Annotated in this window: 54 protein-coding genes and 1 pseudogene (2 of these 55 cut by a window edge); 33 read left to right on the top strand and 22 right to left on the bottom strand. The window is 64.6% G+C overall.

The window, feature by feature from the left end:
- Positions 1–347, top strand: partial view of a LolA family protein gene (locus AKL02_RS18905; protein WP_078542610.1) — the 3' portion only. 250 nt of this gene lie to the left of the window's left edge; 347 of the gene's 597 nt are visible here — the last part of the coding sequence; the start codon falls outside the window, past its left edge; its stop codon occupies positions 345–347.
- A gap of 4 nt (positions 348–351) precedes the next feature.
- Here the strand turns inward: AKL02_RS18905 and AKL02_RS18900 are convergent, their stop codons facing one another.
- On the bottom strand, positions 352–930 hold the full coding sequence (locus tag AKL02_RS18900; RefSeq protein WP_083078005.1) for a transglycosylase SLT domain-containing protein: 579 nt from the start codon (positions 928–930) through the stop codon (positions 352–354).
- A 190-nt stretch (positions 931–1,120) separates the two neighbouring features.
- Here AKL02_RS18900 and hspQ point away from each other — a divergent pair, with 190 nt between their 5' ends.
- Complete coding sequence (hspQ, locus tag AKL02_RS18895) at positions 1,121–1,447, top strand: heat shock protein HspQ (protein ID WP_078521487.1); 327 nt, start codon at positions 1,121–1,123, stop codon at positions 1,445–1,447.
- A gap of 43 nt (positions 1,448–1,490) precedes the next feature.
- On the opposite strand, the gene AKL02_RS18890 is transcribed toward hspQ, so the two are convergent.
- Together AKL02_RS18890 and AKL02_RS18885 are read right to left on the bottom strand one after the other, a co-directional pair.
- The gene (locus tag AKL02_RS18890; RefSeq protein ID WP_083078004.1) at positions 1,491–2,006 is read right to left on the bottom strand and encodes an ATP-binding protein; all 516 of its coding nucleotides are present in this window, start codon (positions 2,004–2,006) and stop codon (positions 1,491–1,493) included.
- Positions 1,999–2,343 carry an STAS domain-containing protein gene (locus tag AKL02_RS18885; protein ID WP_083078003.1) on the bottom strand — a complete coding sequence of 115 codons (345 nt, stop codon included), beginning with the start codon at positions 2,341–2,343 and terminating at the stop codon, positions 1,999–2,001. The genes AKL02_RS18890 and AKL02_RS18885 overlap by 8 nt, the downstream gene beginning before the upstream one ends.
- Positions 2,344–2,430: 87 nt before the next feature.
- Between AKL02_RS18885 and AKL02_RS18880 the strand changes: the two genes are divergently transcribed.
- From AKL02_RS18880 to AKL02_RS18835, 10 genes are all read left to right on the top strand, one after another.
- Entirely contained in the window at positions 2,431–3,609 is a 1,179-nt protein-coding gene (locus AKL02_RS18880) for a thiolase family protein (protein WP_083078002.1), read from the top strand.
- Positions 3,606–4,058 (top strand): free L-methionine (R)-S-oxide reductase MsrC, encoded by a 453-nt coding sequence (locus AKL02_RS18875; protein ID WP_083078001.1) that lies wholly within the window; start codon positions 3,606–3,608, stop codon positions 4,056–4,058. The genes AKL02_RS18880 and AKL02_RS18875 overlap by 4 nt, the downstream gene beginning before the upstream one ends.
- 7 nt (positions 4,059–4,065) lie before the next feature.
- Positions 4,066–4,446 (top strand): GFA family protein, encoded by a 381-nt coding sequence (locus AKL02_RS18870; protein WP_083078000.1) that lies wholly within the window; start codon positions 4,066–4,068, stop codon positions 4,444–4,446.
- Positions 4,447–4,485: 39 nt separating this feature from the next.
- Complete coding sequence (locus AKL02_RS18865; RefSeq protein WP_078542542.1) at positions 4,486–5,133, top strand: RluA family pseudouridine synthase; 648 nt, start codon at positions 4,486–4,488, stop codon at positions 5,131–5,133.
- Between the two features lie 76 nt (positions 5,134–5,209).
- Complete coding sequence (locus AKL02_RS18860; protein WP_083077999.1) at positions 5,210–5,953, top strand: pyridoxine 5'-phosphate synthase; 744 nt, start codon at positions 5,210–5,212, stop codon at positions 5,951–5,953.
- Positions 5,954–5,959: 6 nt separating this feature from the next.
- Positions 5,960–6,361 carry a holo-ACP synthase gene (gene acpS, locus AKL02_RS18855; protein ID WP_083077998.1) on the top strand — a complete coding sequence of 134 codons (402 nt, stop codon included), beginning with the start codon at positions 5,960–5,962 and terminating at the stop codon, positions 6,359–6,361.
- Positions 6,362–6,417: 56 nt separating this feature from the next.
- On the top strand, positions 6,418–7,203 hold the full coding sequence (gene lepB, locus AKL02_RS18850) for a signal peptidase I (protein WP_093477024.1): 786 nt from the start codon (positions 6,418–6,420) through the stop codon (positions 7,201–7,203).
- Complete coding sequence (rnc, locus tag AKL02_RS18845; protein ID WP_083077997.1) at positions 7,200–7,892, top strand: ribonuclease III; 693 nt, start codon at positions 7,200–7,202, stop codon at positions 7,890–7,892. Before lepB ends, rnc begins: the two co-directional genes overlap by 4 nt.
- Before the next feature lie 253 nt (positions 7,893–8,145).
- Positions 8,146–9,051, top strand: a complete 906-nt coding sequence (gene era / locus AKL02_RS18840; protein WP_078600868.1) for a GTPase Era — start codon at positions 8,146–8,148, stop codon at positions 9,049–9,051.
- Positions 9,051–9,389 carry a DUF1491 family protein gene (locus AKL02_RS18835; protein WP_083077996.1) on the top strand — a complete coding sequence of 113 codons (339 nt, stop codon included), beginning with the start codon at positions 9,051–9,053 and terminating at the stop codon, positions 9,387–9,389. Before era ends, AKL02_RS18835 begins: the two co-directional genes overlap by 1 nt.
- On the opposite strand, the gene AKL02_RS18830 is transcribed toward AKL02_RS18835, so the two are convergent.
- Positions 9,379–10,002: a Pr6Pr family membrane protein gene (locus AKL02_RS18830; protein WP_083077995.1), complete on the bottom strand. Its 624-nt coding sequence runs from the start codon at positions 10,000–10,002 to the stop codon at positions 9,379–9,381. The genes AKL02_RS18835 and AKL02_RS18830 overlap by 11 nt on opposite strands.
- Before the next feature lie 86 nt (positions 10,003–10,088).
- On the opposite strand from AKL02_RS18830, the gene recO reads away from it, so the two are divergent.
- Positions 10,089–10,814 carry a DNA repair protein RecO gene (gene recO / locus AKL02_RS18825; RefSeq protein WP_083077994.1) on the top strand — a complete coding sequence of 242 codons (726 nt, stop codon included), beginning with the start codon at positions 10,089–10,091 and terminating at the stop codon, positions 10,812–10,814.
- 178 nt (positions 10,815–10,992) lie between these two features.
- Here the strand turns inward: recO and AKL02_RS18820 are convergent, their stop codons facing one another.
- The 3 genes from AKL02_RS18820 to AKL02_RS18810 form a co-directional block, all read right to left on the bottom strand.
- Positions 10,993–11,496 (bottom strand): GNAT family N-acetyltransferase, encoded by a 504-nt coding sequence (locus AKL02_RS18820; RefSeq protein ID WP_083077993.1) that lies wholly within the window; start codon positions 11,494–11,496, stop codon positions 10,993–10,995.
- A gap of 57 nt (positions 11,497–11,553) precedes the next feature.
- Positions 11,554–12,552 carry an NAD-dependent epimerase/dehydratase family protein gene (locus AKL02_RS18815; RefSeq protein WP_165756983.1) on the bottom strand — a complete coding sequence of 333 codons (999 nt, stop codon included), beginning with the start codon at positions 12,550–12,552 and terminating at the stop codon, positions 11,554–11,556.
- A gap of 120 nt (positions 12,553–12,672) precedes the next feature.
- A complete protein-coding gene (locus AKL02_RS18810) occupies positions 12,673–14,337 on the bottom strand; it encodes an acyl-CoA dehydrogenase family protein (protein WP_083077991.1) in 1,665 nt (554 codons plus the stop codon).
- Between the two features lie 209 nt (positions 14,338–14,546).
- On the opposite strand from AKL02_RS18810, the gene AKL02_RS18805 reads away from it, so the two are divergent.
- Positions 14,547–15,305, top strand: a complete 759-nt coding sequence (locus AKL02_RS18805) for a sulfite exporter TauE/SafE family protein (protein WP_083077990.1) — start codon at positions 14,547–14,549, stop codon at positions 15,303–15,305.
- Here AKL02_RS18805 and AKL02_RS18800 read toward each other — a convergent pair.
- Positions 15,302–16,402, bottom strand: coding sequence for a Hint domain-containing protein (locus AKL02_RS18800; protein WP_133051961.1), 1,101 nt, complete (start codon positions 16,400–16,402; stop codon positions 15,302–15,304). The genes AKL02_RS18805 and AKL02_RS18800 overlap by 4 nt on opposite strands.
- A gap of 296 nt (positions 16,403–16,698) precedes the next feature.
- Between AKL02_RS18800 and dapE the strand changes: the two genes are divergently transcribed.
- The 3 genes and pseudogenes from dapE to rnr all read left to right on the top strand — a co-directional run bounded on the left by dapE (position 16,699) and on the right by rnr (position 20,725).
- Positions 16,699–17,841, top strand: a complete 1,143-nt coding sequence (gene dapE, locus AKL02_RS18795; RefSeq protein ID WP_083077988.1) for a succinyl-diaminopimelate desuccinylase — start codon at positions 16,699–16,701, stop codon at positions 17,839–17,841.
- Positions 17,841–18,254, top strand: a complete 414-nt coding sequence (locus AKL02_RS18790; protein ID WP_408648144.1) for a GNAT family N-acetyltransferase — start codon at positions 17,841–17,843, stop codon at positions 18,252–18,254. Before dapE ends, AKL02_RS18790 begins: the two co-directional genes overlap by 1 nt.
- 165 nt (positions 18,255–18,419) lie before the next feature.
- Positions 18,420–20,725 (top strand): annotated as a pseudogene (rnr, locus tag AKL02_RS18785) (ribonuclease R).
- Between the two features lie 3 nt (positions 20,726–20,728).
- On the opposite strand, the gene AKL02_RS18780 reads toward rnr, so the two are convergent.
- Both AKL02_RS18780 and AKL02_RS18775 read right to left on the bottom strand, forming a co-directional pair.
- Positions 20,729–22,327 (bottom strand): phospholipase D-like domain-containing protein, encoded by a 1,599-nt coding sequence (locus tag AKL02_RS18780; RefSeq protein WP_165756982.1) that lies wholly within the window; start codon positions 22,325–22,327, stop codon positions 20,729–20,731.
- Positions 22,328–22,438: 111 nt separating this feature from the next.
- Positions 22,439–24,037, bottom strand: coding sequence for a phosphoenolpyruvate carboxykinase (locus AKL02_RS18775; RefSeq protein WP_078549404.1), 1,599 nt, complete (start codon positions 24,035–24,037; stop codon positions 22,439–22,441).
- A gap of 347 nt (positions 24,038–24,384) precedes the next feature.
- Here AKL02_RS18775 and AKL02_RS18770 point away from each other — a divergent pair, with 347 nt between their 5' ends.
- Genes AKL02_RS18770 through AKL02_RS18740 form a run of 7 tightly spaced genes read left to right on the top strand, consistent with a single transcriptional unit; the run spans position 24,385 to position 29,763 of the window.
- Entirely contained in the window at positions 24,385–25,086 is a 702-nt protein-coding gene (locus AKL02_RS18770) for a response regulator transcription factor (protein WP_078521444.1), read from the top strand.
- Between the two features lie 10 nt (positions 25,087–25,096).
- Positions 25,097–26,845: a sensor histidine kinase gene (locus tag AKL02_RS18765; RefSeq protein WP_078604987.1), complete on the top strand. Its 1,749-nt coding sequence runs from the start codon at positions 25,097–25,099 to the stop codon at positions 26,843–26,845.
- Positions 26,846–27,283 (top strand): HPr kinase/phosphorylase, encoded by a 438-nt coding sequence (locus AKL02_RS18760; RefSeq protein WP_083077985.1) that lies wholly within the window; start codon positions 26,846–26,848, stop codon positions 27,281–27,283. It abuts the gene before it with no gap.
- Positions 27,274–28,203 carry an RNase adapter RapZ gene (gene rapZ / locus AKL02_RS18755; protein WP_083077984.1) on the top strand — a complete coding sequence of 310 codons (930 nt, stop codon included), beginning with the start codon at positions 27,274–27,276 and terminating at the stop codon, positions 28,201–28,203. The genes AKL02_RS18760 and rapZ overlap by 10 nt, the downstream gene beginning before the upstream one ends.
- Positions 28,200–28,607: a PTS sugar transporter subunit IIA gene (locus AKL02_RS18750; protein ID WP_075776867.1), complete on the top strand. Its 408-nt coding sequence runs from the start codon at positions 28,200–28,202 to the stop codon at positions 28,605–28,607. The genes rapZ and AKL02_RS18750 overlap by 4 nt, the downstream gene beginning before the upstream one ends.
- Positions 28,598–28,870, top strand: coding sequence for an HPr family phosphocarrier protein (locus AKL02_RS18745; RefSeq protein WP_075776868.1), 273 nt, complete (start codon positions 28,598–28,600; stop codon positions 28,868–28,870). Before AKL02_RS18750 ends, AKL02_RS18745 begins: the two co-directional genes overlap by 10 nt.
- Positions 28,871–28,902: 32 nt before the next feature.
- Complete coding sequence (locus AKL02_RS18740; RefSeq protein ID WP_083077983.1) at positions 28,903–29,763, top strand: lysophospholipid acyltransferase family protein; 861 nt, start codon at positions 28,903–28,905, stop codon at positions 29,761–29,763.
- Positions 29,764–30,030: 267 nt separating this feature from the next.
- On the opposite strand, the gene AKL02_RS18735 is transcribed toward AKL02_RS18740, so the two are convergent.
- Positions 30,031–30,906, bottom strand: coding sequence for a 3-hydroxybutyryl-CoA dehydrogenase (locus AKL02_RS18735; RefSeq protein ID WP_078521434.1), 876 nt, complete (start codon positions 30,904–30,906; stop codon positions 30,031–30,033).
- Between the two features lie 155 nt (positions 30,907–31,061).
- Between AKL02_RS18735 and AKL02_RS18730 the strand changes: the two genes are divergently transcribed.
- On the top strand, positions 31,062–31,883 hold the full coding sequence (locus tag AKL02_RS18730) for a DUF6473 family protein (protein WP_083077982.1): 822 nt from the start codon (positions 31,062–31,064) through the stop codon (positions 31,881–31,883).
- A 74-nt stretch (positions 31,884–31,957) separates the two neighbouring features.
- Here AKL02_RS18730 and AKL02_RS18725 read toward each other — a convergent pair whose 3' ends face one another.
- The 8 genes from AKL02_RS18725 to AKL02_RS18690 form a co-directional block, all read right to left on the bottom strand.
- Positions 31,958–32,884, bottom strand: coding sequence for an electron transfer flavoprotein subunit alpha/FixB family protein (locus AKL02_RS18725; protein ID WP_078542565.1), 927 nt, complete (start codon positions 32,882–32,884; stop codon positions 31,958–31,960).
- The gene (locus AKL02_RS18720; RefSeq protein ID WP_078521428.1) at positions 32,884–33,642 is read right to left on the bottom strand and encodes an electron transfer flavoprotein subunit beta/FixA family protein; all 759 of its coding nucleotides are present in this window, start codon (positions 33,640–33,642) and stop codon (positions 32,884–32,886) included. The genes AKL02_RS18725 and AKL02_RS18720 overlap by 1 nt, the downstream gene beginning before the upstream one ends.
- 244 nt (positions 33,643–33,886) lie before the next feature.
- Complete coding sequence (cydX, locus tag AKL02_RS18715) at positions 33,887–34,006, bottom strand: cytochrome bd-I oxidase subunit CydX (protein WP_078521427.1); 120 nt, start codon at positions 34,004–34,006, stop codon at positions 33,887–33,889.
- A 12-nt stretch (positions 34,007–34,018) separates the two neighbouring features.
- Entirely contained in the window at positions 34,019–35,182 is a 1,164-nt protein-coding gene (gene cydB, locus AKL02_RS18710) for a cytochrome d ubiquinol oxidase subunit II (RefSeq protein WP_083077981.1), read from the bottom strand.
- Positions 35,183–35,188: 6 nt separating this feature from the next.
- Entirely contained in the window at positions 35,189–36,799 is a 1,611-nt protein-coding gene (locus tag AKL02_RS18705) for a cytochrome ubiquinol oxidase subunit I (protein ID WP_198453217.1), read from the bottom strand.
- A 206-nt stretch (positions 36,800–37,005) separates the two neighbouring features.
- Complete coding sequence (locus AKL02_RS18700) at positions 37,006–38,667, bottom strand: amino acid ABC transporter ATP-binding/permease protein (RefSeq protein ID WP_083077980.1); 1,662 nt, start codon at positions 38,665–38,667, stop codon at positions 37,006–37,008.
- On the bottom strand, positions 38,664–40,352 hold the full coding sequence (gene cydD / locus AKL02_RS18695) for a thiol reductant ABC exporter subunit CydD (RefSeq protein ID WP_083077979.1): 1,689 nt from the start codon (positions 40,350–40,352) through the stop codon (positions 38,664–38,666). The genes AKL02_RS18700 and cydD overlap by 4 nt, the downstream gene beginning before the upstream one ends.
- Positions 40,353–40,534: 182 nt before the next feature.
- Complete coding sequence (locus AKL02_RS18690; protein ID WP_075776878.1) at positions 40,535–40,804, bottom strand: YMGG-like glycine zipper-containing protein; 270 nt, start codon at positions 40,802–40,804, stop codon at positions 40,535–40,537.
- 187 nt (positions 40,805–40,991) lie between these two features.
- Between AKL02_RS18690 and AKL02_RS18685 the strand changes: the two genes are divergently transcribed.
- Entirely contained in the window at positions 40,992–42,647 is a 1,656-nt protein-coding gene (locus tag AKL02_RS18685) for an ArnT family glycosyltransferase (RefSeq protein ID WP_165756981.1), read from the top strand.
- A gap of 70 nt (positions 42,648–42,717) precedes the next feature.
- Here the strand turns inward: AKL02_RS18685 and AKL02_RS18680 are convergent, their stop codons facing one another.
- A complete protein-coding gene (locus tag AKL02_RS18680) occupies positions 42,718–43,872 on the bottom strand; it encodes a S1C family serine protease (protein WP_083077977.1) in 1,155 nt (384 codons plus the stop codon).
- A gap of 165 nt (positions 43,873–44,037) precedes the next feature.
- Between AKL02_RS18680 and AKL02_RS18675 the strand changes: the two genes are divergently transcribed.
- Together AKL02_RS18675 and AKL02_RS18670 are read left to right on the top strand one after the other, a co-directional pair.
- Positions 44,038–44,709, top strand: coding sequence for a winged helix-turn-helix domain-containing protein (locus AKL02_RS18675; RefSeq protein ID WP_083078094.1), 672 nt, complete (start codon positions 44,038–44,040; stop codon positions 44,707–44,709).
- On the top strand, positions 44,709–46,088 hold the full coding sequence (locus AKL02_RS18670) for a sensor histidine kinase (RefSeq protein WP_083077976.1): 1,380 nt from the start codon (positions 44,709–44,711) through the stop codon (positions 46,086–46,088). The genes AKL02_RS18675 and AKL02_RS18670 overlap by 1 nt, the downstream gene beginning before the upstream one ends.
- On the opposite strand, the gene AKL02_RS18665 is transcribed toward AKL02_RS18670, so the two are convergent.
- Positions 46,076–47,290, bottom strand: a complete 1,215-nt coding sequence (locus AKL02_RS18665) for an ROK family transcriptional regulator (protein ID WP_332836454.1) — start codon at positions 47,288–47,290, stop codon at positions 46,076–46,078. The two genes, AKL02_RS18670 and AKL02_RS18665, sit on opposite strands and share 13 nt — an antisense overlap.
- Before the next feature lie 186 nt (positions 47,291–47,476).
- On the opposite strand from AKL02_RS18665, the gene AKL02_RS18660 reads away from it, so the two are divergent.
- From AKL02_RS18660 to AKL02_RS18650, 3 genes are all read left to right on the top strand, one after another.
- On the top strand, positions 47,477–48,487 hold the full coding sequence (locus AKL02_RS18660) for a sugar ABC transporter substrate-binding protein (protein WP_078521667.1): 1,011 nt from the start codon (positions 47,477–47,479) through the stop codon (positions 48,485–48,487).
- 101 nt (positions 48,488–48,588) lie between these two features.
- The gene (locus AKL02_RS18655) at positions 48,589–49,665 is read left to right on the top strand and encodes an ABC transporter permease (protein WP_078521410.1); all 1,077 of its coding nucleotides are present in this window, start codon (positions 48,589–48,591) and stop codon (positions 49,663–49,665) included.
- On the top strand, positions 49,662–50,444 hold the full coding sequence (locus AKL02_RS18650; RefSeq protein WP_083077974.1) for an ATP-binding cassette domain-containing protein: 783 nt from the start codon (positions 49,662–49,664) through the stop codon (positions 50,442–50,444). The genes AKL02_RS18655 and AKL02_RS18650 overlap by 4 nt, the downstream gene beginning before the upstream one ends.
- 289 nt (positions 50,445–50,733) lie before the next feature.
- On the opposite strand, the gene ccrA is transcribed toward AKL02_RS18650, so the two are convergent.
- Positions 50,734–52,026 (bottom strand): crotonyl-CoA carboxylase/reductase, encoded by a 1,293-nt coding sequence (ccrA, locus tag AKL02_RS18645; protein ID WP_083077973.1) that lies wholly within the window; start codon positions 52,024–52,026, stop codon positions 50,734–50,736.
- A 306-nt stretch (positions 52,027–52,332) separates the two neighbouring features.
- Between ccrA and AKL02_RS18640 the strand changes: the two genes are divergently transcribed.
- Together AKL02_RS18640 and AKL02_RS18635 are read left to right on the top strand one after the other, a co-directional pair.
- Positions 52,333–54,291: an ethylmalonyl-CoA mutase gene (locus AKL02_RS18640; RefSeq protein WP_232621800.1), complete on the top strand. Its 1,959-nt coding sequence runs from the start codon at positions 52,333–52,335 to the stop codon at positions 54,289–54,291.
- A 144-nt stretch (positions 54,292–54,435) separates the two neighbouring features.
- Positions 54,436–55,848: the 5' portion of an ATP-dependent DNA helicase gene (locus tag AKL02_RS18635; protein WP_083077971.1), read on the top strand. The gene runs 132 nt beyond the window's last position; 1,413 of the gene's 1,545 nt are visible here — the first part of the coding sequence; its start codon is at positions 54,436–54,438; its stop codon lies off the right edge, out of view.

Here is a 55,848-nt window from a genome sequence, read left to right as displayed (position 1 = left end):
TCGCGGTGTTCGATCCGAAATCGAACCAGCCGCCGGAGCAATATCCGCTGGTGAAGACGCCGCTGAACCTGATCCTCGGGCGCAATATCGACCTGAATCGCAACGGCATGGTCGTCGGCTACACGACGGACGGGCCGAAGACGATCGTGACCGCACAGGATCCGCAGCATCCTGAATACGGGAATATTCAGCTGGTCTTCACCGACGGGCCGGTCGAGCTGCGCCAATGGGTGATCACCAACCAGTCGGGCGAGAAGACCACGACGATCCTGAACAACCTGCAAAAGGGCGGCAACTTCGCCACGTCGATGTTCTCCATCGATCAGGCATTGGCCCAGCGGCGCTGATTGCTCAGCGCCGGCAGGATTGCAGTTGAATCTGATACATCTGCGCGCGGGATGCGACACGGTTGGCGACGGCAAGAAGCCAGGATTTCGACCGGTGTGACCCGCGCGAGTAGCCGCCGCGCCCTTCGTGATAGGCCAGATACTGGTTGCGCGCGTCGGCCTTGGAGATGCCGAGCTTCTTCTGCGTGCCGTCCATGTACCAACCCATGAAATCGGTGGCGTCGGCGATGCGATTGCGCCTTGCACCGAAGCGATGGGTGTCTTCGCGATACTCATCCCAGGTGCCGTCTAGGGCTTGGCTGTAGCCATAGGCGGAGCTTTGACGGCCCAGTGGGATGATCCCGAGCGCGAAGCGCTGCGGCGTCTTCGCATTGCCGTCGAACTTGCTTTCCTGGTGGATCGTGGCCATCTGCACGGCGACCGGAACGCCCCAGCGGGCCTCCGTCCGGCGCATGGCGTTGAAGTATTGCGGGCGTTCTTTGATGATCGCGCAGGCGTCATCAAGATTACGCGGGGGCTTGGACGGTCCGCCTCCGCAGGCGGCCACCGCAAGCACTACGCCGAGGGCGAGGTATTTCTTCATAGCTGCTCTTCTTTGCTCTGACGGCCTTGTTTTTTGTCAGTCTATGCGTAATTGGCCCGTTCGAAAACCGGGAAACGCACAGGATCAGCGGACTGTCGCGACGAATCGGACAATCTGTTTCCGGCGGAAATGAGGCGAAAACGTGGACCTGAGCGGTTTCACGAATTAGAATTGAGGTATGAGGATAGATATGCATACCACGCACGCGAAATATCACATCGGCCAAGTGGTGCGGCATCGCAACCACCCGTTCCGCGGGGTGGTGTTCGATGTCGATGCGATCTTCTCCAACTCGCAGGAGTGGTATGACGCGATTCCCGAGGAGTCGCGCCCGTCCAAGGATCAGCCCTATTACCACCTGCTCGCCGAGAACGACGAAAGCTATTACGTGGCCTATGTGTCCGAGCAGAACCTCGTCGCGGATTTCTCCGGCGAGCCGGTAAGCCATCCCGATCTCGAGGACCTCTTCGGCGAATTCGGCAATGGCTCCTACCGGCTGCAATTCCAACTGAACTGAACCGCGCCTCCCATGGTGCAAGGCCGCGGGTCGGGCAGGGGGCCTATCCCGCCTGTCGCATCTCGATCGGGTCTAGCGGCATGCGGAAGGCGAGCAGATTGCGCCCCTCCTCGCGGTGATAGCCCAGATCGGTCGCCAGATCGCGGATCAGGAACCAGCCGAAACCACCTTCGGGCAGGCTGCTTGGGTCGGGCCGCTCCGGGTCGCGGTCTTCCAGATCGAGGCAGGCCGGAGGCAGTGCGACCCCGTCGTCGCTGACCGAGCAGGTGAGCCCCTTACCGTCGCGCGCGATGGAGAGCGAGATCGTCCCTTTGCCGCTATCGCCGTAGCCATGCTCGACGATGTTGTTGAGGATCTCCGCGAGAATCAATTCGAGCGTCCCGGCCTCTTCCTCGGTCATCAGACGGATGAAACGCGCCACGGCTGCCCGCAGCGCGTCGCGCACCGCGATCGGCGTCGCCGCGAAGCTGAGGTTGAAGACCCGCACTTCCGCCTGCTGCGGGTGCGGGCTTGGGCGCGCGGTGCTGGGCGGCGATTTCGGTCTGACACGCTTACGCATATTTCCGCCCCTCCCCCAGCGCGGCTTCGATGTCGGCGTGGATCGGCAGCACCGAATCCATCCGGGTCAGGCGAAAAACCTTCGCGACATTCGGCGTCAGCCCGCAAAGCTCCAGCTGTCGGGTTGGCGCGAGCGATTTCATCACCGCCACCACCGCGCCGAGGCCCGAACTGTCGAGAAACTCCACCTTCGAGAGGTCCAGCAGCACCCGCGCCGCCGGTTGCACGGTCACATCGCGCATTCTTTCCTTGAACCGGATCGCGATGGCAGCATCCAGCCGCGCCTCGGCCAGATGGACGACAAGCGCGCCTTCCAGCGCTTCGGCAGTGAGGTTCATGTCCGACTCCCACGGTTGATCTGACGGGAAGGCTAGACGGCAATGCTTACCATTCGGTATCCGTGGGACAGAATTTTGGAGGGTATCATGGAAAACGTGGTGATCGTCGGAGCCTCGCGCACGCCGATGGGCGGAATGCAGGGCGTGTTTGCAGGTGTGCCTGCGTCGGAACTGGGCGGGACCGCCATCAAGGCGGCTATGGAAGGTGCGGGCGTCGCGCCTGCGCGGATCGAGGAAGTTCTGATGGGCTGCGTGCTGCCCGCAGGTCAGGGGCAGGCGCCCGCGCGGCAGGCAGGCTTCGCGGCGGGCCTTGGCGAGGAGGTGCCCGCGACGACGCTGAACAAGATGTGCGGCTCGGGCATGAAAGCGGCGATGGTGGCCTATGACCAGATCGCGCTCGGCCAGACCGGGGTGATGGTCGCGGGCGGCATGGAGAGCATGACCAACGCGCCCTACATGCTGCCGAAGATGCGCGCAGGGGCGCGGCTCGGGCATGCTCAGGCGCTCGATCACATGTTCCTCGACGGGCTGGAGGATGCCTATGACAAGGGGCGGCTGATGGGCACCTTTGCCGAGGATTGTGCGCAGGCGTTCCAGTTCACGCGTGAGGCGCAGGACGATTACGCGATGGCGTCGCTGAACCGGGCCGTTGCAGCGGAGAAATCCGGGGCCTTCGCCGACGAGATCGCGCCGGTGACCGTGAAAACCCGCAAGGGCGAGACCGTGGTCGCGATCGACGAGCAGCCGGGCAATGCGCGCCCCGACAAGATCCCGCATCTCAAGCCCGCCTTCCGCAAGGACGGCACGGTGACGGCGGCGAATTCGTCCTCGATCTCGGACGGGGCGGCGGCGCTGGTGCTGGCGTCAGAAGCTGCGGCGAAGGCCGAGGGCCTGCCGATCCGCGCCCGCATTCTGGGTCATGCGAGCCATGCGCAGGCGCCCGCCGATTTCCCGACGGCGCCGGTCCCGGCGGCGGAGAAGCTCCTGAAAAAGCTTGGCTGGACGGTCGATGACGTCGATCTGTGGGAGGTCAACGAGGCCTTCGCGGTCGTGCCGATGGCCTTCATGCACAAGCTGGGCATCTCGCATCACAAGGTGAATGTGAATGGCGGCGCCTGTGCGCTTGGCCATCCGATCGGCGCGTCGGGTGCGCGGATCATCGTGACTCTGCTCAATGCGCTGGAAAAGGCTGATCTCAAGCGCGGCGTGGCCGCGATCTGCATCGGTGGGGGCGAGGGCACGGCCATCGCGATCGAACGGGTATGAGCGTGGATTACGACGATCTGGCGAAACGCATCGCCGCGCTGACCGAGGGCGAAACCGACGAGGTCGCGCTGATGGCGACGCTGGCCTGCGAAATCCATCATGCGGATGACCGCTTCGACTGGACCGGGTTCTACCGGGTCACCGAACCGGAACTGATGAAGATCGGCCCCTATCAGGGTGGGCATGGCTGCCTCGTGATCCCGTTTTCGCGCGGGGTCTGCGGGGCGGCGGCGCGCGAAGGCGCGACGCAGCTCGTGCCCGATGTCGAGGCCTTCCCGGGCCATATCGCCTGCGCCAGCTCCACCCGCTCGGAACTGGTGATCCCGGTCCATGCGCAGCGTGGTATCATCGCGGTGCTCGATATCGACAGCGACCAGCCCGATGCGTTTACTGAGGCCGACGCAAAGGCGCTGGAAGCGATCCTGAAAGATGTGTTCGGCCATTTGTGAGGAAGCGATGAAACATACCGGCGCGTGCCTGTGCGGGGCGGTCAGCTACGAGATCGAGGGCGACATGCGGCCCGTGCTGGCGTGCCATTGCAGCCAATGCCGCAAGACGTCCGGCCATATCTGGGCCTCGTCGCAGATCGATGACCATCAGCTTGTGCTGATCAACCGCGACGGGCTGCGCTGGTATCGTTCGTCAGAGACGGCGGAGCGGGGCTTTTGCGCGGTCTGCGGCAGCTCTGTGTTCTGGCGGCTGGACGGTGAGGGGCGGATCTCGATCGCGGCGGGTACGCTCGATCTGCCGACGGGGCTTTCGATGGCGGAGCATATCTTCGTGGCCGATAAGGGCGATTACTACGAGATCGAGCCGGGGCCGCCGCAATCGCCCTGAGGCTTGACCCGACAGGCGGCGCAGTGCATCTCGCAGCGCATGAGTTACGTCTATGACCCTCCGCAGGAGGCCCCGCGCATCCTTCATGCCGATCACGAAATCCTCGTGGTCGACAAGCAGGCGGGGCTGCTGTCCGTGCCCGGCAAGGGGCCGGACAAGGCCGATTGCCTGATTGCGCGGCTGCGGGGGATTTACCCCGAGGTGTTGCTGGTCCACCGGCTCGATACCGATACCTCGGGCGTTATGGTCTTCGCGCTGACGCCCCATGCGCAGCGCCATCTCGGTCTGCAATTCGAGAAGCGCCAGACCAAGAAAGCCTATCAGGCGCGGCTCTGGGGGGAACTGGCCGAGAAGGAAGGCCGGGTCGATCTGCCGCTGTGTGTCGACTGGCCGAACCGTCCGCGCCAGCATGTCGATCACGAGAACGGCCGCCCCGCTCAGACCGACTGGCGGGTGATGCGCCATGAGGACGGCACGACGCGGGTGCGGCTGATGCCGATCACCGGGCGAAGCCACCAGCTGCGGGTGCATATGGCCGAACTTGGCCACCCGATCCTCGGCGATCCGCTGTATGCCGAAGGCCCGGCGCAGGCGTTCGAGCGCCTGATGCTCCATGCCGAAACCCTGCGCTTTCGGCATCCAGATGGCGGCATGCATATGACCTTCACCGCGCCGGTCCCGTTCTGAAACCGATACAATCGCAGGTCTTTTCCCCGCCTGCGCGCGCAGGCATACTCCTGCGAGACTTATTGCGGAGAGCCCGATGCCCAAACCTTTGCGCCTTGGTGTGAATATCGATCACGTGGCCACCGTGCGGAATGCCCGCGGCTCGGCCTATCCCGACCCGCTGCGCGCCGCGCGTCTGGCCGAACAGGCCGGGGCCGACGGAATCACCGCGCATCTGCGCGAAGACCGTCGTCATATCCGTGACGCCGATATCGATGCGCTGCGCAGCGGCATCGACATCCCGCTGAATTTCGAGATGGCCGCGACGCCGGAGATGCAGGAGATCGCGCTGCGTCATCTGCCCCATGCCTGCTGCATCGTGCCGGAAAAGCGCGAAGAGGTGACGACCGAAGGCGGTCTCGACGTCGCGGGCGATCTGTCGCGGCTGACCGATTACGTGGGGCCGCTCGTCGAGGCGGGCATCCGCGTGTCGATGTTCATCGGCCACGACCCGGCGCAGATCGAAGCCTCCGCCAAGATCGGCGCGCAGGTGATCGAGCTGCATACGGGCCATTTCTGCGACATGCATTACGCGGGCGATTTCGCCGCCCGCGATGCCGAGCTGGAGGCGCTGAAAGCAGGGGCGGCCTATGCCGACAGCCTCGGGCTGGAGGTGCATGCGGGCCACGGTCTTACCTATGAGACGGTCGAGCCGATCGCCGAGATGAAGCAGATCCGCGAGTTGAACATCGGCCATTTCCTGATCTCAGAGGCGATCTTCGTGGGGCTCGGTCCCGCGATCGTGCATATGCGCAAGCTGATGGATGCGGCGCGGGGCTGAGGCGGCATGATCCTCGGCATCGGCACCGATCTCGCGAATATCGAGCGGATCGAGCGCACGCTCGACCGCTTCGGCGACCGCTTCCGCAATCGCGTCTTCACCGAGACCGAGCAGCGCAAGGCCGAGCGACGCAAGGATGTGGCGGGCACCTATGCCAAGCGCTGGGCGGCGAAGGAGGCCTGTTCCAAAGCGCTTGGAACCGGGTTGCGCATGGGCATCGCATGGAAGGATATGGCGGTCACGAATCTGCCAACGGGACAGCCGGTGATGCAGGTCACGGGCTGGGCGGCGGACCGGCTTAAGGAAATGACACCAGAGGGTTACGAGTCCGTCATCCATGTGACGCTGACCGATGACCACCCCTGGGCGCAGGCCTTCGTCGTGATCGAGGCCCGCAAGCTTTCTTGACTCGGGCGCGAGGCCGCGTATTGAGGCCAAGGAATTTTGAGGCAGGGTAAGAGATAATGGCGAAGAACAAGGCCGAGGGCGGTATCCTCGACACGATCAAGACGATTGTCTGGGCACTGGTGATCGCGGGGGTGTTCCGCACGCTGTTCTTCCAGCCCTTCTGGATTCCCTCCGGCTCGATGAAGGACACGCTGCTGATCGGCGACTTCCTCTTCGTGAACAAGATGGCCTATGGCTATTCGCGTTACTCCTGCCCGTTCTCGGCCTGCCCCTTCGACGGGCGCCTGCTGGCCAGCGACCCCGAACGCGGCGACGTCGTGGTGTTCCGTCACCCGACCAAGAACGTCGATTTCATCAAGCGTCTGATCGGCCTGCCGGGCGACAAGATCCAGATGATCAACGGCGTGCTGCAGATCAACGGCAAGGCGGTCGAGATGAAGCCCGAGCCCGATTTCGAGGAAGTCATGCAGCCGCAGGGTCCGCAGGGGCTGCTGCCGCGCTGCTCGAACTCGCCGGTCGGCATGGGCGATACCTGCATCAAGAAACGCTATGCCGAGACGCTGCCCAATGGCGTCACGCATGACATTCTGCAGATCAACAATGACGGCCCCGTGGACAACACGCCCGTCTACACCGTGCCCGAGGGCATGTATTTCTTCATGGGCGACAACCGCGACAACTCCGAAGACAGCCGCTTCCCGCAATCGGTGGGCGGTCTCGGCTTCGTCCCGAAAGAGAACCTGATCGGCCGGGCCGACCGGGTGATGTTCTCCTCGGCGGGTCGTTCGCTGTTCTACTTCTGGACCTGGCGTCCGGATCGGTTCTTCAAGGCGATCAATTGAAGCTAAGCGCGGAGATCAAGGCATTCGAGCAGCGCCTCGGGCACAAGTTCAAACGGCCCGAGCTGCTCGCGCGCGCGCTGACACATAGTTCGATCTCCACGCCGACCCGGCCCGACAACCAGCGGCTGGAATTTCTGGGAGACCGCGTTCTGGGCCTCGTGATGGCCGAGGCTTTGTTCCTGGGCGACCGTGCGGCTTCCGAGGGCCAGATGGCGCCGCGCTTCAACGCGCTCGTGCGCAAGGAAGCCTGCGCCGATATCGCCCGCAAGATCGACCTTGGCGCTGTGCTCAAACTCGGCCGGTCCGAAATGATGACCGGCGGGCGGCGCAAGCTGGCGTTGCTGGGCGACGCGATGGAGGCGGTGATCGCCGCGGTCTATCTCGATGGCGGGTTCGACGCGGCGAAGGTGCTGATCCTGCGGCTTTGGGAAGACCGGCTCGACAGCGTCGAGGAAGACGCGCGCGACCCGAAAACCGCGCTGCAGGAATGGGCGCAGGCCCGCGGCCTGCCGCCGCCGCGCTACGAGATCATCCATCGCGAAGGTCCCGACCACGCCCCCAATTTTACCGTGCAGGTGACGTTGGAGAACGGTGCGCGCGAAACGGCGAAGGCCGGCTCGAAACGTCAGGGCGAGATGACGGCGGCGAAGACGCTGCTGAAACGTCTGGAAGACGGCGCCGAGGGCTAAGCCACGGCCCGGATCAGCCGCGAAGCGGCCCGGGCAGCGCCCGACCGCCCCCTCGGGCGGGCGCTTTCGACACTATCGCGCGCGGACAGCTCTTGCGGATTTTGCCCGATTAAGCGCAGACCACACAGGTATCCCGCCCACCCGGCGGTCAGCCGCTACTCTCCGCCACATGACAAGATGACTGGCAACGCGCGCCGTTATAAGCTACCCCGCGCCCCGTATCGCTTTCGCGTATCGCCAAAAAGGAACACCCATGACCACACGCGCCGGTTTCGTCGCCCTGATCGGAGAGCCCAATGCGGGCAAATCCACGCTGCTCAACGCGATGGTTGGCGCGAAGGTCTCGATCGTCACCCATAAGGTGCAGACCACCCGCGCCCGTATTCGCGGCGTCGCAATGGAAGGCCAGAGCCAGATCGTCTTCGTCGACACGCCCGGCATCTTCCGCCCGCGCCGTCGTCTGGACCGCGCGATGGTCAACGCGGCTTGGGGCGGGGCGGCCGATGCCGACATGATCGTTCTGCTGGTCGAGGCGCATCGCGGACTGACGCCGGGTGTCGAGAGCATCCTTGAAGCCCTGCGCGGTCGCGAAGGCACGCAGCCGGTGGCGCTTGCGATCAACAAGATCGACAAGGTGAAATCCGAGGAGCTTCTGGGCCTGACTGCGAAGCTCAACGAGGCGTACCAGTTCACCAAGACCTTCATGATCTCGGCCGAGCGTGGCTACGGCGTGCAGGATCTCAAGGAATGGCTTGCGGGCGAGATGCCCGAGGGGCCGTGGCTTTATCCCGAAGATCAGATTGCCGATCTGCCGATGCGCATGATCGCCGCCGAGATCACCCGCGAGAAGCTGACGCTGCGCCTGCATGAAGAACTGCCCTATCAGCTCACCGTCGAGACCGAGAGCTGGGAAGAGCGCAAGGACGGCTCCGCGCGGATCGATCAGGTGATCTATGTCGCCCGCGACGGCCATAAGGGGATCATCCTCGGCAAGGGCGGCGAGACGATCAAGGCGATCTCGAAAGCCGCGCGCGAAGAGCTGATCGAGTTTCTCGACCGGCCCGTGCATCTGTTCCTGCAGGTGAAGGTGCGCCCGAACTGGCTGGAAGAGGCCGAGCGCTATTCCGAGATGGGTCTCGATTTCAAGGACTCGAAGTGATGAGCGAGGGGCGTCTGACCACGGATTTCTGGGTCCGCGCCTATCTCAAGCGGCTGGAGCTGGCGAACATCCCGGCCTATGTCACCGCGCATGGGCAGGCGTCTTCGGGGGCCGTGCTGGTGAAATGCGCGCGGCTCGACGGGACCGCGCAAAGCTACGAGCGGCGCGCCGACCTGATGACCGGAGAGAGCGCGTGGATGCTGTTGCATGACGGTCCCGAGGCCGAGGTCGATGCCAGCATCCGCAAGCAACGCAGTTTCGACCCGGACCTCTGGGTGATCGAAATCGAGAGCCGCGAAGGGCGCACGATGCTGGACGAGGACGGCCTCAGCGGCTGATCCCGAGCCGGTTGAGCCCGCGACCCAAGGTCACGATCACCAGCCCGCCGATCCAGAAGGCCACGAGGAACTTCACGCACCACAGGCCCAGCCCGCCCCATCCGAGCCTGTCTAGGTTGAGGAAGAAATACGGGTAGAACCCGGTCTCCAGCCCGCGGATCACCGCATAGACCAGATAGACGAGCGGCCAGGTCAGCCAGATCACGGCGTGATGGCTCGTCAGCCCGCCTTTCGGCGCGAAGGCCAGCCACCAGACCGGCACAAGGATCGGCGCTGCGGTGTGGTAGAGCAGGTTCGAGACGTAATCGAGCCCGTGCAGCGGCGCGTCGCCCGCCAGCAGCAGGTGGTAGACCACGCCGACGATCAGGATCCACAGCACCAGCGCCGCGAGGAACGGCTTGGCCAGTGCCCGCTTGCGCCACGCCATCCAGCCGAAGGCGAGGCCCACGAGCGTATTCGTCCAGATCGTGAAATAGCGAAACATCAGCCACAGGATGCCCAGCGGCACGGCGGCGTGGGGGTGTTCGGCCATGTTGTTGAGGAAGCTCGCGCCAAACGCCGCCAACTCGACGAGGGCGATCAGGGCGGCAAAAAGGATCGAGGCGCGTTTCATGGGTGTGAAGCTAGTGCGGCGCGCGACGTCTGCGCAATTCACGAAGCCGCTTGCGCCGCAACGTCACGGAAAGGATAGTCCCTCGCATGGACTGGCAAGACCTCGGCACGATCCTCTCGGCACGACCGCATGGCGAAAGCTCGATGATCGTCGAGCTGTTCACCTCGGCGCATGGGCGACATGCGGGCGTCGTGCGCGGTGGGGCGTCGCGCAAGATGACGGGGATCTTGCAGCCGGGAAACCGGGTCACGGCGACGTGGCGCGCGCGGCTGGAAGATCACCTCGGCAGCTTCACGATCGAGCCGCTGCAAAGCCGCGCGGTGATCCTGTCGGACCGGCAGGCGCTGGCCGGGCTGAACGCGGCGACGGCGCTTCTGCGGTTCACCTTGCCCGAACGTGAGGCGCATGACGCGTTGTTCATGGCCTCCGAGGCGCTGTTCGATGCGATGGCCGAGGGCGGCGACTGGGTGCCGACCTATCTGCGCTGGGAGTTGGGGCTGCTGGAGGAGATGGGCTACGGGCTCGACCTGTCGCGCTGCGCGGTGACCGGGTCGCGCGACGATCTGGCCTATGTCAGCCCGCGCTCGGGCCGTGCGGTGAGCCGGCAAGGGGCCGGGGAATGGGCGCCGAGACTGTTGCCGCTGCCGCTCTGCCTGCTGGGGCAGGGGCCTGCGAGCCTTGGCGAGATCGTGCAGGGGCTGCGGCTGACCGGGTTCTTCCTTGGCGAGCGGATGGCGCCGGATCTGGGCGATCGGCCCTTGCCCGAGGCGCGGCAGCGTTTCGTGGATTTGCTGCGGCGCAGTGCGCGGTAGCTCATAAAGCCTGGCGCGGGGCGACCAGCCCCGGGCCGCGCCCGACCCTCCCCCCGGGAGGGCGCATTGGCGATGCCATCGCGGGCACGTGAGGCATGCGGGCTTGCAAGATAAAGCGCCAAGCCACGGGCGGAGTACAGCGCCCACCCAAGGGTCGGGCGCAGCCCTCACCTCAAGCTCAAGGCCGCTCGCGATCGTCCAGCAACAGCGTCAGCAGAGCGAGATCCAGCCAGCGCCCGAACTTCTTGCCCACCTGCGGCATCAAGCCCACCTGCGTGAAGCCAAGCCGCTCATGCAGCCGGATCGAGCCCTCATTCGCGGCGTCGATCGCGCCGACCATGACGTGGAAACCGCCTTCCTTGGCGCGCGCGATCAGCGCTTCCATCAGCTTCGCGCCCTTGCCGCCCGCGCGGTGGTCGCGGTGGACATAGACGGAATGCTCGACGCTCAGGTGATAGCCGTCATGGGGGCGGAACGGGCCGAAGCTCGCATAGCCCACGGCGCGCCCGTCTTCCTCCCAGACCAGCACCGGATAGCCCGCCGCCTGCCGATCCGTGATATAGGCGCGGCGGTTCTCGGGGCCGACCTCGATCTCGTTCCAGATCGCGGTCGTGTTGCGCACCGCGTCATTGTAAATCTCGGTGATCGCCTCTGCGTCTTGCGGTCTTGCGTCGCGGATCATCTGCGCCCCTCCAGTTCCTCGCGCCAGATTTGGCCGCGAAACCGGGCGAGCGCAACGCTATTTCTGCACGATGAAATGTCCGGTGCGGCGCACGGCCTCGGCGGCGGACACGAACTCTACCCCAAGATCGCGGGTCGCGGCCTCGTGGCTGAGGTGCATCTTCATCCCCAGCATCGGCTTGATCAGCGCGATCTGCTCGTCGAACAGCGCGAGGATCGAGACGATCCAGTTCGGCGCCTTCCGCGTCGGGATCTTGCGCTCGGGGAACTCGGCCTTCAGCACGCGCGCCATCTCGAGGAAGGACATGAAGCTTTCCGCACAGATGTAGCGGCGACCGATGCTCTCGGTCCGGTCGAGCGCCGCGACATGGCAGGCGGAGACATCGGCCACATCGACCACCGGAATATCGAACTCCGGCGCCATCGGGTCCTTGCCCGCCATCAGCCGCTCGATCACCGCGACGGACGAGCCGGTATGGCGATCCATCGGCGTGCCGCAGACGAGGCCGGGATTGATCACGGTCAGACGCATCTCGTGATGATCCTCGATGAATTCCCACGCCGCTTCCTCGGCGAAAATCTTCGAGCGCGTATAGGGGCTACAGGTCGGCGCGCGCGGGTTCGACCAGTCGCGCTCGGTCATTGGGTCAGAGGTCACGCCATGCATCACCGCCTCCATCGACGACGTCTGGATCACGCGGGTCACGCCCGCCGCTTGTGCCGCTGTCAGGACCCGCTTGGTGCCCTCGACCGCAGGCTGGATCACCTCGGCCTCGTTCTTGGGCTTGCTGAGCGGGAAGGGGGAGGCGGTGTGGATCACGGCATCGACCCCCACCATTGCCGCGTCCCAGCCCTTATCCGCCATCAGATCGGCCTCGACGAAGCTCAGCCGTTCCAGCGCTTCGGGGCCGAGGTCGCTCAAGGCGGCTTTCACCTCCTCGCCGCGGCTGGCCTTGCGCAGCGTGCCGCGCACGATCTCGCCCTGCGCCAGAAGGTCATAGGCAATGCGTTTGGCGATGAAGCCGGTGATGCCTGTGACCAGAATTGTGCGAGCCATGCGCCCTCCATTGTGCTGAACCTCGTCGTTCAGCTTGCGGGGGCGTTGCACGGGTGTCAAATCAGAACGGGGCGATGCGAGGTTCGCCCGCATCGCCCCGTTGAATAGAGTTTCGCTGGCTCAGCCGAGGAGACGCCGCGCGATAACCTGCGCCTGAATCTCGGCGGCACCCTCGAAGATGTTCAGGATACGCGCGTCGCAGAGGATGCGGCTGATCTGGTATTCCAGCGCGAAGCCGTTGCCGCCATGGATCTGCAGCGCGTTATCCGCTGCGGCCCAAGCCACCCGCGCGCCCAGCAGTTTCGCCATACCGGCTTCCAGATCGCAGCGGTGGCCGTGATCCTTTTCCCAGGCCGAGAAATAGGTCAGCTGGCGGGCGATCATCGTCTCCACCGCCATCATCGCGAGCTTCGACGACACGCGCGGGAATTCGATCAGCGACTTGCCGAATTGCTTGCGGTCGATCGCGTATTGCATCCCGATCTCCAGCGCCGATTGCGCCACGCCCACGGCGCGGGCGGCGGTCTGGATGCGGGCGGATTCGAACGTCTCCATGAGTTGCTTGAAGCCCTTGCCCTCTTCGCCGCCCAGAAGGTTCTCGCCCTTCACGCGGAAATTGTCGAAGCCGAGCTCGTATTCCTTCATGCCGCGATAGCCGAGCACTTCGATCTCGCCGCCGGTCATGCCCTCGGTGGGGAAGGGGTTGTCATCGGTGCCCGGCGTCTTCTCGGCCAGGAACATCGACAGCCCCTTGTAGTTGTCGGTCGCGGGATCGGTGCGTGCGAGCAGCGTCATTACATGGGTGCGCTGCGCATGGGTGATCCAGGTCTTGTTGCCGGTGATCAGCCAGTCGTCGCCATCCTTGACCGCGCGGGTGCGCAAGGAGCCCAGATCCGAGCCGGTATTCGGTTCGGTGAACACGGCGGTCGACAGGATTTCGCCCGACGACAGGCCCGGAAGCCATTTCTGCTTCTGCTCCTCTGTGCCGCCGCAGATGATCAGCTCGGCGGCGATCTCGGACCGGGTGCCGAGCGAGCCCACGCCGATGTAGCCGCGCGAAAGCTCCTCGGTCACGACGACCATCGAGGCTTTCGACAGGCCCAGCCCGCCATATTCTTCCGGAATGGTCAGGCCGAAGACGCCCAGTTCGGCGAGCTCCTCGATGATCTCCATCGGGATCAGCTCGTCCTTGAGGTGCCATTCATGCGCGTTCGGCTTCACGCGGTCTTCGGCATAGCGGTAGAACTGCTCGCGGATCATCTCGAGGTCTTCGTCGAGACCCGACTGCCCGAAGATCGAGCGGCCCTGCACGTCGCGCATCAGCTCGACCAGACGCATCCGGGCGGCGTTGGAATTGCCCTCGGCGATCAGTTTTGCGGCGGCCTCGGACGGGGTCCAGCTGACGTCCATATCGGCCAGGCGCACCATCTCGCCCTGGTTCATCTGGATGCCGCCCGCGATCTGCGCGAGATATTCGCCGAAGCCGATCTGCACGATCAGCTTCTCCATCTCGCCCAGTTTTCCTTCCTCGGCCAGACGTGCGGCCCAGCCGTGCAGTTGCTTGAGCGACTGCTGATAGGTGGTCAGCCAGGCAAGACCGTGGGCGCGATATTGGTTCGCCTCGAGAGCGGCACCGGAAATGCGGCCGTCTTTCTCGGTCGCGGCGCGCAGGCTCGAGGTCGCATCGGAGACCAGCGTCTCCAGTTCGGGCAGGCTCGCCTCCGCAAGGCCCATCAGGTCGTCCAGAATGATCGTCGTCGGCATATCGGCCCCGTCATGTGCCATGAGTCGGCTCCTTATTCTGCAGTTGCAGCCTGTCTAGTTACTTCGCAACCGCAGCGCAATAAAAATTCGCCAGTGGCGACAATTGCGACGGATAATGTCGCGGAGGTTGTCGGCGTGGTCGGGTATCCGCCTGATTTCACGTCGCTTCACGGCTGCATCCCGCTGCGTAACCCGGTAGAAGCGACGCGGGACAGGAGAAGGGAACGCGCATGTTCGGAATGGAAGTTTGGCAAATATTCGCGGCGCTTGGAGTCACGCTTTTCGCAGGTTTCGTGAAAGGCGCGGTCGGTTTCGCGATGCCGATGATCATGCTGTCGAGCTTCGCATCCTTCCTGCCGCCGCATCAGGCGCTGGCGCTTCTGATCCTGCCGACGCTGGTGACCAACGTGATGCAGGCCTTCCGTCAAGGGGTCGGCGCGGCGGTGGGGTCGATCAAGAATTACCGGCTGTTCATCGCGATGATCATCGTCTTCATCCCGATCAGCGCGACCCTCGTCGATGTGATCCCGCAGCCGGTGATGTACGCGCTCTTGGGCGGGCCGATCGTCGCCTTCTCGATCTGGCAGATCTCGGGACGTCAGATCCCGATGCCCACGCGCCACCGGGCGCTGACCGAGACGGGGCTGGGCATCGTCGCGGGGCTCTATGGCGGGATTTCGGGGATCTGGGGGCCGCCGCTGATCATCTACCTGATCTCGATCGACGCACCGAAACAGGAGGCCGTGCGCATCCTTGGCGTCGTCTTCCTGACCGGCGCGATCATCCTGACCGGCTCGCATCTGGTCTCGGGCGTGCTGAACGCGCAGACGATCCCGCTGTCGCTTTTGATGATCCTGCCCGCGCTGGCAGGGATGAGGCTGGGCTTCAAGGCGCAGGACCGGCTCGACCCGGTGCGATTCCGGTGGTGGACACTGATCCTGCTGGGCGTGGCCGGGCTGAACCTGCTGCGCCGTGCGCTGATGGGTTAAGCCACGAAGGGGCGCAGCCCCTGACGGCGGGCGGAGGCTAGCGTCTTCGCCTCATAGCCCGAGACGATCTTGCGCACCGGCTTGCGATGGAGCGGCACCCCGCCCTCGCGCACAAGCCCCGCAAAGGCCGTGGTCGCCGCCAGAAGCGGTTGCCGGGCGAGCCGCCCGATATGCAGGCTCTCCAGCTTGCAGCCATCCGCGATCAGCAGGTGATGGCCGCCCAGCAACAGCCCGTGCCATTCGAGCACGCCGGGGCAATCGGGTTGCAGCGCGGCGCAGCCATCGGCCAGCGAGCGCGCCTCGATGAGCACCTCGTCCTCGCCGAAGATGAAATCCACCGACGGCCCGCTCAGCGCCACACGGTGCTGCGGCATGACCCACAGATCCTGTCGTGCGGAGAAGACCGGCGCACAGAGCTTCACCGGACGCAGATGACCCAGCGAAGGCAGGCTGACCCGGCCAGACCACAGCACCGGCTGCGGTCCGGCGTCGACGGTCTCGACCAGATCGCCCGCGCGAAGCCGCGCCGCTGGCACCACGCCCTCCGGCGTCTGGATCGGGGTCGCGGGGGCGAAGCAGCCCGCCGGTCCCATCGGTTGCAGATGATCGCCAAGCGCCAGCCAATCGACGCGCGGCCCGATCCGCGCGGGCCCCGCCGGATCGAGCAGGGCCGCGGCCTCGTCACGGGTCAGCGGCAGCGGCGCCACGCCCGCCTGCTGCCGGATCGTGCGCTGATCGAGCGCCTCCAGCGTCAGCAGGCTCTCGCGTCCCGGTCCGTCCCAGCGCCAGCTCAGCCGCATCCGCCCGCCGGTCAGCCGCTCCTGCGTGGCGTCGATCGAGATCGCATGAACCGCCGCGCCGCGCCGCTGCGCCAGCACGATCCGTCCGTCGACATCGAGATTGAGCGAGAGGAAATTCCGCCAGCCTTCGCGCTGATGCAGATGGATCAGCGGCAGGGGCGATTGCTCGCCGCGCATCAGGGTGAACTCTAGCATCAGGCTGCCGCGTGCGAGCAGCTCCGGCAACCTGCGCTCGTCGAACCTCACCGCGCCGCGATGTGCGATCTGCGCACCGATCCAGCCCTGTTGCGCCCTCATCCGCGACGCTCCGAATGCTGCTTTGATCCCATGCCTGTCTCCGCGCCCGGGGAAACCGACACGGAAAACGCACGCCGCCTGAATGGGCCGCGCGTGGGTCTGTTGCGTCTGACTCCGGGCTTTGCCCTGCTCGATATGCCCGATTTCGGGCTTTTGCTTTTGACATATCATGACACCGCGACCTGCCTTTGGGTAGCCCCTGTCTTTGCGTCACTTGCGCCCGGTGTCGAGCCTGCAACAGCCATTGCCCCGAGGGCCTCGGCGCTCTAAGCCTGTAGCGCTGAAAAGGAGTGCCCATGACGACCGATCCCATCCGCCTGAGCGCCGATCTGATCCGCTGCCCCTCGGTGACCCCGGAGGAGGGCGGCGCGCTGGTCTTGCTGGAAGGCCTGCTGACGGAAGCAGGCTTCACCTGCACGCGCGTCGATCGCAATGGCACGCCGAACCTTTATGCGCGCTGGGGCGCGAAGGGGGCGGCGAAAAGCTTCGGCTTCAACGGGCACACGGATGTCGTGCCGGTGGGCGATGCCGCCGCCTGGACCCATGATCCCTTCGGCGCCGAGGTCGTCGACGGCGTGATGTGGGGGCGCGGGGCGACTGATATGAAGACCGCCGTGGCGGCCTTTGCCGCGGCAGCGGTGGATTTCGTGACCGAGACGCCGCCCGACGGTGCGGTGATCCTCGCCATCACCGGCGACGAGGAAGGGCCGGGCCGCGACGGCACGCGGGCGCTTCTGGATTGGATGAAGGCCGAGGGCGAGGCGATGTCAGTCTGCCTCGTGGGTGAGCCGACCTGCCCCAATGAGATGGGCGAGATGATGAAGATCGGGCGGCGTGGCTCGCTCAGCTTCTATATCGAGGCCGAGGGCGTGCAGGGCCATGCCGCCTATCCGCATCGCGCGAAGAACCCGCTGCATGCGCTGGTCGATCTGCTGGGCCGGATGACCGCAGAGCCGCTCGACCACGGCACCGATCATTTCCAGCCGTCGAGCCTGCAGATCACCACCATCGATTGCGGCAACCCGGCCAATAACGTGATCCCGGCCAAGGCACGCGCGACCGTGAATATTCGCTTCAACGATGCGCATACGGGCGAGGGGCTGATCGCCTGGGCCGAGGCGATGGCCTCCGAGATCGCCGCCGAGACCGGCATCCGTATCGCGCTCAACCCCGATATCTCGGGCGAAAGCTTCGTCACCCCGCCCGGTCCCTTCGTCGATCTCGTCGCGAAATCGGTCGAGGCGGAAACGGGCCGCGCGCCGGAGCTGTCCACCTCGGGCGGCACCTCGGATGCGCGCTTCGTAAAGGATCACTGCCCGGTCGTGGAATTCGGCCTTGTCGGCGCGACGATGCATCAGGTGGACGAACGTGTGCCCCTCGACCAGATCGAAGCGCTCACACGCGTCTATGCCCGCATCCTGAAAGACTACTTCGCATGATCAAGATCGAGCCGGTCACCGATTACACGCCCTGCCACGCGCTGCGCCGGGCCGTGTTCATCGAAGAACAGGGCATTCCCGAGCCCGAGGAATGGGACGATCTCGACGATCAGGCGGTCCATTTGCTGGCCAGCGAGGAGGGCACGCCGCTCGGGACCGCAAGGCTGATCCGCAAGGAGGAGACCGGCAAGATCGGTCGCATCTGCGTGGCGAAATCCGCGCGTGGCACCGGGCTTGGCGCGGCGCTGGTGCGCGACGCCTGCGAGCGGTTCGCTGAGATGGGCTGTACCCGCGCCTATCTCTCGGCCCAGAGCTACGCGATCCCGTTCTACGAGAAGCTCGGCTTCGTGCCCTACGGCGAAGATTACGACGACGCGGGCATCCCGCATCGCGATATGGAAAAACCGCTCTGAGCTTCCTCTTGATCCAAGTATCCCGGGGGGCGCGTCAGCGCGGGGGCAGAGCCCCCTCCGCCCAAGCCATGCGCGCCTACGCGCGGGGGCAGCGCCCCCTCGACACCCACGAATAGCGCAACACTCTTTGAGTGACGCCCCTCACGCCCCATGTTAGGCAAACCCATGAGCAAACCCGCCCCCATCCCCTCGCGCCAGCAAATCCTCGACTGGCTGAACGACAACCCCGACCAAGGGGCCAAGCGCGATATCGCGCGGGCCTTCGGTGTGAAGGGGCAGGCGAAGATCGAGCTGAAGCGCATTCTCAGGACATGGCCGATGAAGGCCTGATCGAGAAGCGCCGCCGCAACTTCCGCGATCCCAATGTGCTGCCGCCGGTTTCCGTGCTGCGCGTGATGCGCGAGGACAGCCAAGGCGACCAATGGGCCGAGCCTGCCGAATGGAATGGCGAGGGGCCTGCGCCTTTGGTGCTCTTCGTTCCGAAGGACGGCGATCCCACGCTGGCCGAGGGCGACCGTATCCTCGGCCGCCTGACCCCGGTCGAGGATGAGGATTACGGCTACGAGGCGCGGCTGATCCGCAAGATCGGGCAGGCGTCGCATCGCATCGTCGGCATTTTCCGCAAGAACGCCGAGGGCGGGCGGATCATGCCGATCGACAAGGGTGTCGGCAACGAATGGCAAGTGCCGGCGGCGGTCACGCTGGGCGCCAAGGATGGCGAGCTGGTCGAGGCCGAACAGACCGGGCCGCGCGGGCGCATGGGCCTGCCCAAGGCGCGCGTGATCGAGGTGCTGGGCGATCCGTCCGCACCGAAAGCCGTGTCGCTGATCGCGATCCATCAGCATGGCATCCCCGACGATTTCCCCGATGCGGTCGTGGCCGAAGCCGATGCGGCCAAGCCCGCGCCCTTGGAGGATCGCGAAGACCTGCGCAAGCTGTCTTTCGTCACCATCGACCCGGCGGATGCGCGCGACCGCGACGATGCCGTTCTGGTGATCCGCGACGACGATCCGAAGAACGACGGCGGCTTCCTGATCTGGGTCGCGATTGCCGACGTGGCGCATTACGTCACGCCGGGGTCCGAGCTGGACCGCGAGGCCCGCAAGCGCGGCAACTCCACCTATTTCCCCGACCGCGTCGTGCCGATGCTGCCCGATAGCCTCTCGGGCGATCTGTGCTCGCTCCACGAGAATGTGGACCGTGCGGTATTGGCGGTGCGGATGAAGATCGACGCGCAGGGGCGCAAGGTCTCGCATCGCTTCACGCGCGGGATGATCCGTTCGGTCGGCTCGCTCGAATACGGGCAGGTGCAGTCGGCGCGCGATGGCAACCCGGACGAGAAGACCGAGGAGATGGTCGAGGAGATCATCGATCCGATCTACGAGGCTTACGAGGCGCTCAAGCATGCCCGCGCGATCCGTCAGCCGCTGGAGCTGGACCTGCCCGAACGGCAGATCGTGATCGGCGACGACGGGCATGTCGCCTCGATCCGGTTCAAGGAGCGGCTCGATGCCCATAAGCTGATCGAGGAGTTCATGGTGCTGGCCAATGTGGCGGCCGCCGAGGAACTGGAGAAGCTGCGTCGCCCGCTGCTCTATCGTGTTCACGAAGAACCCAGCCTCGAGAAGATCGAGAGTTTGCGCGAAGTGGCGCAGGCGTCGGGTTTCACCCTGGCGAAGGGGCAGGTGCTGCAGACCGCGCATCTGAACAATCTGCTCAGCCAGTCCGAGGGCTCCGAGTTCGACGAGCTGATCAACATCTCGACGTTGCGCTCGATGACGCAGGCCTATTACGCGCCGACGAATTACGGCCATTTCGGTCTCGCGCTGCGCTCCTACGCGCATTTCACCTCGCCGATCCGGCGCTATTCCGACCTGATCGTGCACCGCGCGCTGATCCTCGGCCATGGCTGGGGCAAGGACGGGTTGAGCGCGTGGGATATCGAGAACCTCGAAGATACCGCGAAGCAGATTTCCGATACCGAGCGCCGCTCGATGGTAGCCGAACGCGACACGACCGACCGCTATCTGGCGGCCTATCTGTCGGACCGGGTGGGCAGCGAATTCACGGGCCGCATCTCGGGCGTGCAGAAATTCGGCGCCTTCGTGAAGCTCGACGAGACCGGCGCGGACGGGCTGATCCCGATCCGCGAGATCGGGCGCGAGTTCTTCCATTTCGACCGCGAGGCGCAGGAGCTGGTGGGCTCCGATACCGGCATGGTCATCACCATCGGGCAGCGCGTCCGGGTGCGGCTGTCCGAGGCCGTGCCGATCACCGGCGGGCTGATGCTGGAACTGCTGGAAGTCGAAGGGCAGGGGATGCCCTCGGGCGACGGCAAGCGCCGTAAGGGCCGACGGCCCGGTACGCGCCCGCCGCGCAAAGGCCCGGGTAAGGGGCCGCGCAAACCGGCCCGCGATGCCGCCAAGAAGAAGGCGGTCGCGCGCAAGGTGAAACGCACGCGCAAGAGCTGAGGCTTAGAGCATCCACTCGATCGGCAGGCGCTGCGCGATCCACAGGAAGATCCGGTGCGAGAAGGGCACGCCCGGCTCGCGCTTGCGCACACCATGACCGGGCCGCGACCAGCGTAATTGCTGCGCACGGGTGAGGCGCAGCCGCCACGCGCGGGCGGGGATAAACTCCTTGAAGGTCTCGGAGATTTCCGTCGCGATCTCGGGCGCGTCGATCACGATGCCCAGCTCTGTATTGAGCCGCATCGAGCGTGGATCGAAGTTGAACGAGCCGATGAATACGCGCGCGCGATCCACCGCGAAGACCTTGGCGTGCAGCTTGTTGCGCGAAAACGGCGAGGTGCCGCGAATGTCGGAGCCCAGCAGCCGCTCGCGCCGGTTGCGCTCACTCGGGCGGCGGTCTTCGGCGTCGGCGGCGTATTCGTAAAGCTCGATGCCTGCGCGCAACAGCCCCTTGCGGCGGTGCGCGTAGCCGGAATGGACCAGCGCCACATCGGTCGCGGCATAGGAATTCGTCAGCACCTTGATGGTCGCCCCCGATTGCGCAATCCGCTTGAGATAACGCACCCCCGTCCGCGTCGGGACGAGGTAGGGCGTCACCAGCACCAGTTCTTCCAGCGGTTGCCCCAAGGCGCGCACCAGATATTGCCAGAGCAGTTTGCGCCCTTGCAAAAGCCCGTGGATTTTCGACGGGTGGTCGTAGATCAACTGCGCCTCGGCGAAGATCACCCGCGCCTTGCCTGACAGCAGCCGCGACGTCCGGTCGGGATGCTGCAGGTCGTCCGCATAACGCTTCGCCTCGGGTTCCGAGAGGCGGAGCTCTTCGGTCTTGATGATGGTCTCGGCCTCTTTCGCCTCGCAGCCACCCAACATCTTTTCCGCCGGGATCGCAGGGGGCGCGTTCCAGTAGAGGTCGAACTGCTTGCCGATCTGCGCCAGAACCGGCCCCGCGACGGCGACGTCGAGATCCATGTAGAGCCCGCTCTCGGAGAGGCTGTTAAAGTAGTCGTCGCCGATATTGCGCCCGCCGAGGATCGCCATCCGTCCATCTGCGATCATCGCCTTGTTGTGCATCCGGCGGTTAAGGCGGCGGAAATCGGACAGGTAGCCGAGGAAGCGTGCGGTCCGGATCGGGAAGGGGTTGAAGAGGCGCACGTCGACATTGGGTAACTGGTCGAGCGCGGCCAGCGTGCGGTCCATCCCCGCCGTGCCGTTATCGTCGATCAGCAGCCGGATATGGACCCCGCGTTTGGCGGCCTTGCGCAGCGCGCCGAGCATGATCGCGCCCGCGGTGTCGTTCTGCCAGATGTAGTATTGCAGATCGAGCGAGACCTCCGCCGCGTCGATCAGTTCCAGCCGCGCCGCCAGCGCGTCGAGCGGATCTGCGAGCAGCTGGACCGCGCTCTTTGTCTCAATTCCAGCGAGCCGGTTCTGCAACGCCATCGCGAAGCGCCCGGTTTCGGGGGCGAGTTGCATATGGGACTTGGGGAACGGGCCTTTCGGACGCCGATGCGACAGCCGTGCGACGATCAGCGTCAGACCGGCCAGCGCGATGAGGCCGGCGATCAGGGCGAAGCCCAGAATATGAAGCAGTTCCAGTTTCATGGCTGGCATCATGTAGGCGGTTCAAGGGTTTAGGAAAGTGGGCGTCGCACATGAAAAAGGCCGACGTGATCGCCGGCCTTCTTAAAAATCTCGTGTTCCGGGTTCAGCGGATCAGCCGATTGCCGCGGCTTTCACGTCGTCGTCGATATAGGGCACGTATTGCGCGAAGTTGTCCGAGAACATCTCCACCAGCTTCTGCGCCTGCGCATCATAGGCCGCCGCGTCGTCCCAGGTGCGGCGCGGGTCCAGAAGCACGTCCGAGACGTTCGGGACCGAGACCGGAACCTCGAAGCCGAAGTTGGGATCCTTGCGGAACTGCACGTCATGCAGCGAGCCGTCGAGCGCGGCTTTCAGCAGCGCACGGGTCGCCCGGATCGGCATCCGCGAGCCGGTGCCGAAAGCGCCGCCGGTCCAGCCGGTGTTCACCAGCCAGCACGACGCGCCGGTGTTGCGGATCTTCTCTTGAAGCAGCTTGCCATAGACCTCGGGGCGACGCGGCATGAAGGGCGCGCCGAAGCAGGTCGAGAAGGTCGGGAGCGGCTCGACCACGCCGACCTCGGTGCCCGGGGTCTTCGAGGTGAAGCCCGACAGGAAGTGATACATCGCCTGCGCCGGGGTCAGCCGCGCGATGGGCGGCAGGACACCGAAGGCATCGCAGGTCAGCATGATCACGTTCTTGGGCTGGCCCGCCATCGCGGTATCCGAGGCGTTCGGGATGTAATGCAGCGGATAGGCGCAGCGCATGTTGTCGGTGATCGAGTTGTCGTTGAAGTCCAGCTCCAGCGTCTCCTCGTCGAACACCATGTTCTCTACCACGGTGCCGAACATCGAGCAGGTGTTGTAAATCTCCGGCTCGGCTTCTTTCGACAGGTTGATCGTCTTGGCGTAGCAGCCGCCTTCGAAGTTGAAGATGCCGTTATGCGACCAGCCATGCTCGTCATCGCCCACGAGGATGCGCGAGGGATCGGCCGAGAGCGTCGTCTTGCCGGTGCCAGAGAGGCCGAAGAAGACCGCCGCGTCGTCGGGATCGTCGATCGCGTGGTTGGCCGAGCAGTGCATCGCCATGATGCCTTCGCCGGGCAGGATGTAGTTGAGAAGGGTGAAGACGCCCTTCTTGTTCTCACCCGCATAGGCGGTGTTGCCGATCAGGATCGTCTTCTTCTCGAAGTTCAGCGCGATCACGGTTTCCGAGCGGCAGCCGTGCTTCTCGGGATCGGCCTTGAAGCTCGGGCAGTTGATGATCGTCCATTCCGGATTGAACGCGTCGAGTTCCTCGCGCTCGGGGCGGCGCAGCATGGTGCGCAGGAACAGCCCGTGCCAGGCCATTTCCGCCACGAGGCGCACGTCGAGCCGATGCTCGGGGTCGGCACCGCCGAAGAGGTCCTCGACGAAGTAATCCTTGCCCTTCATATGCTCGAGCATGTCGGCATAGAGGCGGTCGAAGGCTTCGGGCTCCATCGGGGAGTTGTTCTCCCACCAGATGCTGTCTTCGACCGAGGCGGTGCGCACGACGAACTTGTCTTTGGGCGACCGGCCCGTGTGTTTCCCGGTGGTGCAGTAGAAGGCGCCACCCTTGCCGAGCGTACCTTCGTCGCGCTTGATCGCTTCTTGGATCAGCGCCGGTTCCAGCAGGTTATAATAGACATTCCCGAGACCTTCGATGCCTTGATCTTCCAGCCGTTTCGCGGGGTTAACGCGTCCAATGTCCATCTGATGCTCCCGATGCCGTCGCGCGGCGTTCACAGGGTTATTCCCGGCGCCTCGGGGCCTCGAAGCGCCGATCCGAGCAACAATGTTACCCGGATGGATCGCCTATAGCATGACAATTTTGCGAAGGAACAGAATGGATAGGGGGAGTTAGCGCAACCATTTCTAGGTTTAGCGCAATCACGGCGAAATGTCGCGGAAAGGTGAGGCAAATTAGTCAAAGGTTCGGAAATTCTGGCTCTGATGATTCGCGAAACCTTGGTGATTCGCAGCTTTTTGTTGATTTGAAGGCAACGAACGCGGAATATGCGTGTAATAACTATAAAGTAGCAGTGAAGGGATATTCCGACATGTCGAGAATCGCGCTGGTCGACGACGACCGCAATATTCTGACCTCTGTCTCGATGACGCTCGAGGCCGAAGGTTACGATGTCGAAACGTATAACGATGGACAGGCTGCATTCGACGCGTTCACCAAGCGTCTCCCGGACATGGCGGTTCTGGATATAAAGATGCCGCGAATGGACGGCATGGAGCTGCTGCAGCGGCTTCGCCAGAAGACGGCGATGCCGGTGATCTTCCTGACCTCCAAAGACGACGAAATCGACGAGGTTCTGGGTCTGCGCATGGGCGCGGACGACTACGTCAAGAAGCCGTTCTCGCAGCGTCTTCTGGTCGAACGCATCCGCGCGCTGCTGCGCCGGCAGGAAGCGATCTCGACCGGCGAGGTCGCCTCGACCGAAGACACCAAGGTCATGGTGCGCGGCTCGCTCGAGATGGACCCTCTGCGCCACGCGGTGACCTGGAAGAGCAAGGACGTTACGCTGACTGTGACCGAATTCCTGCTGCTTCAGGCGCTCGCGCAGCGGCCCGGTTTCGTGAAATCGCGCGATCAGCTGATGGACGTGGCTTACGACGATCAGGTCTATGTCGACGACCGCACGATCGACAGCCACATCAAGCGCCTGCGCAAGAAGATGCGCAGCGTCGATGATGATTTCACGGCGATCGAGACACTCTACGGCATCGGATACCGGTATAACGAAGAGTGATGCTACGTAGATGAGTATTGCCGGGAAGATCGGATTGGCTCGAAAGCGCTCCTCAAACTTCGCCCGTCGCGCGCCGGAAACGGAAGTCGTGCTCGGCGAGGATTGGATCGGCCCGGCCGATATCGTCGACGACGATCTGCGCAAGGGTCGGGCGCGGCGGTCGATGTTCTCGCTCAACCGCTCGCCGCTGGCGCGCAAGATCATCACCTTCAACCTGTTGGCGATGATCGTGCTGGTGACCGGCGTGCTCTACCTCAACCCGTTTCGTGACAGCCTCGTGCTGCAGCGCGAAGGCGGGCTGGTGAACGAGGCGCAGCTGGCCGCCGACGTGTTCGAGGCGCAGCTTCCGGCGGGGGCGCCGGTCAATCTGGCAGCGGGAGACGGGCTCGACCCGCTCGCGACGATCCGCGGGATGGAGCTGCCCGAAGGCGCCGATCTCTACCTGTTCGATCCAAGTGCGGCGCTGCTCGGCACCACGACCACGGGCGACCGCGCGCCGGTCGAAGAGGTCGACGGGCTCAATTTCGACAAGCGTTCCACCGTGCTCAGCGATTTTCTCGGTCAGATCTGGGACTCGGTCGCGGGTCTGTTCGAGCGCGGTGGCGGCACCGCCGCCGATAGCGCGCTCGACATGGTGCGCGATCTGGTGCCCTCGGCGCTGGATGGCCGCACCAAGATCGCCTCGCAGAAGAATGCCGCCGGAGAGACCATCTTCGCCGTTGCCACGCCGATCCGGCAGGGCGATCGCGTCGTGGGCGTGGTCGGGCTGATCTCTGTCGCGGGGCAGATCGACGCGCTGGTCCGCGTCGAGCGCGAGCAGGTGCTGCAGATGTTCGTGATCGCGATCATCGTCTCGATCGGGCTGTCGCTGGTGCTGGCCTCGACCATCGCCAATCCGCTCTCCGATCTTGCTGCCGCCGCCGAAATCGGGCGCGACAAGAACGCGCGCAAGATGGCGCCCGCCCGGGTGCGCATCCCCGACCTGACCGCGCGACCTGACGAGATAGGGCGTCTGTCGGGCGCGATGCGCGGCATGGTCGGCGCGCTTTACGAACGCATCGACGCGAACGAACAGTTCGCCGCCGACGTCGCCCACGAGATCAAGAACCCGCTGGCCAGTCTGCGCTCTGCCGTGGCCTCGCTGCATATGGTCAAGAAGGAGGAGCAGCGCACCCGCCTTCTGGAAGTCATCGATCACGACGTGCGCAGACTGGATCGTCTTGTGAGTGACATTTCCAATGCATCGCGGCTCGATTCCGAGCTGGTGAAAGAAGAGGAAGAGCAGTTCGACCTGATCAAGATGGTGTCGAACCTCAGCGAATTCCTCGGGCAGCAGGCACGCGAGAAGGGCGTCGATTTCATCACCGATCTGCCGTCGCAATCCGTGGTCATCTCGGGGCTGGAAGCGCGTCTGGCGCAGGTCTTCGTGAACCTGATCACCAATGCGACCTCGTTCTGCGAAGAGGGCGATGCGGTGCGGGTCTGGGCGCGCCAGCGCGACAATCGTGTGCTGGTCGTGGTTGAGGATACCGGGCCGGGCATTCCCGAAGAGGCGCTGACCAAGGTCTTCAAGCGGTTCTATTCGGAACGCCCCGAGGGGCAATTCGGCGATCACTCGGGCCTCGGTCTCGCGATCTCCAAGCAGATCGTCGAAGCTCATGGCGGCGTGATCTGGGCCGAAAATATCCGCCCCACCGATGCCGATCGGACCTCCGATCCTTTGGGCGCGCGTTTCGTCGTGGGCCTGCCGGTAAGCTGAATGACCGGGTCTGACGACCTTTCGACCAATCTCCATGCCAGTGCCGTCGCGCTCGACCCCGAGCGCGGCGTTCTCATTCGTGGAGCCTCGGGCAGTGGCAAATCGCTTCTCGCGTTGCGGTTGATGGCGCTGGGGGCGTCACTTGTCGCCGATGACCGGGTCGACCTGCGCGCCGAAGGCGAGGCGCTGATCGCAAGCGCACCGGAGCCGATCGCGGGCCGGATCGAGGCGCGCGGCGTGGGTATCCTGCGCGCCGATCACCTGTCGCAAGCCCGCATCACTTTGCTGGTCGATCTCGATCGGGAAGAGGTCGAACGCTTGCCAACCTGTCGAAAAGACAGGGTGTTGGGGGTCAATCTGCCCCTTGTGCTGCGCGTGCAGCATGGTCATCTTGATGTGGCAATCTTGCAATGGCTGAAAGGGGGCCGATGGGCGTGACCCGATCAGATCCGGTATGGGCACAGGCTGGCCAGCGCGTCGTGCTGGTGACCGGCCCGTCAGGTGCGGGCCGCACGACTGCCATCGGCGCTTTGGAGGATCTGGGCTACGAGCCGATCGTCAACCTGCCGCTGAGTCTTGTGCCGCGCCTTCTCAAGGGCCATCTGACCGGCCCTGTCGCGCTTGGCGTCGATGTACGCGGGCGCGATTTCTCGGCCGCGGCACTGATCGAACTGGTCGATATGCTGACCAAGCGCCCGGATCTGCATCTCGACCTGCTCTATCTCGATGCGCTCCCCGAAGTGCTCGAACGGCGCTATTCCGAGACCCGCCGCCGCCATCCGCTGTCGCCCGAGGAAGACCCCGGCGCAGGGATCGCGCAGGAGATGGACCTGCTCTCGCCGATCCGGATGCGCGCCGATGTTCTGATCGACAGCTCCGAGATGAGCCCGCATGATCTGCGCGCCGAGGTCGGGCGCTTCTTCGACACAGGCCGCACCGAGGCGCTCTCGGTCACGGTGAATTCCTTCAGCTACAAGCGCGGGGTGCAGCGCGGGCTCGACCTGATGTTCGATTGCCGCTTCCTCGCCAATCCCCATTGGGAGCCGGAGCTGCGCGCGCTTGACGGGCGTGACGCGGCGGTCGCGGATTACGTCGCCGCCGATCCGCGCTTTGCGGAGTTCCACCAGCGCGTGCTCGATCTGCTGTTGTTCCTGCTTCCCGCCTATGTCGCGGAGGGCAAGGCTTACCTCTCGGTCGGCTTCGGGTGTACCGGGGGGCAACACCGCTCGGTTGCAATGACCGAGAGCATCGCCAAAGCGCTTGCGGAAGCAGGGTGGCGCGTGTCTAAACGTCATAGGGAATTGGAGCGTCTCGGCCATGCCGAGAACGAAGAAACGAAGGTGAGGTCGGGCGCGTGATCGGTATCGTGATCGTGGCACATGGTGGTCTGGCGCGCGAATATCTCGCCGCTATAGAGCATGTCGTGGGCCCGCAGCGCGGCATTCGTGCCATCACGATCGAGGACGATCACGACCGCGCGGGCAAGCAGGCGGAGATTCGCGCCGCCGCCGATGCGGTCGATGACGGCACCGGTGTCGTGGTTGTGACCGATATGTTCGGCGGCTCTCCGTCCAACCTTTCGCTGATGGCCTGCGAGGCGCGGGACCGCGAAATCATCTACGGTGCGAACCTGCCGCTGCTGATCAAGCTGGCGAAATCGCGCAGCCTCGCGGTCCATGCCGCGGTCGAGGCCGCGCTTGATGCGGGGCGAAAATATATCAATAGTTACAATGCCCAAGCGGGAGTGGTGAAATGTCCGTGACCCGCGAGTTGGAGATCGTGAACGAGAAGGGCCTGCATGCGCGCGCCTCTGCCCGTTTTGTCGAGGTTGTCGAGGATCATGACGCCCGTGCGACGGTGGCGAAGGATGGCCAGTCGGTCTCTGGCGACTCGATCATGGGGCTTTTGATGTTGGCAGCTTCGCGTGGAACCACTATTGAAGTGACGACAAGCGGGGCCGAGGCAGAGAAGCTCGCCGATGCGCTTCAGGCATTGGTGGCCGATAAATTCGGCGAAGGTATGTGACGCGCTCCGCACCCAGCGAGGGGGTTCGCCCAATGAACCAAGAGAGCGAGATCGCAATCGAAGCCGCGCAAGCCGTATCGCGACCCTATGACAAGCGTCGCCTGTCCTATGCGGGGACGTTTTCCAATCCGTTCAAGGTCGGCACGATCCGCACCTTGGAATGGCTTACCGCGAAGGCGCAGCTTCTGCATCTGATCCGCAAGTTCGAGAAGCGCGGCGCGCCGGTCGGGGCCGAGTTCTGGCCGCAGGCGCTCGACGTGATGGGGATCGATGTCACCACGCCGCCCGAGCAGATTGCGCATATCCCGAAAGAGGGCCCGCTGGTGGTCGTCGCCAACCACCCGCATGGGCTCGTGGACGGGATGGTGCTGGCCTACCTGATCGGGCAGGTGCGCGACGATTTCCTGATCCTCACCCGCTCGCTGCTGACCGGCATTCCCGAGGTCGAGCAATACATGCTGCCCGTGCCCTTCCCGCACGAGCCCAATGCCCGCGAGGACAGCCTCAAGATGCGCGCCGCCTGCATGGCGCAACTCAAGCGCGGCGGCGTGGTGGTGCTGTTCCCGGCGGGGCAGGTGGCCCATTCCGAGACGCTGATGGGACCGGTGATCGAGCAGGAGTGGAACCCCTTCACTGCGAAAATGCTCGCCCGGTCGAACGCCTCGGTGCTGCCGATCCACTTCCCGGGCCAGAATTCGCGCGCCTATCAGATCGCCAACAAGCTGAGTGCGACGGTGCGGCAGGGGCTTTTGCTCTATGAGATCAAACGCGCACTGAACAAGCCCCAGAGTCCCGCGATCGGTCCGGCAAAGCGGCCCGAAGAGATCGCCGAGGCGCTGCAGAACCCGCGGAAGTTCCTCGCGGACCTGCGCGCGGAAACGCTGGCGCTGTAAGGCGACTGGTGGAGGGGGCTCTGCCCCCGCGGCTTCGCCGCCCCCCGGGATATTTGACGCAGTTGGAAAGAAAGACGCCCGGTTGCGCCCCTTAGGTGGCGGCGAACCGGGCGCTTCCAACTGCACGGTCATCGGCGTCCCCGCCTGTTCCGTGAGACCATTTAAGGTGATCAGGGTTTAGAAAACCTTACCGGTCTTCCAACTGCCCGAAATATCCCGGGGTGAGCGCAAAGCGCGAGGGGCAGCGCCCCTCACTTGCGCCGCGCCTCAGCGCGTCGGCACCGGCTCCTCGCCGCGATAGTCATAGAAGCCGCGCCCGGTCTTGCGGCCGAGCCAGCCGGCTTCGACATATTTCGTCAGAAGCGGGCAGGGGCGGTACTTGGTGTCGGCGAGACCGTCGTGCAGCACGTTCATGATCGCGAGGCAGGTGTCGAGCCCGATGAAATCGGCCAGCTCCAGCGGTCCCATCGGATGGTTCGCACCGAGCTTCATCGACTCGTCGATCGAGCGCACGTTCCCCACGCCTTCATAAAGCGTATAGACCGCCTCGTTGATCATCGGCATCAGGATGCGGTTCACGATGAAGGCCGGGAAATCTTCGGCAGACGCGGCGGTCTTGCCGAGCTTTTCCACCACTTCGTGCAGCGCCTTGTAGGTCTCCTGATCGGTCGCGATGCCGCGGATCAGCTCGACCAGTTGCATCACCGGCACCGGGTTCATGAAGTGGAAGCCCATGAATTTCTCGGGCCGGTCAGTGCGCGAGGCGAGCCGCGTGATCGAGATCGACGAGGTGTTCGAGGTCAGGATCGTCGTCGGCTTGAGATGCGGAAGCAGGTCTTCGAAGATCGCCTGCTTGACCGTCTCGCGCTCGGTCGCGGCCTCGATCACCAGATCGGTCGGACCCAGATCGCTCAGTTTCGTGGTCGTAGTGATCTTCTTCAGCGCGGTGTTCTTCTCGTCCTCCGAGATCTTGCCGCGCGATACCTGCCGATCGAGGTTCTTGGTAACCGTGGTGAGCGCCTTCGTCAGCGCGTCTTCGCTGATGTCGTTCAGCAGAACGTCATATCCGGCCAGCGCGAAGACATGGGCGATCCCGTTGCCCATCTGCCCTGCACCCACGATGCCCACTTTCTCGATCGCCATAATTTTCCCTCTCACGCTTTGCGCCCTGACCATAGTTCTCCGCTCGGTCCATGCAAGCGAAACGCAGGGCTGAGATCATTTTAACATTAGCCGTTTGGCAAGAATTTGGGCGCAATCTGGCCTCGGGTGAGTCGAACACAGACTGAGGTGGGAAAATGGCTTTCGAATATACGGGCGATGGCGCCCTCGATTACTTTCCGTGCAGATACGGGAAATCCAAACTGCTGTTCCGCGGGCCGCGCCGTGCACTGCAGGGGGATTTCATCGCCGCGATGGGCGGGACGGAGACCTATGGTAAATTCGTGGAGCATCCCTGGCCCGTTCTGCTCGAGGCGCGGCTGGAGATGCCGGTGGTGAATTTCGGCTATCTGAATGCCGGGATCGACGTGTTCCTGCACGAGCCGCAACTCGCCGCCGCATCGGAGGCCGCGAAGGTCACGGTGATCCAGTTGCTCGGCGCGCAGAACATGTCGAACCGCTTCTATGCGGTGCATCCGCGTCGCAATGATCGCTTCCTGCGCGCGTCGAGCCTGATGCGCTCGATCTTCCGCGGCGTGGATTTCACCGAATTCAACTTCACGCGTCACATGCTGAGCGCGTTGAAGGAACGCGAACCCGAGAAGTTCGCTTTGCTCGAAGTCGAGTTGCAGGAGGCATGGCAGCAGCGGATGACCGCGCTTCTCGCGAAGATCAAGGGGCGCAAGCTGCTGCTTTGGCTGGGCGAATTCCACGATCCGGCCCATAGCGACACGCTCGGGCACGAGCCTCTGATGGTGACGGAGGCGATGGTGGAGACGTTGCGACCGCTCGTGGCCGATATCGTGCGGGTCGAGCCTTCGGTGACGGCGCGCAGTGCAGGCACGACGGGGATGCATTTCTCCGCGCTGGAAGAGCCTGCGGCGGAAATGGTGCCGGGGCCGCTGGTGCATGAGGAGATCGCCGCGGCGCTTGCGCCTACGCTGCGGCCATTTCTCTAACAGGAAAGGGCGGGGAAATTCCCCGCCCTTTCGACTTGGTTCAACTCTCCCGGGGGGCAGCGCCCTTCCGCGGATCAGAGCTTTTCGGTCAGCGCCGGAACAGCGTCGAAGAGGTCCGCGACCAGGCCGTAATCGGCGACCTGGAAGATCGGCGCTTCTTCGTCCTTGTTGATCGCGACGATGATCTTCGAGTCCTTCATGCCGGCGAGGTGCTGGATAGCCCCAGAGATGCCGCAGGCGATGTAGAGCTCGGGGGCCACGACCTTACCGGTCTGACCGACCTGCCAGTCGTTCGGCGCGAAGCCCGAGTCGACGGCGGCGCGCGAGGCACCTACAGCAGCGCCAAGCTTGTCGGCCAGCGCTTCGATCACCTTGAAGTCCTCTTCCGAGCCGACGCCACGGCCGCCCGACACGACGATCTTCGCCGAGGTCAACTCCGGACGATCGCTCTCGGCGACCTTGTCTTCGATCCAGCTCGACAGAGCGGGCGCGTCCGACATGGCGACGGTCTCGACCGAAGCCGAACCGCCTTCGCCGGCGGCGTCGAAGGTCGAGGTGCGGAAGGTGATGACCTTCTTCTCGTCCTTCGATTTCACGGTCTGGATCGCGTTACCCGCGTAGATCGGGCGCTCGAACGTGTCGGCATCGACGACGCCGGAGACATCCGAGATCACCATCACGTCGAGAAGCGCGGCCACGCGCGGCATCACGTTCTTCGCATCGGTCGTGGCAGGCGCCACGATATGCGAATAGTCGCCTGCGAGCGACACGATCAGCGCGGCGGTCGGCTCCGCCAGACGGTGGCTCAGCGACGGGTCCTCGGCCACGAGAACCTTCGCGACACCGTCGATCTTGGCGGCGGCTTCACCCGCGGCAGCGGCAGACGCACCCGCGCAGAGCACGGTCACATCGCCCAAGCTTTTTGCGGCGGAGACGGCCTTGGCGGTCGCGTCGACCGACAGTTCGCCATCATTCACTTCACCCAGCAGCAGAACGGCCATCACACGACCCCCTTCTCTTTGAGTTTCGCAACCAGCGTGTCGACATCCGGCACCATTTCGCCAGCCTGACGCGCTTCCGGCTCGGTTGTTTTCACCACTTCGAGGCGCGGCGAGACGTCGACGCCGTAGTCGTCGGCGGTTTTCTCGTCGAGCGGCTTCTTCTTCGCCTTCATGATGTTCGGCAGCGACGCGTAGCGCGGCTCGTTCAGACGAAGGTCGGTGGTGACGATCGCGGGCAGCTTGACCTCGATGGTCTGCAGACCGCCGTCGACTTCACGGGTGACCTTCGCGGCCTCGCCCTCGACCACGACTTCCGAGGCAAAGGTCGCCTGACCCCAGCCCAGAAGCGCCGCCAGCATCTGGCCGGTCGCGTTCATGTCGTTGTCGATCGCCTGCTTGCCGAGGATCACCATGCCGGGCTGCTCTTCCTCGACGACCTTGGCGAGGATCTTGGCAACGGCCAGCGGCTCGATATCGGTCTGCACGTCATCGGCGGCGACCACGAGAATCGCACGATCCGCACCCATCGCGAGCGCGGTGCGCAGCGTTTCCTGCGCCTGCTTCACGCCGATCGAGACCGCGATGATCTCTTCGACGGCGCCCTTCTCCTTCAGACGGATCGCCTCTTCGACAGCGATTTCGTCGAACGGGTTCATCGACATTTTGACATTGGCGAGATCGACACCGCTTCCGTCCGCTTTCACGCGAGCTTTCACGTTATAGTCGATCACGCGCTTCACAGGCACGAGAACCTTCATGGCGTGTCTCCCTTGTGTAGTCCGCCAAATTGCGGCGAACGGATTCATTCGGCAATTTTGTTACAAGAGCAAAGGGCGAAGGGACAGGGGGAAAACGCCTCGTTTTGGCCCTGAAACGTCACGTCTTTTCGACTGTTTGCGCTAGCGGTGCGTGCAGATTGCCCTAGCGTCGCGCTGTGTCCGCGATCCGCCCATGAAAAAGGCCGCCCGAAGGCGGCCTTTCGCGTTTGTCTGCCGGACAAGGTCAGTCGTCCTTGCACTCACCGGCGATCTTGCAGTCGTTCTGCATCTCGAGCCACATCGCGTTGGCGACGGCGACCAGAGCGGCCAGCGGAAGCCCGAGGATCCATGCGAAATACCACATCTGTCTGTCTCCTTAGTAAACGGTATGGCTGTCGCGCTCGACATCTTCGACCGTCACCTTGCCCCACAGGACCTTATAGACCCATGCGGTATAGGCGAGGATGAGCGGCATGAAGATGAGCGCGCAGACGAGCATGATGAACAGCGTCTGGTGCGAGGACGAAGCGTCCCAGACCGTCAGCGAGGCGTCGGGCATTTTCGAGCTCGGTAGGATGAAGGGGAACATCGTCAGGCCGACCGAGGAGATCACGCCGAAGATGCCCAGTTTCGACCAGAGCAGCGTCGAGACTTCGCGCCCGGCGCGCAGCCCCCGCACCGCCATGGCGATACCCGCGAGGCCAAGGATCGGCGCAATCGCGATCCACGGGCGGTCCGCATAGGCCCGCATCCAGCTCCCGCTATGCTCGACCGTCGAGAAGAGCGGGTTGGAGGGGCCGTTGTCCGGCACGACCGAGGTGATGTGGTAGCCCGTGATCCCGAAGGCGAGCCAGATCCCCGCGAGGATATAGGCTGCGAAGGCCACCATGCCCGCAACGGAGCCGATTTCGGTCGCGCGGACCTTCACCGCGCCTTCGGTCTTCACCGAGAGCCACGCCGCGCCATGCATCATCAGCATCGACAGCGACACCACGCCAGCCAGCAGCGCGTAGGGGTTCAGAAGGCCCAGCAGCTTCATGATGAAGTTGCCCGGATAGAGCGGCATCAGCATGTCGTTGAGCTCGAAGGGCACGCCTTGCAGCACGTTGCCCATGGCCACGCCGAAGATCAGCGCCGGCACCGCGCCGCCCACGAAGAGCGCCCAGTCCCAGCCGTTGCGCCAAGCCGCCGAGTCGCGCTTCGAGCGATACTTGAAGCCGACGGGACGCAGGATCAGCGCCGCGAGCACGAGGAACATCGCGAGGTAGAACCCCGAGAAGCTCACCGCATAGAGGGGTGGCCAGGCCGCGAAGATCGCGCCCCCGCCGAGGATGAACCAGACCTGGTTGCCTTCCCAGACCGGGCCGACCGTGTTGATCGCCACGCGGCGCTCGCTATCGGTCTTGCCGACGAAGGGCAGAAGTGCGCCCACGCCCATATCGAAGCCATCGGTGAGCGCGAAGCCGATCAGCAGGACGCCCAGCAGCAGCCACCAGATGACGCGCAGAACGTCGAGGGGGATGAGTTCATAGAGGATCATTGGTTCTTACTCCGCAGGCATGGTGACAGGGGCGTTGCCGTCGCGACCGGACAGGCGGTCGTCATGGCGCTGCAGCCACTCTTGAGTGACCTCGACATCCTGATACGGGCCCTTCTTGATGTATTTGATCATCAGACCCATCTCGATGACGAAGAGCACGGTGTAGAAGGCCACGAAGCCCAGCAGCGTGAACAGCAGGTCGCCCACCGACAGGTGACTGACCGAAAGTGCCGTCGGCAACACGCCGTCCACGGTCCAGGGTTGGCGTCCGAACTCGGCGGTGAACCAGCCCAGTTCCGCGGCGATCCACGGGGCGGGGATGACGATCACGGCCAGACGCAGCGCCCAACGGGGATATTGCATGCCCTTCCAATTCGAGACGACGAAGAAGTAGACCATCAGCGCGATGAAGGAGAAGCCAAGCGCCACCATCAGGCGGAAGGACCAGAAGATCGGCCAGACCGTTGGGACGGTGTCATCCGCAGCCATCTTGATCTGCGCATCGGTCGCCTGACGGGGATCGTCCACGTAGCGTTTGAGCAGATAGGCATAGCCCAGATCGCCGACGTTTTCGTTGAACTGCTTGGTGACTTCGGGCGGGACATCGCCCTTGGCTTCGCGGATTTTCAGTAGGTCGTCATAGGCGACGATACCGTTGCGAATCCGCTCTTCCGAGCCTTTGACGAGATCGTCGATCCCGGTGATCTGCTCGGTCAGCGAGCGCGTGCCGATCAGGCCCATCACCCACGGGATGTGGATCGCGTATTTCGTCTCGCGATCTTGCTGATCGGGAATGCCGAAGAGGGTGAAGGAGGCGGGCGCCGGTTCGGTCTCCCACATCGCTTCCATCGCGGCGAGCTTCATTTTCTGGTTGTGAGTCGTCTCGTAGCCCGACTCGTCGCCGAGGATGACGACCGACAGGGCCGAGGCGAGACCGAAGGCGGCCGCGACCGCGATCGAGCGGCGGGCGAGTTCGAAATGACGGCCCTTGAGCATGTACCAGCTCGACACGCCCATCACGAAGACAGCCGCCGTGACGTAGCCTGCCGACACCGTGTGCACGAACTTGGCCTGGGCAACGGGGTTGAACACGACGTCGAAGAAGGAGGTCATCTCCATCCGCATCGTCAGCGGGTTGAAATGCGCCCCGACCGGGTTCTGCATCCAACCATTGGCGATGAGGATCCAGAGCGCCGAGAAGTTCGACCCGATGGCGACGAGCCAGGTGACGACCATGTGCTTGACCGGCGAGAGTTTCTCCCAGCCGAAGAACATCAACCCGACGAAGGTCGCTTCCATGAAGAAGGCCATCAGGCCCTCGATCGCGAGCGGTGCGCCAAAGATGTCGCCCACATAGTGCGAATAGTAGCTCCAGTTCATGCCGAACTGGAATTCCATCGTGAGGCCCGTGGCCACGCCCAGCACGAAGTTGATGCCGAACAGCGTGGCCCAGAACTTGGTCATTTGCCGCCAGATGGGGCGGTTGGTCATCACATAGACCGTCTCCATGATCGCCACGATGATCGACAGACCAAGCGTCAGCGGCACGAAGAGGAAGTGATACATGGCGGTCATGGCAAATTGCAGCCGTGACAGCTCAACGATCCCGAAATCCATTCTCGTTCTCCGTTTCCCTACTTGCACCCGACCTCGCCAAAAGCCGAGTTTCTCGGAAATATTATTCCTGGATGCAGCTTATGGGCGGGCGGTCTGCGCCTGACATTGAGCCAAATCAAATTGACGATGTGTCGCACGGAGGTGTGAAGAGCCGTGAACGACAATATGTCACATAAAATTAAGGACTTATTGTCGCAGGTCGTGCGTCATTTCAGCGCGATGGTGCCCGTGGCGGCGCTCTGATCGGGCTGTCTGTGAGACACCAGAAGGAAGCCTGCGTCGGGCAAAAGCGCGCGCAATCCGGAGAGAGTCGCGGCGGCCGTTGGGGCGTCGAGCCCCTCGGTCGGCTCGTCCAGCAGCAGGATGTCGGGCTGCCGCAAAGCCGCACGGGCCAGCGCCAGACGTTTCGTCTGACCGCCCGAAAGTCCGGTGCCGCCTTCGCCAAGCCGTGCCTCGAGGCCGCCGCGCGCGGCGATCACTTCATCAAGCGCGACGGCGCGCAGCGCGGCCCAAGCCGCGTCTTCATCGAGCTGCGCCTCGGGCGGCAGAGCGAGCGCGAGGTTCTCGGCGATGGTGCCGCCGATCAGCTGGCTGCGCTGCGGAACCATGGTGAGCACATCGCGCAGGTCGCCTTCCGGCCAGTCGGGCAGCGCGCGGCCCATCACCGTGACCTCGCCACCGGAAGGTTTGAGAAGGCCGGACAGCACGGCGAGCGCAGTGGATTTCCCCGCTCCCGAAGGCCCGCCAAGCATCACCGTCTCGCCACGCGCGAGGCTGAAGGTCAGATCGGAAAAGAGCGGCGCGGCGCTCTTGGCGCGGGTGAAGGCTACGTTGCGCGACTCGATCAGCGGGGCGTTGGTATCAGTGGGGGCGTGGCCGTCGGGCTGCGGCCGCTCGGGCGTATCGGTCAGGTCCATGACCCGCGCGCCCGCCTCCTGCATCCGCCCGATCTCGGCCATGCCGCGACGGAGCAGCATCAGCGACTCGGCCAGAGCCAGCGCGACGAACAGACCCACCGCAGCGCGGGCGGGCGTGATCTGCCCGGCCAGCGCCATCTGCCCGGCGATGGCCAGAGCGGCGGCTCCGGCAAGCGCGGTGGTTCCCGAAATCACGGCTCCCACGCGCCTATCGAGCGCCTCGAGATTGCGCCGCGCCAGCGCCTCGGCCTCGACCTCGGCCAAGGTCTGCGCGGTGGCGGCCTCCAACTGTCCGGCCACGGCCAGATCGGCGCGGGCGCGCATGGTTTCCAGCGCGCGGCGACGGATGTTTTGCAGCGCGGTCTCGGCGGCGCGGGCATCGTGGCGGGCGGCACGGGCCACCCAGATCAGCCCGAGCCCACCACCCAGCAGGTAGATCAGGAAGACCGCCAGCCCGATCGGCAGCCCTTCGAGCCACCACAGCATCAGAAGTGCCGCGATCTGCACCATGCCGCCTGCGAGGAAGGGGATGACCAGCCGCAGCAGCACGCCGTCCAGCGCATCCACATCCGAGGTGATCCGGTTCAGCGCCTGCGCACCGCGCAGCCGCGCCTGTTCCTCATGCGGGCGACGGGAGACGCCATCCATCAGGTCGATGCGCAGCTTCGCCAGCGCGCGCAGCGTGGCATCATGGGTCAGCAACCGCTCACCATAGCGCGACACCGCGCGACCCAAAGCCAGTCCGCGCACGCCTGCCGAGGGGGTGAAGAAATTGAAGTTGAGGCCCAGCCCCGTGATCCCGGCCAAGGCCGAGGCGGTGATGAACCAGCCCGACAGGCCCAGCAGCGCCGCCCCCATCGCGAGCACGAGGAAGGACAGCGCGAGGCCTCGGCTGAAGGCCCATTTCTGATCGGCGATCAGGCGGGCGGTGAGGGTCAGAAGCGTTTTCATGCTGCGCCCTCCAATTCGATCTGGCGGTCCATCGCGGCAACGAGGGCGGGGTCGTGGCTCGCGACGATCAAAGTCGTGCCGTTTGCGCGCAGCGCCAGCAGCGCCGCGATCACCTTGGCGCCCGTCTCGGCATCGAGATCGGCGGTCGGTTCGTCGGCCAGCACGATCGGGCGGCCCGCGTAATGGGCGCGCGCGATCAGCAGACGCCGCGCCTCGCCACCCGAGACGCCGCCGCCCATATCGCCCAGTCGGGCGTCGAGCCCGCCGGGAAGGCCCGCGACGACCTCGGTGGCCTGCGCAGCCTCCAGCGCCGCATCGAGATCGCCGGAGCGGTTCAGCGTGATCAGCTCGCGCAGGCTCGCATCGGCAAAGCGCGGGCTTTGCGGAATCCAGCCGAAGGCCGCGCGCCAGTCATCGGCGTTTTGCTCGGTCAGCGCGGTGTCGCCCAGTGTGATCTCCCCCGCCTCGGGATGGATCAGCCCGACCAGCGCGGTTAGAAGCGTCGTCTTGCCTGCGCCCGACGGCCCGGTGATCGCCACCGCCTCGCCCGGGGCGATGTCGCCATCGGGCAGGGGGATCGGATCGGCGGCCTCGCCGGGGCGGATTTGCAGACCGTGCCAGTGCAGCGGCCCGAGCTGCGGCGCCGTGCCTTCGCCCCCGGTGCCCATCAGTGTGTTTGCCTTGGCGATGGCAGTCTCGGTCGTCTCCAGCTCGGAGGCCACGGCAAGCGCGGCGGCTCGGTCATGCCACGCCGCTGCCAGATCGCGCAGCGGCTGGAAGAATTCGGGCGCGATCATCAGCAGGAAAATCCCCTCGGCCGGGGTCATCTTGCTGCCCCATGTGCCGAAATTCATCCAGCCGATCAGCGAGAAGCCGACATAGACCGCGACCAGCGCCACGCCGATTGCGGCGAACAGTTCCAGAAGCGTCGAGGAGAGGAAGGCCACCCGCAGAACCGCCATCGTGCGGACGCGCAGGTCTTCGGATTTGGTCTCCAGATCGGCGCGCGAGCGGGCCTCCGCGCCCAAGAGCCGCAGATCGGTGATCGCGGCGATCCGGTCGATCAGCAGGCGGTTCAGAGAGCCGATCTCGACCATTTGCTTTTCCGAGGCGTCCTGCGCGGCCATGCCAACAAGCGCCATGAACAGCGGGATCAGCGGCCCCGCAATCAGCAAGATGCCCGCGACCGCCCAGCTTTGCGTGGCGGCGAGCAGGATGAAGGCGAGGGGTATGATCCGGGCGCGCAGGAAGGCGGGCTGGTAGCGCGTGGCCCAAGGACCGAGTGCGCCGAGCTTCTCCGCCGAGAGCGAGGCCAGTTCCGCAGGCGACAGCGCGGCGGCCCCGCTGGCCTGACGCAGCGCCTTTCGGATCAGTGTCTCGCGGCTCTCGCGCAGCACGACCTCGGCGGCATCGGCGGAAAGCTTCTGCGAAATCCAGTCGAGCACGATCCGCACGAGCGCCAGCGCCACGAAACCAGCGGCCCCGGCAAGCGGCGAAAGCGCGGGGCTTACTCCAGGCGCGACCAGATCGCCAAGGACCAAGCCGATCAGAGCGGCCTGCGCGGGCCAGATCAGCGCCGAGGCTACGCCGAGCCACCCGGCGAGCTTCAACTTCCCCGCCACCGGCTGAGCGATACGGGCAAGAACGGCTTTCGGCTTCGGCGCTTCGGTCGTGGCGTCTGTCATAGGGATTTTGGGGTCTTTTCCTCTGTCGCGCTTGGCTGTGGAGATAGCCGGGCAGAGGGTCTGCGGCAATGGCGTGCGACAATCCGCGCTTGTCACGTCTGCGGGACATCCCGCCATGCGCGCATGAAAAAACCGTTCGGATGAGGGTCCGAACGGTTTTCGAGGTTACCTGTGGCGGGGCCTTAGCAGGGCGCGATGTACTCGCGGCCATAGGAGTCGCGATAGCGGCACTGACCCGGCTGGTTGGCTTTGCCGATCAGAGCGCCGGCAACGGTGCCGACTGCGCCGCCGATCGCGGCGTTCTGGACGCGGTCGCCGTCATCCGAAACAGCAGCGCCGATAGCGGCACCGGCAACACCGCCGGTCGCGGCAGCGCGGTCTTGTTGCGACATCTGGCAGCCTGCAACGGCAACGGTGGCGCTGAGCGGCAGGATGAGGAACATCTTCTTCATGGTACGTGTCTCCCTTCTGTATCTTCGGACATCCAACGTCGCCCCTCTCCGGGCAGTTCCAAGTTTTTCTTAATTAGTTTTGAGCCCGTATCCTGAAGCCGTGATGGTCGTGTGGCTTGACATGCGGGGGCATTCGGGGGTCAAGCAATATGGAACCCTTCGACACAGACGACAGAAAGACACGCCTATGAGTTCGACCGCTTGGCGCGTTCCCCTGATCGGGGCGCTTTTCCTTTTCGCGCTGAGCGCGGTGGTGTTGATGGTCATGCGCCCGCTGATGGCGATCGACGAGACGCGCTATGTCACCGTCGCCTGGGAGATGTGGCAGGGCGGCTCCAAGCTGGTGCCGCATCTCAACGGCGCGATCTATTCCGACAAGCCGCCGCTTCTGTTCTGGCTCATCAATATCGTCTGGAGCGTCACGGGCCCCAGCGAATGGGCGGCGCGGCTGGTCGCGCCCGCCTTCGGGCTGCTGTCGGTCGGGCTGGTGGCGATGCTCGCGCGCAGGCTCTGGCCGGAGGAACCCGAGCGCGCGGGGCTCGCCGCGTTGATCCTCGGGACGAGCGGGGTGTTCCTGCTGTTCGGCTCCACGACGATGTTCGACACGATGCTGACGGCGGCGACTCTGCTGGGGATGCTCGCGGTCTGGGCGATGCGCGACACGGATCGCTTCGCCCCGGTGATCGGGCTTGGCATCGCGCTGGCTTTCGGCGTCTTCGCCAAGGGGCCGGTGATCCTGGTGCATGTGCTGCCGACCGCGCTTTTGATGCCGCTTTGGGCGACGGGGGCGGAGCGGCCCGCGCTCAAGCAGTGGTATGCGCGGATCGGGATCGGTTTTCTGATCGGTTTCGGCATCGTGCTGCTGTGGCTCGGCCCCGCGATCATCTTCGGCGGTGCGGAATATCGCGAGCAGATCCTGTGGAAGCAAAGCGCCGGGCGGATGGTGGAAAGCTTCGCTCATGGCCGTCCCGTCTGGTTCTTCGTGGCGCTGCTGCCCTTCTTCCTCTGGCCGTGGGGCTGGAGCCGCGCGGGGCTGGCCACGTTCAAACCCTCGCGGCTCTGGGAGGATGCGGGCACGCGCATGGTGGCGGTCTGGTTCGCGACCGCCTTCGTCGCCTTCTCGCTGATTTCGGGAAAGCAGGCGCATTACCTCGTGCCGGAACTGCCTGCGCTGGCGCTGATCCTGTCGGGGCTGCTGCCCACGGCGGAGCGTCGGATGCGCTGGCTGCGCCTGCTGTGGCTTCTGCCCGGCGTGGCGACGGCGATCGCTGCGGCATCGGTGCATTTCGGGGCGTTCCCGGAACTGCCCGAGGGCACCGGCTCGTGGCTCTTCGTGATCGCGGGTGTGGCGCTGCTCGTGGGCGGCGCGCTGATCGTGATGAGGGCGCGGCAGGGTTGGTTCGCCGAAGCTTTCGTCGCGCCGCTGGTGCTGATCGCCATTCAGATCATGGTCTGGCCGATCCTTTGGAAAGTCTACGATCCGGCCCCGATCGCGAGCCTGATCGCCGCGCATTCCGAGAATGGCGTGGCGACCACTGATCGCGGCTATGCGGGGCAGTTCTCGTTTGTTGCGCGGCTTGAGAAGCCTGTGACGGTGCTTGGCAACAGCGCCGATCTGGGGCGCTGGATGGCGGATCATCCCGGCGGTCTCGTGCTCGCCGCGAAGCCGGTCGAGGGCGTCGACGGGCTTAACCAGATTGCGGAGCGGCATTTCCGGCAGGACGACTGGCGGCTCTATCAGGTGGCAGAGACGATCACGCCGCCCGCTGAAGCTGCGCCCGAGACTACTCCCGAGGCTACTCCCGAGACTGGGCCGGCCTCCGCGCCCGACAGCGCAAACTGACCCTTCAAAATAAAAGTCACGCCCGAAGCAGATGCTCCGGGCGTGCCTTCTAACCGATAGACGTCAAGTATTACGACTTGGTCTTCTCGGTGGGCCGCTCATCAAGAGTGACGGAGAGCGTGAGCGGCTTGTTCGCGCGCAGCAGCGAGAGCTGCACTTCGGTGCCCGGCTCGTCGGACCCGATCGCACGGGTCAGATCGCGGGGCTCTTTCATCGGCTTGCCATCGACGCCGACGATGATGTCGCCGCGCTTCAGGCCAGCTTTCTTCGCGGGCGTATCGGGCGACACATCGGCCACGAGCACGCCTTCGGGCTTGTCGAGACCCAGCGCCGCAGCGATGTCCTCGCTGACCGGCTGGATTTGAACGCCAAGGAAGCCGCGTTTCACCGTGCCGCTGTTCTGCAGATCGGCGACGACGCCCTTGATGGTGTCGGAGGGCACCGAGAAACCGATCCCGACGGAACCGCCGGTGGGCGACAGGATCGCGGTGTTCATGCCGATCACTTCGCCTTGGGCGTCAAAGAGCGGGCCACCCGAGTTGCCTTTGTTGATGGCTGCATCGGTCTGGATGTAGTTGTCGAACGGGCCCGATTTCAAGTCGCGGCCCTTGGCCGAGACGATGCCGGTCGACACGGAGGTGCCAAGGCCGAACGGGTTGCCGATCGCCACGACCGGCTCGCCGACCTGTGCGGTCTGGCTGTCGCCGAAGCCCACGGTCTGCAGGTCCTTGTCGGTATCGACCTTGATCAGCGCGATATCGGTGGCCTTGTCTTCGCCGATCACTTTCGCATCCGCGGTCGAGCCGTCGGAGAAGGTGACCTTCACGCTCTCGGCGCCGTCGACGACATGCGCGTTGGTGACGATATGGCCGTCTTTCTGGATGATGAAGCCGGTGCCGAGGCCGGTGATCTCAGGACGTTGCATCTGCTGGCCCTGACCGTTGGGCCCCATGTCGGGCATGCCGAAACGACGCTGGAAGAACTCGAAGGGGAAATCCTGCGGCATCCCCATCTGGGCCATTTCCTGATCGTTGGCCTGCTTCTTGATCTCGATGGTGACCACGGCGGGCATCACCTTCTTCACCAGATCGACGGTGTTGGTGAAGGTTTCGGCGGCGGCCACGTTCGGGACCAGTGCGAGCCCGCTTGTTGCCACGACGCCGGCGCCGAGCATTGCGGTGGTCGCGAGGGTGCGCAGCAGGGGAGCTTTGCGAATGTCCTGCATCTTTCTCTCCTTATTGACAGGGATGCACCCTATGTGAGGGCCTAGCCTGTCAGGAACTCTGCGGGAAGATTGCAGAGCTGTTATCCTTTTCACCTTTAGGGGAGGGGTGCGTGACTTGTGCGGTGGCATCGGCCACATATGTCGCGAACCGAGAAAGCGAGTGCGATGAAACTGCTGTTGATCGAAGACGACGCGACCACCGCCGATTACGTTCTGCGGGGCCTGCGCGAAGAGGGCCATACGGTCGACCATCTCGCCAATGGCCGCGACGGGCTGACCCAGGCGCTGGGCGGCAGCTACGACGTGATGATCATCGACCGGATGCTGCCCGAGCTGGACGGTCTTTCGATCACCCGCGCGATCCGCGCCGCGAAGGTCACGACGCCGATCATCTTCCTGACCGCGATCGGCGGTGTGGATGACCGGATCGAGGGGCTCAACGCAGGCGCGGACGATTACCTCGTGAAACCCTTCGCCTTCGGCGAGCTGTCGGCGCGGCTCGCCGCATTGGCGCGCCGTCCGCAGGCGCAGTCGGAACAGGTGATGCTGGAGGCGGGCGATCTGAAGATGGATCTGATTGCGCGCAAGGTGACGCGCAGCGGGCAGGAGATCGACCTTCTGCCGCGGGAGTTCTCGCTTCTGGAATTCCTGCTGCGCCGCAAGGGCCGGGTGCAGACCCGGACGATGCTGCTGGAGGGCGTGTGGGATCTGAATTTCGACCCGCAGACCAATGTCGTGGAAACCCATATCTCGCGGCTCCGGAACAAGGTCGACAAGCCGTTCGACCGTGACCTCATCCACACCGTGCGCGGCGCGGGCTACCGGATCGAGGGCTGATGAAGGCACGTCTGAACCGCGCGGAAATCCTTGCCTCGACGCCGCTGCGGCAGGCGCTCGGGCTGATGGGGATCGTCTTCGCGATCCTTCTGGTGACGCTGGGCTTTGCCTATGTCGCGCTGCGCTCCTCGACCGAGGATTCGATCCGCGCCGATCTCAAGCAGCAGACGGCGGTGTTTCAGGTCGCCGCCAACCCCGAGACGCTCTCGGTGATCGTCTCGGCGGAGGCGCGGGCGTCCGATCCGTCCGAGCGCGCCATCGCCTTCGTCATGTCCGACGGGCGGCAGGTCGGCAATGTGCGGGTCACGCATGAGGGCGACCGCTGGGTCATCTCGCGGCATCCCGAATATGCGCCGCTCTCGAAACATGGATATTTCACGCTGACCATGCCGCTCGCGGGCGGCTTGCTGGTGATCGGCGAGAGCCGCGCGCCGATTGCCGAACTGACCTCGACTTTCCTCGCGATCCTCGTCTTCTCCTTCGTGCCGTCGCTCCTGGTCTCTGCCGCCTATGGCGCGTGGGTCGGGATGCGGGCGCGCAAGCGGGTGAGCGCGATCGAGGAGACGCTCGACGATCTGACCGAGGGGCGGCTGGAGGCGCGGGTGCCGCGTGACGAGATCAAGGCTAAACGCGGCGACGACCTCGCACGGATCGGGGCGCGGCTGAACGTGATGGCCGAGACGCAGGAGGCCACGGTGGCGGCGCTGCGTCAGGTCTCCGCCGATATCGCCCATGACCTGAAAACGCCGATGCAGCGGATCTCCGTGCTGCTGTCGGAGCTGCAAGAGGCTTTGCCCGAGGACACGCCGCCCCGGGCGCTGGCCGAGCAGGCAGGCACCGAGGCCGAACGCGCGGTGGCCGTGTTCCACTCGCTCCTGCGGATCGCGCAGATCGAGGGCGGCAGCCCCAAGGCACGCTTCGCGCGGGTCGATCTGGGCGCGCTCGCAGCCGATATCACCGAGCTTTACGAGGCGAGCGCCGAAGAGGCGGGCGGGGCGCTGACCCTGCAACGGCCCGATGCGCCGCTGATGGTGCATGGCGACCGGGGGCTGCTGGGGCAGATGCTGTCGAACCTGATCGAGAATGCGATCCGTCACGGTGGCCCCGCGCCGAAGATCTCGGTGCACCTGTCGCGCGAGAACGGCGCGATCATTCTGAGCGTGGCCGATCGGGGTCCCGGCATTCCTGCGGCCGAGCGCGAGAAGGTTCTGCGCAGGCTTTATCGGCTGGAACGCTCGCGCACGACGCCGGGCAACGGGCTGGGGCTTGCGCTGGTTCATGCGGTGGCGGGGCTGCACGAGGCGGAGCTGGAACTGTCCGACAATCGCCCCGGCCTGATCGTGTCGCTGCGCTTCGCCGCGCCGGGTCAGTCGGCCTGATCGGGCAGGTCGATCTCGGTCAGGAAACGCAGGCTCAGCGGCAGGGTCGCGGCCCCCAGCGCGCGCGCATCGGGGCCCACCTGACCCTCGCGCACGATCGGAACGCCCGCGCCCGAGAGGTTGATTTTCGCCAGTTCCGCTTCGGTGGCGGCGACGAGCCGCGCGCGCAGATCGTCAGGCATCCAGCCGTCGATCACGATCGCGTCGAGATCGCACAGCGCCGCCGAGGACGCGGCGACAGTCGCGAGACCGCGCGCCGCTTTCGCGAGCCAGTCCTCGACGATGTCTTCGGGAAGATCCCACACATCGCGCCGCTCCCAGAGGAAACTCGCATCGAGGCCACGCTCCGCCATGGCCGCTTCGATGGCTGAGAGCGAGGCCACGTCGAGCAACTGGCACTGGCCGCCGTGACCGTCGGGCACCGGCATCGAGGCAAGCGCGCCAGCATTGTTGTTGGGACCGGTCACAAGCGAGCCGCTCATCACCAGCCCGCCGCCCACGAAGAAGCCCACGAACGCATAGAGGAAATCGTCCGGCAGGGTCTGGTCGCCCAGCAACAGCTCAGCCGAACAGGCGGCGGAGGCGTCGTTTTCCAGCACCACGGGGAACGGGTAGATCGCTTCCAGCTCGGTGCGGATGTCGCGCTCGCGCCAATCGGCCATCGCACTTTCGTCCAGCCCGAGCGCGACGCCCCAGTCCCACATCCGGAACGGCGCGCCGATGCCGAGACCCGAGATGCGTTCGCGTTTCGAGGCGGGCAATTCCGTCACCATCCGCGCGATCGCGTCGATGGCGAAGGCGATGGTATCGGCGGCGGTGGGGTAGTCGTGGCGCGAGACGCTGCGCGAGATCGGCGTGCCCATCATGTCGATCAGGATCACCTCGCTGCGGCGGCGTCCGACCTTCAGGCCCAGAAAATAGGCGCCTTCCGGGTTCAGGCGCATCGGCACCGTGGGCTGGCCGACCTTGCCGCGCACCGGGTCGCAGCGCAGCAGGAAGCCTTCATCTTCGAGCGCACGCATGATGACGGAAACGGTCTGTGCCGAGAGGCCCGTCATCCGCGCGATCTCTGATTTCGCCAAGGCGCCGCGGCGGCGAATCAGCGACATCACCAGCCGTTCGTTGCGGTTGCGCATCGAGGAATGATCCGTGCCAATTTTCACCGGGGCGGTCTTGATCATTTCCATCACGCGCTGGGGCACAGTTCATTCTCCGAGGCTGCTCGCGCTTAAGTTACGCTGAGTATTTATCGGCTTCCAGAGGGTGTTCTGTCAATTAATAAATCCACGTGATTTATCTATTGACGAGTCGCCCCGTCTTCGCACATGATTTGCCTCGAAGCCGATCGGAGAGACGGCTGAATTGTTTCTGGGAGGAGACCTGACATGATGAAGAAAACCGCAATTCTCGGTGCGACCGCGCTTGGGCTGATGGCGACGGGCGCTTGGGCGGAAACCACCGCCTGCCTGATCACCAAGACCGACACCAACCCGTTCTTCGTGAAGATGAAAGAGGGTGCCTCGGCCAAGGCCAAAGAGATGGGCATCACGCTCAACACCTATGCGGGCAAGCTCGACGGCGACGTGGAAAGCCAGGTCGCGGCGGTCGAAAGCTGCATCGCGGCAGGCGCCAAGGGTATTCTGATCACCCCGTCCGACAGCCGTGCGCTTGCGCCCGCGGTCACGAAGGCGCGCGAGGCCGGTGCGCTGGTGATCGCGCTCGACACCCCGTTCGAGCCCGCCGACACTGCGGATGCGACCTTCGCCACCGACAACTTCAAGGCAGGCGAGCTGATCGGTCAGTGGGCCAAGGCGAAAATGGGCGACAAGGCCGCGGATGCGAAGATCGGCTTCCTCGACCTCAACCCGAGCCAGGTTTCGGTCGATTACCTGCGCGATCAGGGCTTCATGAAGGGCTTCGGCATCGACATCAAAGACGAGAAAAAGATCGGCGACGAAGACGATCCGCGCATCGTCGGCCATGACGTGACCAACGGCAACGAGCAAGGCGGCCGCACCGCGATGGAGAACCTTCTCCAGAAGGATCCGGGCATCAACGTCGTCTACACGATCAACGAGCCCGCTGCCGCCGGTGCCTATGAGGCGCTGAAATCGGTCGGCATGCAGGATCAGGCGATCATCGTCTCGGTCGATGGCGGCTGCCCGGGCGTTCAGAACGTCAAGGAAGGCATTATCGGCGCGACCTCGATGCAGTTCCCGCTGAAGATGGCCTCGATGGGCATCGAAGCGATCGCGGCCTTCGCGAAGGATGGCACCAAGCCGCAGAACTCCGAAGGTCTCGACTTCTACAACACCGGCGTGACGCTGATCACCGACCAGCCGGTCGACGGCATCGACTCGATCTCGTCGGAAGAAGGCCTGAAGCAGTGCTGGGGCTGATCCCCGCCTGAAAGACCGGAAGGGCCGCCCCGCGCGGTGGCCCTTTCCTTTGGGCCGCGTGACGGCCTTTCACCCCACATTGCACAAAGAGGATGACGGACATGACCCAGACCGTTCCGCCTCGCGGCCAGTCCTTCGAGCACGGCCTCGACCAAAGCGACAAGACCGTCGCGGCCTTCAAGAGTAAGAAACGCGGGCTTCTCGGCACGATCCAGCACGGGCTGCACGGCAATCCGACGATGGTGCCGGTGATCGTGCTACTGCTGTCCGTCGCCGTGTTCGGCCTGGTCGCAGGGGGCAAGTTCTTTTCCGCCTTCAACCTGACCCTGATCATGCAGCAGGTCTCGATCATCGGGATGCTGGCTGCGGCGCAATCGCTGATCATCCTGACCGCAGGTATCGATCTGTCGGTGGCCGCAATCATGGTGCTGATGTCGGTGATCGCCGGCAACCTTGCCGTCTATATGGGCGTGCCCGCACCGATCGCGCTGCTGATTTCCTTCGCCGGCGGCACCGGCGCCGGTTTGCTGAACGGCTTCCTCGTCACCAAGGTGAAACTGCCGCCCTTCATTACCACGCTCGGCACCTGGTCGATCTTCTACGCGCTGAACCTGTGGCTTTCGGGCGCGCAGTCGATCCGCTCGCAGGATATCGACAAGTTCGCGCCCCTTCTGAAATTCTTCGGCAACACGATCACCGTCGGCAACGCGCGACTGACCTACGGTTCGGTCCTGATGGTCGTGGTGTTCCTCGTGCTCTGGTATCTGCTGAACAAGACCGCCTGGGGCCGCCACGTCTATGCCGTGGGCGACGACAAGGAGGCGGCGGAACTGGCGGGCATCCGCACCGACCGCACGCTGCTGTCGGTCTACGGTCTGGCCGGCCTCGTCTGCGCGATCGCGGCCTGGGCGTCGATCGGCCGCGTGGGCTCGATCTCGCCGCAGGCCTTCTACGAGGCGAACCTGCATTCCATCACCGCCGTGGTGATCGGGGGCATCTCGCTCTTCGGCGGGCGCGGCTCGATCCTCGGCGCATTGTTCGGGGCGCTGATCGTGGGCGTGTTCCAGTCGGGGCTGCGGCTCGCGAATGTGGACGTGCTCTGGCAGGTCTTCGCCATCGGCTGGCTCATCATCATCGCGGTCGCTATCGACCAATGGATCAGAAAGGTTTCGGCATGACGCAAGAACCCATTCTCACCGCACGCGGTCTGGTCAAACGCTATGGCCGCGTCACCGCCCTCGACGAGTGCGACTTCGATCTCTACCCGGGCGAAATCTTGGCCGTGATCGGCGATAACGGGGCCGGGAAATCCTCGCTCATCAAGGCGATTTCCGGGGCCGTTACGGCCGACGAGGGCGAGATCAAGCTCGAAGGCAAATCGATCTCCTTCAAGAGCCCGCTCGAGGCGCAGGATGCGGGGATCGCGACGGTCTACCAGACGCTCGCGCTCTCTCCCGCGCTGTCGATCGTCGACAACATGTTCGTCGGGCGCGAGTTGCGCCGCGCCGGTCCGATGGGCAAATGGCTGCGGATGCTCGACAAGCCCGCGATGCGCGCCTTCGCCCGCGAGAAGCTCAACGATCTGGGGCTGGCGACTATTCAGGACATCGATCAGGCGGTCGAGACGCTGTCGGGTGGTCAGCGTCAGGGCGTGGCCGTGGCCCGTGCGGCGGCTTTCGGGTCGAAAGTGATCATCATGGACGAGCCGACGGCGGCGCTCGGCGTGAAGGAGAGCCGTCAGGTGCTGAACCTGATCCTCGACCTCAAGGCAAAAGGTCTGCCGATCATCCTGATCTCGCACAACATGCCGCACGTCTTCGAGGTGGCGGATCGTGTCCACGTCCACCGGCTGGGCAAGCGGCTCTGCGTGATCGATCCGAAGAACCATTCGATGTCGGATGCGGTGGCCTACATGACCGGCGCGAAGCAGCCCGAGGATGCGAACGAAGCCGCTTGAGAGCAGGCAAGAGAACACGAAGCGCCCGGTCCAAAAGGCCGGGCGTTTTTCGTTTGGGACTGCGTCCTTGGCGCGGGGCGACTAGCCCCGGGCCGCGCCCGACCCTCCCCCTGGGAGGGCGCATTGGCGATGCCAGCGCAGGCACGAATGAGCGACGGGCTTGCGAGATAAAGCGCCCAGCCACGAACCGATCAAGCGCCCACCCAAGGCTCGGGCGCGCCCCTCAACCCCCAAAAAGAAAACCCGCGCCCTCCCGAGCGCGGGTTTCCCGTGAAACATCAAGGGGTCGTCAGCCGCGGCGACCCGCTTCCAGCGCGTCCTCGAAGGTACGCAGCCCGGTTTTCGGGGCCTGAACCAGCACCGCCATGTTGCCCGGCTTATGCTCGTTGCGCAGCATCTTGGTATGAGCCTGCGGGATCTGATCCCACGGGAAGACCTCGGACATGCAGGGGTCCAGACGCCGCTCCACCATCAGCTTGTTGGCCGAAGCCGCCTGCTTGAGGTTGGCGAAGTGCGAGCCCTGCAGGCGCTTCTGGTGCATCCACATGTAGCGCACGTCGAAGGTGCAGTTGAAGCCCGAGGTGCCGGCGCAGATCACGACCATGCCGCCCTTCTTCACGATCAGGGTCGAGACCGGGAAGGTCGCCTCGCCGGGGTGTTCGAAGACCATGTCCACGTTCACGCCCTTGCCGGTGATGTCCCAGATCGCCTTGCCGAACTTGCGGGCCTCTTTCAACCACTCGTTATATTCCGGCGTGTTGACCGTGGGCAGCTGCCCCCAGCATTTGAAGTCCTTGCGGTTGATCACGCCCTTGGCGCCCTGATCCATCACGAACTGACGCTTGCTCTCGTCCGAGATCACGCCGATCGCGTTGGCGCCTGCGGTGTTCGCAAGCTGGATCGCGTAGGAGCCCAGACCGCCCGAGGCCCCCCAGACCAGCACGTTCTGGCCGGGCTTGAGCTCATGCGGGTGGTGACCGAACAGCATCCGGTAGGCGGTGGCCAGCGTCAGCGTGTAGCAGGCGCTCTCTTCCCAGGTCAGGTGCTTCGGGCGCAGCATCAGCTGCTGCGCCTGCACGCGGGTGAACTGCGAGAACGAGCCGTCATGCGTCTCGTAGCCCCAGATCCGCTGGCTGGGCGAGAACATCGGGTCGCCGCCGTTGCACTCCTCGTCGTCGCCGTCGTCCTGATTGCAGTGGATCACCACCTCGTCGCCGACTTTCCAGCGTTTGACCTTGTCGCCCACTTTCCAGACGATGCCCGCCGCGTCGGAGCCCGCGATGTGATAGGGCTGCTTGTGGCCGTCGAAGGGCGAAATCGGCACGCCGAGACCGGCCCAGACGCCGTTATAGTTCACGCCCGCGGCCATCACGAGGACGAGCACTTCGTGGCTGTCGATCTCCCAGGTGTCGACGACTTCCTGCTGGAACGACTGCTCGGGCTCGCCATGGCGTTCGCGACGGATCGCCCAAGCGTACATTTTCGGGGGGACGTAGCCGAGGGGCGGCATCTCGCCGATCTCGTAAAGGTCCTTCTCCGGCGCATCGTAGGGCGCGATACCGGTTTCCTGATCAAGGGCCATGGCTTTCTCCTGTCTGTCCTTGCCGCGCCGCAGAATCGGGCGGTGTTCGTTCAGAGGGATACGCATGGCTGCGCAACTTTTCAATCCCTGACGTTCCGTTTTTGTAATTTTATGTCCCTCTCGATTTTTGGGCTGCAGGCAAACCCCTATTTATAAAGCTTCGCGTCGCGGACGCTGCGTGAAACCAGTCACGCCGCGTTGCAGCGAATTGACAGGATCACAAAATTCAATTTAAACCATCTCAACGCGCAACAATATTGCGCAGCGAAGATTCGTATTCCGATGGAGGCCGCCATGACCGACACGATGCCCGCCAAAGACCGCCCCTGGCTGTTTCGCACCTATGCGGGCCATTCCACGGCTGCCGCCTCGAACGCGCTCTATCGCAACAACCTCGCCAAGGGGCAGACGGGCCTCTCCGTGGCTTTCGACCTGCCGACCCAGACCGGCTATGACAGCGATCATGTCCTGTCGCGCGGCGAGGTGGGCAAGGTCGGTGTGCCGGTCTGCCATCTGGGCGACATGCGCGCGCTGTTCGATGAGATCCCGCTCGAGCAGATGAACACCTCGATGACGATCAACGCGACCGCGCCGTGGCTCTTGTCGCTCTACATTGCGGTGGCCGAAGAGCAGGGCGCGGATGTGTCGAAGCTGCAGGGGACGGTTCAGAACGATCTGGTGAAGGAATACCTCTCGCGCGGCACCTATATCTGCCCGCCGAAGCCCTCGCTCGCGATGATCACCGACGTCGCGGCCTATACCCGCGAGCACCTGCCGAAATGGAACCCGATGAATGTGTGTTCCTATCACCTGCAGGAAGCCGGGGCGACGCCGCAGCAGGAGCTGGCCTTCGCGCTCGCGACCGCGATTGCGGTGCTGGACGATCTGAAAACCAAGGTGCCGGAAGAGGCCTTCCCCGCGATGGTCGGGCGGATCTCCTTCTTCGTGAATGCGGGCATCCGCTTCGTGACCGAGATGTGCAAGATGCGCGCCTTCACCGAGCTGTGGGACGAGATCTGCCGTGATCGCTACGGCGTCGAGGACGAGAAATTCCGCCGTTTCCGCTATGGCGTGCAGGTGAACTCGCTGGGCCTGACCGAACAGCAGCCCGAGAACAACGTCTATCGCATCCTGATCGAGATGCTGGCCGTGACGCTGTCGAAAAACGCGCGCGCCCGCGCGGTGCAGCTGCCTGCGTGGAACGAAGCGCTCGGCCTGCCGCGCCCGTGGGATCAGCAATGGTCGCTCAGGATGCAGCAGATCATGGCCTATGAGACCGACCTTCTGGAATATGGCGATCTCTTCGACGGCAACCCGGCCGTGACCGCGAAGGTCGAGGCGCTGAAGGACGGCGCGCGGGCCGAACTGGAAACGCTCGACTCGATGGGTGGGGCGATCGCCGCGATCGACTACATGAAGTCGCGTCTGGTGGAATCGAATGCCGCGCGGATCAATCGCATCGAGGCCGAGGAAACCATCGTCGTCGGCGTGAACCGCTGGCAGCAGGGCGAGCCCTCGCCGCTGACCGCAGGCGATGGCGGCATCATGGTCGTCGACCCGGCGGTGGAGCAGGAGCAGATCGACCGCCTGAACGCCTGGCGCGCCGAGCGTGACGAGGCCGCCGTGCAGGCCGCGTTGGCTCAGCTCAAGGCGGACGCGAAGGCCGGCAAGAACATCATGGACGCCTCGATTGCTGCCGCGAAAGCGGGCGCGACCACCGGCGAATGGGCGGGCGTGATGCGCGCGGTTCATGGCGAGTATCGCGGCCCCACGGGCGTCTCGCGCTCGCCCTCGAACCAGACCGAAGGGCTCGACGATATCCGCGAGGCCGTGGATGCGGTCAGCTCGCAGCTGGGTCGTCGCCTGAAATTCCTCGTCGGCAAGCCGGGCCTCGACGGCCACTCGAACGGCGCCGAGCAGATCGCCTTCCGCGCCCGCGATTGCGGGATGGACATCACCTATGACGGCATCCGCCTGACGCCCGAACAGATCGTCGCCAAAGCAATCGAGGACGAGGCGCATGTGGTGGGCCTGTCGATCCTGTCGGGCTCGCATATCCCCCTGATCGAGGAGCTGATGGAGCGGATGCGCGCGGCTGGCCTCGACCATGTCCCGGTCGTCGTCGGCGGGATCATCCCGGATGAGGATGCGAAGAAGCTCCTGAGCTTCGGCGTCGCGCGCGTCTACACGCCCAAGGATTTCGAGCTGAACCGGATCATGATGGATATCGTGACGCTCGCGACCCCGGCCGAGAAAGCCGCCTGAGCGCGCAACCCGTTTGGGATCGGGAAGAAGCGGCGTCTTCTTCTCGACCCAAATATCCCCGCCGGAGGCTCCCGGCGTCGGACCCCACGAAAACCGCGCCCTTTCGCCCTTCCGCCCGCCAAGGCGCGCAGGTAAGGTCGCGCCATGACGACCCTCATGATCCAGTTTTCCGAGGACCAGGCCGAGGCTTGGGATGCCGTTGCTTCCGCGCTCGAGGCGGCGGGGGTCGATATTCTCGAAGGCGCGATGACGCCCGAAAGCGGCAGCAAACGCGTCCTTTCGGTGATCGGCAAGGCGGGATCGGGCAAGACGCTGCTTCTGGCGGAGCTTTATAAAGCGCTGGAGGCGGCAGGCGTCGATCTGGTCTCGGGCGATTTCGAGGGCAAGCGGCGCAAGGAAAAACGCACGCTGGCGATCCTCGCGCCCACGAACAAGGCGGCGAGCGTGTTGCGCTCGCGCGGGGTGCCCGCGACGACGATCCACCGCATTCTCTACACCCCCGTCTACGATCCCGAATATGAGCGGATCGCGGAATGGCTGACCGGGCAGGGCGAGCGGCCCAAGCCCGAACTGCTGATCGAGATGGGCCTGACCGAAGCGACGCTCGACCGGGCGAAGGCGTTCTACGAGCTGCACAAATCGATCCCGGCGGCGCTGGCCTCGGCGGGGCTGCGCGGCTCGGATTTCATCAATGGCTGGAAGCGGCGCGAAGATCCGCTCGATATCGGGTTTGTCGATGAGGCCTCGATGCTCGACGAGCGCCAGTTCGACGATCTGCGCGAGATTTTCCCGACGCTGGTGCTGTTCGGCGATCCGGCGCAGCTGGCGCCCGTGAACCAGTCGGGCGAGATGGTCTTTGAGCGTCTGCCCGACGAGCGAAAACACATCCTGCACCGTATCCACCGGCAGGCCGAGGATAACCCGATCCTCGATCTGGCGCATATGCTGGGCGATGAGAACCTGACCTTCGAGCAGTTCGAGCGCGAGATCGAGAAGGCCGCCGCCAAGGACGATCGCGTCGTCTGGGCCGAGCGGGTGGAGAGCGATCTGATGGCGCGCTCGCCGGTGCTGGTCTGGCGCAACGCGACGCGCATCCGGCTGATCCATGCCTTCCGCGCCGCGCATTCCGCGCCGGCCGACATGATGCTGCCGGGCGAGCCCTTGATCTGCGACGGGATCGAACTGCCGGTGAAACACCGCAAGAAGCGGATCGATCTGGAGGCGCGCGGCCTGATCAAGGGCGCGCAGGTGATCTATCTCGGCCCCGGCAAGAAGCCCGGCTTCTCGCGGCTGCATGTGATGGGGGCGGAAGATCCGCGGCTCTCGGCGGCCTCGATCGTGAAGATCGAGATGCCGGACGAGGAGGAGCCGTTCATTCCTTTCGCGGCCCGGATGGGCGCGACCTTCCTGCATGGCGCGGCGGTGACGATCCACAAGGCGCAGGGCTCGCAATGGGAAGACGTGCAGGTCTTCGCGCCGGATATCTATGCGGCCTACCGGGCAGGGCGCATCGAGGCGGGCATCCCGCTGTGGAAGCGGCTGGCCTATGTCGCGATC

The sequence above is a fragment of the Thioclava electrotropha genome (genome assembly GCF_002085925.2).
GTDB classification, from domain to species: domain Bacteria; phylum Pseudomonadota; class Alphaproteobacteria; order Rhodobacterales; family Rhodobacteraceae; genus Thioclava; species Thioclava electrotropha.
Note: the sequence above shows the minus strand (reverse complement) of the source record. Positions and strands in the feature narration are given on the sequence as shown.

Coding starts and splice junctions, on each gene's coding strand:
- cydD (WP_083077979.1), bottom strand. CDS start 40,352: ATGACAGACGCCACGACCGAAGCGCCGAAGCCGAAAGCCGTTCTTGCC.
- AKL02_RS18700 (WP_083077980.1), bottom strand. CDS start 38,667: ATGAAAACGCTTCTGACCCTCACCGCCCGCCTGATCGCCGATCAGAAA.
- AKL02_RS18870 (WP_083078000.1), top strand. CDS start 4,066: ATGAAACATACCGGCGCGTGCCTGTGCGGGGCGGTCAGCTACGAGATC.
- hspQ (WP_078521487.1), top strand. CDS start 1,121: ATGCATACCACGCACGCGAAATATCACATCGGCCAAGTGGTGCGGCAT.
- AKL02_RS18835 (WP_083077996.1), top strand. CDS start 9,051: ATGAGCGAGGGGCGTCTGACCACGGATTTCTGGGTCCGCGCCTATCTC.
- AKL02_RS18740 (WP_083077983.1), top strand. CDS start 28,903: ATGAACCAAGAGAGCGAGATCGCAATCGAAGCCGCGCAAGCCGTATCG.
- AKL02_RS18675 (WP_083078094.1), top strand. CDS start 44,038: ATGAAACTGCTGTTGATCGAAGACGACGCGACCACCGCCGATTACGTT.
- AKL02_RS18885 (WP_083078003.1), bottom strand. CDS start 2,343: ATGAACCTCACTGCCGAAGCGCTGGAAGGCGCGCTTGTCGTCCATCTG.
- cydB (WP_083077981.1), bottom strand. CDS start 35,182: ATGATCCTCTATGAACTCATCCCCCTCGACGTTCTGCGCGTCATCTGG.
- AKL02_RS18660 (WP_078521667.1), top strand. CDS start 47,477: ATGAAGAAAACCGCAATTCTCGGTGCGACCGCGCTTGGGCTGATGGCG.
- AKL02_RS18720 (WP_078521428.1), bottom strand. CDS start 33,642: ATGAAGGTTCTCGTGCCTGTGAAGCGCGTGATCGACTATAACGTGAAA.
- lepB (WP_093477024.1), top strand. CDS start 6,418: ATGGCGAAGAACAAGGCCGAGGGCGGTATCCTCGACACGATCAAGACG.
- AKL02_RS18765 (WP_078604987.1), top strand. CDS start 25,097: ATGAGTATTGCCGGGAAGATCGGATTGGCTCGAAAGCGCTCCTCAAAC.
- AKL02_RS18725 (WP_078542565.1), bottom strand. CDS start 32,884: ATGGCCGTTCTGCTGCTGGGTGAAGTGAATGATGGCGAACTGTCGGTC.
- AKL02_RS18745 (WP_075776868.1), top strand. CDS start 28,598: ATGTCCGTGACCCGCGAGTTGGAGATCGTGAACGAGAAGGGCCTGCAT.
- AKL02_RS18655 (WP_078521410.1), top strand. CDS start 48,589: ATGACCCAGACCGTTCCGCCTCGCGGCCAGTCCTTCGAGCACGGCCTC.
- AKL02_RS18690 (WP_075776878.1), bottom strand. CDS start 40,804: ATGAAGAAGATGTTCCTCATCCTGCCGCTCAGCGCCACCGTTGCCGTT.
- AKL02_RS18680 (WP_083077977.1), bottom strand. CDS start 43,872: ATGCAGGACATTCGCAAAGCTCCCCTGCTGCGCACCCTCGCGACCACC.
- AKL02_RS18880 (WP_083078002.1), top strand. CDS start 2,431: ATGGAAAACGTGGTGATCGTCGGAGCCTCGCGCACGCCGATGGGCGGA.
- AKL02_RS18735 (WP_078521434.1), bottom strand. CDS start 30,906: ATGGCGATCGAGAAAGTGGGCATCGTGGGTGCAGGGCAGATGGGCAAC.
- recO (WP_083077994.1), top strand. CDS start 10,089: ATGGACTGGCAAGACCTCGGCACGATCCTCTCGGCACGACCGCATGGC.
- rapZ (WP_083077984.1), top strand. CDS start 27,274: ATGGGCGTGACCCGATCAGATCCGGTATGGGCACAGGCTGGCCAGCGC.
- acpS (WP_083077998.1), top strand. CDS start 5,960: ATGATCCTCGGCATCGGCACCGATCTCGCGAATATCGAGCGGATCGAG.
- AKL02_RS18670 (WP_083077976.1), top strand. CDS start 44,709: ATGAAGGCACGTCTGAACCGCGCGGAAATCCTTGCCTCGACGCCGCTG.
- AKL02_RS18780 (WP_165756982.1), bottom strand. CDS start 22,327: ATGAAACTGGAACTGCTTCATATTCTGGGCTTCGCCCTGATCGCCGGC.
- AKL02_RS18800 (WP_133051961.1), bottom strand. CDS start 16,402: ATGAGGGCGCAACAGGGCTGGATCGGTGCGCAGATCGCACATCGCGGC.
- AKL02_RS18685 (WP_165756981.1), top strand. CDS start 40,992: ATGAGTTCGACCGCTTGGCGCGTTCCCCTGATCGGGGCGCTTTTCCTT.
- AKL02_RS18830 (WP_083077995.1), bottom strand. CDS start 10,002: ATGAAACGCGCCTCGATCCTTTTTGCCGCCCTGATCGCCCTCGTCGAG.
- AKL02_RS18820 (WP_083077993.1), bottom strand. CDS start 11,496: ATGATCCGCGACGCAAGACCGCAAGACGCAGAGGCGATCACCGAGATT.
- era (WP_078600868.1), top strand. CDS start 8,146: ATGACCACACGCGCCGGTTTCGTCGCCCTGATCGGAGAGCCCAATGCG.
- AKL02_RS18900 (WP_083078005.1), bottom strand. CDS start 930: ATGAAGAAATACCTCGCCCTCGGCGTAGTGCTTGCGGTGGCCGCCTGC.
- AKL02_RS18875 (WP_083078001.1), top strand. CDS start 3,606: ATGAGCGTGGATTACGACGATCTGGCGAAACGCATCGCCGCGCTGACC.
- ccrA (WP_083077973.1), bottom strand. CDS start 52,026: ATGGCCCTTGATCAGGAAACCGGTATCGCGCCCTACGATGCGCCGGAG.
- AKL02_RS18860 (WP_083077999.1), top strand. CDS start 5,210: ATGCCCAAACCTTTGCGCCTTGGTGTGAATATCGATCACGTGGCCACC.
- AKL02_RS18805 (WP_083077990.1), top strand. CDS start 14,547: ATGTTCGGAATGGAAGTTTGGCAAATATTCGCGGCGCTTGGAGTCACG.
- AKL02_RS18650 (WP_083077974.1), top strand. CDS start 49,662: ATGACGCAAGAACCCATTCTCACCGCACGCGGTCTGGTCAAACGCTAT.
- AKL02_RS18705 (WP_198453217.1), bottom strand. CDS start 36,799: ATGGATTTCGGGATCGTTGAGCTGTCACGGCTGCAATTTGCCATGACC.
- AKL02_RS18810 (WP_083077991.1), bottom strand. CDS start 14,337: ATGGCACATGACGGGGCCGATATGCCGACGACGATCATTCTGGACGAC.
- AKL02_RS18640 (WP_232621800.1), top strand. CDS start 52,333: ATGCCCGCCAAAGACCGCCCCTGGCTGTTTCGCACCTATGCGGGCCAT.
- AKL02_RS18730 (WP_083077982.1), top strand. CDS start 31,062: ATGGCTTTCGAATATACGGGCGATGGCGCCCTCGATTACTTTCCGTGC.
- cydX (WP_078521427.1), bottom strand. CDS start 34,006: ATGTGGTATTTCGCATGGATCCTCGGGCTTCCGCTGGCCGCTCTGGTC.
- AKL02_RS18760 (WP_083077985.1), top strand. CDS start 26,846: ATGACCGGGTCTGACGACCTTTCGACCAATCTCCATGCCAGTGCCGTC.
- dapE (WP_083077988.1), top strand. CDS start 16,699: ATGACGACCGATCCCATCCGCCTGAGCGCCGATCTGATCCGCTGCCCC.
- AKL02_RS18865 (WP_078542542.1), top strand. CDS start 4,486: ATGAGTTACGTCTATGACCCTCCGCAGGAGGCCCCGCGCATCCTTCAT.
- AKL02_RS18890 (WP_083078004.1), bottom strand. CDS start 2,006: ATGCGTAAGCGTGTCAGACCGAAATCGCCGCCCAGCACCGCGCGCCCA.
- AKL02_RS18775 (WP_078549404.1), bottom strand. CDS start 24,037: ATGGACATTGGACGCGTTAACCCCGCGAAACGGCTGGAAGATCAAGGC.
- AKL02_RS18815 (WP_165756983.1), bottom strand. CDS start 12,552: ATGGCTCGCACAATTCTGGTCACAGGCATCACCGGCTTCATCGCCAAA.
- AKL02_RS18770 (WP_078521444.1), top strand. CDS start 24,385: ATGTCGAGAATCGCGCTGGTCGACGACGACCGCAATATTCTGACCTCT.